This is a genomic window from Streptomyces sp. NPDC005263 (genome assembly GCF_042872365.1).
Taxonomy (GTDB): domain Bacteria; phylum Actinomycetota; class Actinomycetes; order Streptomycetales; family Streptomycetaceae; genus Streptomyces.
In genome coordinates, this window is record NZ_JBIAKJ010000020.1 from 1 (window position 1) to 54,294 (window position 54,294).

A 54,294-nucleotide genomic window follows, 5' to 3' on the forward strand; every position below is an offset into this window, starting at 1 on the left:
ACGGGGTATCAACATATCTGGCGTTGACTTTTGGCACGCTGTTGAGTTCTCAAGGAACGGACGCTTCCTTTGTACTCACCCGAGAGACTCTCTCGCGGCTTTCCTCCGGGCGCTTCCCTTCGGTCTTGCGTTTCCGACTCTATCAGATCCTTTCGGACCTGATTCCCTGCCGGAGGGGATTTGCCGGTTGGCCTTGGCTTTCGCTTGTCGGCCTTTCGACATTCACTACGTTAGCCGATTCCCGAGCCAAACTCATAATCGAGTTCCGCGGGTTCCGAATTCGGACGTGCGGACACGTCGAACTCGCCCCCGCTGGAGGGAGTCGTAGGTAGTGGGTTGGCCACTTCCGGCTGCAGGCGATCGCCGTACCCGGGTCAAGCGGCTGGAGCTACGTTACGCATCTCGGGGAGGCGCGTCAACTTCGGCGACGCCTGGGCACGTGGGCCCGATAGGGGCTCACGGTCGGGTCGTTGGCGATCCAGAAGCGCCAGGGGTGCACGCCTCCGTCGCCGGCCACACCGGTGCGGGGGCCGTTCAGTACCTGGTCGGAGGGGACGGGCGTACCGGTCAGGACCCGTAGCGGGGTGTCCTCCGGGGTGCAGACGTCGGTGCCGTTCAGGGTTCGGTCCACGCCCAGGGCGGTGGCGAGGCGGGCCGGGCCTTTGGCCAATTCCTTGTCATTTCGGGCTGACAGGCGACGTTTCCGCGCAAGTTCGGCGCCCTCGACGATCTCGCCGGCACGGAGCAGAACGGCGCTCGCCCTGTCCTCGGGGCCGCACACCAGGTTCATGCAGAACCACATGCCGTAGGTGAAGTAGACGTACACGTGTCCGGGGGGACCGAACATCACGCCGTTGCGGGCCGTGCGGCCGCGATACGCGTGGGAGCCGGGGTCGGTCGGGCCGTCGTAGGCCTCGACCTCCGTGAGGCGGAGCGCGATCGGGCCGTCCGGCGTGGTGCGAACGAGCGTGCGGCCCAGGAGGTCCGGGGCGACTTCCAGGACAGGTCGGTCGAAGAACTCCCTGGAGAGGGGCGTACGGTCGGGGGTCGCGATCATGCAGTCCGAGGGTAGTGCAGACGGGTGGGCGCAACGGGGTGGTACGGGGGCGTTCGCCTTGCCAGGGTGAGGACCCGGAACCGGTCGCGACCGGAGCGCGTTTCTAAGGATCAAGGATCCACACGAGAGGGAGAGACATGGCGTTCAAGAAGCTGCTCGCGAGCCTGGGGGCCGGCGGGGCTTCGGTGGAGACGGTGCTGACTGAGGTCAACGTCGTTCCGGGTGGTGTCGTCCAGGGTGAGGTGCGGATCCAGGGCGGGTCCGTCGACCAGCAGATCGAGGCACTGTCGGTCGGTCTGCAGGCCAAGGTCGAGGTCGAGAGCGGTGACCAGGAGTACAAGCAGGACATCGAGTTCGCGAAGCAGCGGCTCGGCGGCGCCTTCGAGCTGAAGTCGGGCGCCGTGCACGCCGTGCCTTTCGGGCTGGAGATCCCCTGGGAGACGCCGATCACGACGATCGACGGATACTCGCTGCCGGGGATGCACATCGGAGTGAGCACGGAGCTGGAGATCGCGCGAGCGGTGGACTCCGGTGACCTGGACCCCGTCAACGTGCACCCGCTGCCCGCGCAGAAGGCGATCCTGGACGCCTTCATCCAGCTGGGCTTCCGGTTCAAGAGCGCGGACATGGAGCGTGGCCTGATCCGCGGTACGCGCCAGAGGCTGCCCTTCTACCAGGAGATCGAGTTCCTGCCGCCGCAGCAGTACCGCGGCCTGAACCAGGTCGAGTTGAGCTTCGTCGCGGACTCGAACGCGATGGACGTCATCCTGGAGATGGACAAGAAGCCGGGCCTGTTCAGTGAGGGCAGTGACACCTTCCGGTCGTTCCAGGTGGGGCTGCACGACTACCAGAGCACCGACTGGGCCGCGTACCTCAACCAGTGGCTCTCCGAAGTCGGCAGCAGGCGCAACTGGTTCTAGGCTCGGAACCACACACTCCAGAACCGATCAGGAGGTACCGAGGTGCCCGAGCTCAAGAGGCGGCCACTCCCCCACGACTTCCATCCGCCCGTCCCGTCGTTCGCGGTGGCGAGCGAGGACGTCGCGGAAGGCGCGACGCTCAAGGATGCTCAGGTCCAGGCGGTCGGCAACACCTCGCCGCATCTGCGGTGGGAGGGCTTCCCGCCCGAGACCAAGAGCTTCGCCGTGACCTGCTACGACCCCGACGCTCCGACCGGCAGCGGGTTCTGGCACTGGGTCGTGTTCGATATCCCGGCCTCAGTGACCGAGTTGCCGGTGGGCGCGGGCAGCGGCAAGTTCGAGGGACTGCCGGACGGTGCCGTACAGGCCCGGAACGACTACGGGACCAAGGACTTCGGTGGTGCCGCACCACCGCCGGGGGACGGACCGCACCGGTACGTGTTCACGGTGTACGCGGTGGACCAGGAGAAGCTCGGTCCGGACTCGGACGCCTCTCCCGCCGTCGTGGGCTTCAACCTGAGGTTCCACACGATCGCGCGCGCTCAGCTCGTCGGTGAGTACGAGGTGCCGGCCGAAGAAGCCTGACGTTCATGGAACGTTTGCCCGCCCCTGGTCATGGAAGTGATCAGGGGCGGGCACTTTTTATTTCGTTGTCCATCTCGGCGTGCCCGGCCAGAGTTGATCCCAGTCCGCCGAGGGGTGGGCGGGTGCACACGGGAGGTGGGCTGGTCATGCGGGACACGCTGGTACTGAACGCGAGCTTCGAGCCGCTGTCGACGGTGACGTTGAACCGAGCCGTCGTTCTGGTGCTCCAGGACAAGGCCGTCGTCGAACAGTCCCACCCCGAACTGCGCATGCGCGGAGCCGCGGTCGACATACCGGCGCCCCGGGTGATCAGGCTGTGCAGGTACGTGAGGGTGCCCTTCCGAAGACAAGCACCGTGGTCGAGGCGCGGTGTCCTGGTGCGGGACCGGCACAGGTGCGCGTACTGCGGCAGGCGGGCGACGACCGTGGACCACGTGGTGCCGCGGTCGCAGGGTGGTCAGGACACCTGGCTGAACACGGTGGCCTCGTGCGCACAGGACAACCACCGCAAGGCGAACCGGACTCCGGAGGAGGCGGACATGCCGCTGCTGCGGCTGCCGTTCGAGCCGACGCCGGCTGACGCGATGCTGTTGTCTCTGGGCAACGAGGACCTGGGGGCTCTGCCGGACTGGCTGGCGCGGGAGGCCGCGTAGCGGCTGCCGGGATCGGTTGTGGTGCGGCTGCGGGTCCGTTGTGGCTGGTCGCGCAGTTCCCCGCGCCCCTTGGGGGGTGCGGGGAACTTTTGTTTTGAGGCGGCGTCAGTCGATCGACGGCTTCTCTCGGCGTTCCGTGGCGCCGTTGCCGGAGTTGCCTCCGCCCGAACCGCCGCCCATGCCACCGAAGTTGCCCATGGCGCCGGACAGGCCCTTGAGGGCGTCGCCGATCTCGCTGGGGACGATCCAGAGCTTGTTGGCGTCGCCCTCGGCGATCTTCGGGAGCATCTGGAGGTACTGGTAGGACAGGAGCTTCTGGTCCGGGTCGCCTGCGTGGATCGCCTCGAAGACGGTACGGACCGCCTGGGCCTCGCCCTCGGCGCGCAGGGCGGCGGCCTTGGCCTCACCTTCGGCGCGCAGGATCTGGGACTGCTTCTCACCTTCGGCGGTGAGGATGGCGGCCTGGCGCGTACCTTCCGCGGTGAGGATGGCGGCGCGCTTGTCACGGTCGGCGCGCATCTGCTTCTCCATCGAGTCCTGGATGGAGGTCGGCGGCTCGATGGCCTTCAGTTCCACGCGGTTGACCCGGATGCCCCACTTGCCGGTGGCCTCGTCGAGGACACCGCGCAGGGCCGCGTTGATCTCCTCGCGGGAGGTCAGGGTCCGCTCCAGGTCCATCCCGCCGATGATGTTGCGCAGTGTGGTGACGGTGAGCTGCTCGATCGCCTGGATGTAGCTGGCGACCTCGTAGGTCGCGGCCCGGGCGTCGGTCACCTGGTAGTAGATGACGGTGTCGATGTTGACGACCAGGTTGTCCTGGGTGATCACCGGCTGGGGCGGGAACGGCACGACCTGTTCACGCAGGTCGATGCGGTTACGGATGGTGTCTATGAACGGGACGACGATGTTGAGTCCCGCGTTGAGTGTCCGCGTGTAGCGCCCGAAGCGCTCGACAATGGCCGCGCTGGCTTGCGGGATGACCTGGATCGTCTTGATCAAGGCGATGAAGACCAACACCACCAGGATGATCAAGACGATGATGACCGGTTCCATCCTGTTCCCCGACCCCTTCTCCGCATCGGCGCTTTCGGAAGATCTTATGGTTGTTGAAGATCTTGCTGGTCGAGTCTGACAGACCGTCGCGTGCCTCGTGACCGTTCCGTTCAGTTACGTACCGGCCCAACGGGCAGAGGTCACATGACGATCGCGGTGGCGCCCTCGATCTCCACCACGTCCACTTCTTCGCCTACTTCGTAGGCATGGCCGGTGTCCAGGGAGCGGGCCGACCAGACTTCGCCGGCGAGTTTGATCCGGCCGCCGGAGCCGTCGACGCGTTCCAGGACGACGGCCTGTCTGCCTTTCAACGCATCCACGCCGGTGGCGAGTTGGGGTCGCTGTGAACGGTGCCGGGTGGCGATGGGCCGTACGACAGCGATGAGGGCGACCGAGACGATCACGAAGGTGAGCACCTGGATGACCACGCCTGCGCCGATCCCGGCCGCGGTGGCGGCGGCCACCGCGCCCACCGCGAACATGCCGAACTCCGGCATCGCGGTCACCACGAGCGGGATTCCGAGCGCTGCCGCGCCGACGAGCCACCACACCCATGCGTCGATGTCGTTCACGGGGTCATGGTAGGGCCGCAGGTCCTGCCGCCGACAGGGCGCACAGTGCCTGGGAACAGCTTCTTACCCGGGTTTTCACACGCTCCGGGCCGGTTTCAGGACAACGGGAGGCCCCGCGCGGTCCAGCGGTCGCCGACCTGCTCGACGACGAGCGGGAGACCGAAGCAGAGGGAGAGGTTGCGGGAGGTGAGTTCGAGCTCCAGCGGGCCGGCCGCGAGCACCTTGCCCTGGCGGATCATCAGGACGTGGGTGAAGCCGGGGGCGATCTCCTCGACGTGGTGGGTGACCATGAGCATCGAGGGAGCGATCGGGTCGCGGGCGAGACGGCCGAGGCGGCGTACCAGGTCCTCGCGACCGCCGAGGTCGAGGCCGGCGGCGGGCTCGTCGAGGAGGAGCAGCTCGGGGTCGGTCATCAGCGCGCGGGCGATGAGGGTGCGCTTGCGCTCGCCCTCGGAGAGCGTCCCGAACCTGCGGTCGACGTACTCGCTCATGCCGAGACGGTCGAGGAAGGCGCGGGCGCGCCGCTCGTCCACGTCCTCGTACTCCTCCTGCCAGCCCGCGGTCATGCCGTAGGCGGCGGTGAGCACGGTCTGCAGGACCGTCTGGCGCCTGGGGAGCTTGTCCGCCATGGCGATGCCGGCCATGCCGATGCGGGGGCGCAGTTCGAACACGTCGGTGCCGGGGGTGCCGAGGGTCTCGCCGAGGATGGTGGCGGTGCCCTTGCTGGGGTAGAGGTAGCTGGACGCGACGTTCAGGAGGGTGGTCTTGCCGGCGCCGTTCGGGCCCAGGATGACCCAGCGCTCGCCCTCCTTCACCGACCACGAGACCTGGTCCACCAGAGCCCGGCCCTCGCGGACCACGGATACGTCCTGAAGCTCCAGAACATCGCTCATGAGCGCGTTGTCTCCCCTGCAGTGTGGCCGGTCTCGGCTGTCGCGTTCGCCTGTGGCTCGGTCCGCCGCGCCGATGGGCGCAGCCCTCGAAGAAATCTACGCCACCGGTCCCCCGCTCCATTCCATCGGTCCGGTCCTTAGGGTGGAGGCATGCTTTCGGAACCACGTTCAGGACGCCTTGCCGCCTGGGGAAATGCCCTGTTGGCCGGACTTGTCTCGCCGGACGACGCCGTACTGGCCATCGTGGGCGAGGACGCGGTGCACCGCGTGGAGGGGCTGCCTGGGGAGTCGGCGCCCGTCGGTCTCACGCTCGGTTTGGGGCGGTTGCGGTCGCTCGGGGTGGTGGGGCTGCGGATCGCGCTGCCGGCGCCCGGGCATCCGCTGGGGCTGAGCGGACCGCCGGAGTTCAACGCGCGTGCCTTGGACGCGGAGGAGGCCGTGGTCTGTCACGGGGCCGCGCTGGGGCTGGTGCCGGAGGTGTACGAGGCGGGCCCCGAGGGTGATGTGCATGTCGAGGTGGTGTGGCATGTGCTTCCCGTGCGGGAGGCGCCGCCCGCGGACGTGCCGTCGCTCGGGGAGGCCGAGCGGGAGCTGGCGGAGGCGCTGCGGGATGCGACCGAGGTGCTCACGCGGCTGGATGTGGCCGGATCGGGGCCGGTGGCGGAGGCCGCGGTCGAGGCGTACCGGGCGCGGGCCGAGCAGGGCCGGGAGGTGTTGGCGCCGGGGTATCCACCGCGGGCGGTGCGGGTTCTGGAGTTGGCGCAGCGGGTGGGACTGCTGGTTTCCCTGGCGCACGGGAACGGGCATGGGGGTGCGGTCAGCTCCGCTGAGATGAGGGCGCGTTCCGAGGCTCTGCGGCCGGTGGAGCAGACGGCTCGGCGGGCGGCTGTGGCCGCGTACAACGCGTATGTGGAGGAGCGGGAGCGGGGGGTGCGGTGAGCTTCGGTCGCGCCATGAGGAGCGTTCTTGCCGTGTGTGCGTGTGCGACCCGGCCGCGGGTGGTGCGCTGATCGACGCCGGGGGGTCGGGGGCGGTACGGGGGATTCGCCCGCGCTCCGGTTGGGATCCGACGTGAGACGAACGTGAGACGAAAGAGGACCGGCCTCCCGGGTGGGCCCGGGAGGCCGGAGGTCACTGCCCGTTCGGTGACGGGTGTCAGCGGTTGATGCCGAGGTTGCCGAAGGCGGGGTTCAGTGCGCCGATGACGTTCACGCTGTTGCCGACCGCGTTCACCGGGATGTGCACCGGGGCCTGGATGAGGTTGCCCGAGGCGACGCCCGGGGAGCCCACGGCCTTGCCGTCGGCGTGCGCGTCGGTGGCGGAAGCCATTCCGGCACCGGCGGCGATCAGCCCGCCGGCCACCATCGTCACGGCCGCTGCCTTCTTCAGGTTCTTCACTTCTGAGCCCTCCCTAGCGATTGCCGCGGCAGTCGCCGCAGCACGCACTGGAGAACGGCGGGGATCGGTGAAGGTTGCGCCATCCGGGGGACATTCCCACGACGGTATGAATCTCTGACCGGAGTGGAACGCTCCGTATTGCCGTGCGGAGCGCGCGCCGGGGTGCGTCTCAGCCGGTCACACCATGGCGTACGGCCCACAGGGCCGCCTGGGTGCGGTCGGCCAGGTCGAGCTTCATCAGGATGTTCGAGACGTGCGTCTTGACGGTCTTCTCGGACAGGACCAAGGCGCGGGCGATCTCTCGGTTGGAGCGGCCGTCCGCTATCAGTCCGAGCACCTCCCGCTCCCGCTCGGTCAGCGAACCGCCTCTGCCGTGGCCCGAGTTGGTGTCCTCCTGCGACAACAGGGCGCCCGCGACCTCCGGTTGGAGGAGGATGTGGCCCGCGTGGACGGAACGGATGGCGCCGGCCAGGGCGTCGGGGTCGATGTCCTTGTAGACGTACCCCGCGGCGCCGGCGCGCAGGGCCGGGACGACCGTGCGCTGCTCGGTGAAGCTGGTGACGATGAGGACGCGGGCGGGGTTGTTCAGTTCGCGGAGCTTGCGCAGCGCGTCGACGCCGTCCATGCCCGGCATCTTGACGTCCATGAGGACCACGTCGGGTTTCAGTTCCTCGGCGCGGGCGACGCCCTCGGCGCCGTCGGCCGCCTCGCCCACGACCTCGATGTCGTCCTGGACCTCGAGGAACGTGCGCAGTCCCCGGCGGACCACTTGGTGATCGTCGACGAGCAGCACCTTGATGGGGTCAGCCACCGGGGACCTCCAGCTCGATCGTGGTGCCCTTGCCGGGCGCCGATTCCACAGTCAGCCTGCCGCCGACCCCGCTCGCCCGGTCCCGCATGGAGACCAGGCCCAGGTGGCGGCCCGCGCGGCGTACCTTCTGCGGATCGAAGCCGCTGCCGTCGTCCGTCACCCGGAGCACGGCGCCGCCGCCGCGTCGTTCCACCGCCACGTCGATGTGTCCGGCGTCCGAGTGCCGCAGGGCGTTGTGCAGGGCCTCCTGGGCGACGCGGAGCACGGCTTCCTCCTGGGACGCGGGCAGAGCGCGGACGCCGTTGCTGAGGAAGGTCACGCGCGCGGTGTGCGCCCGGTCGAGGACCTGGATGTGGGTGCGCAGGGTCGCCACCAGTCCGTCTTCGTCGAGGGCCGCCGGGCGCAACTCGACCACCGCGGCGCGCAGTTCGTCGGCGGCCTCGGCGGCGAGGGCGGCGACCTGCTGGAGTTCGCCCTTGGCGCGGGAGGGGTCACGGTCGACCAGGGCCGTGGCGGCCTGGGCGGTCAGACGCAGGGAGAACAGCTTCTGGCTGACCGCGTCGTGCAGTTCGTGGGCCAGCCGGGAGCGTTCCTCCGCGATGGTCAGCTCGCGGCTGCGTTCGTACAGGCGGGCGTTGGTGAGGGCGATCGCCGCGTGCTGGGCGAGGATCCCCAGGAGTTCCGCGTCCTCCTCGGTGAAGCCGCACCGGTCTTCCGGCTCGGGGCTCGAGGAGTCCCCCTCCCGACGCCGCTGCTTGTTCGCGAGGAACAGGGCGCCGATGACCTCCTCGCCGTCGCGGATCGGCAGGCCCAGGAAGTCGGACATCTCCGGGTGGGCGGAGGGCCAGCCCTCGAAGCGGGGGTCCTCGCGCACGTCGGCGAGGCGCTGCGGGCGGGCCTCCTGCAGCATCGCCGCGAGGATGCCGTGCTGGCGCGGGAGCGGGCCGATGGCCTTCCACTGGGCGTCGCTGACGCCGTCCACCACGAACTGGGCGAAGCCGCCGTGATCGTCGGGGACGCCGAGCGCGGCGTACTGCGCGTCGAGCAGGTCACGCGCGGAGGCGACGATCGTCTTGAGGACGTCGCGCACCTCCAGGTGCCTGCTCATGGCCAGCAGCGCGGAGCTCACCGCGGCGAGGCCGGACCGGGGGCCTTGACTCATGTCCTCACGGTACCGGCGGGGGGTGACCGTGCGGATCGGACCTGGGGCGGCTGTCGCCTAGGGCGGGGGACCTAGGCCCTGAGTGTCGGACAGGACCTAGGGCGAAGGACCCCGCCCGTCTGCGGCCCGCGTCCGAGGCGGCGGGGGTGTGCCGGTTCCTACGGTGGGGGCACGCCGATCAGGAGGCGTCGAGGACGAGGGGTGTGTCATGCCGGTAGCGATCATCACGGGTGCCTCGAAGGGGCTGGGGCGGGCGCTGGCCGACGCCCTGGCCGGCCGTGGCTGGGACCTGGTGCTCGACGCCAGGGGCGCCGGGGCACTCGCGGCGGCGGCCGACGCGGTCTCCGGGCACGGGACGCGGGTGACGGCGCTGCCGGGGGACATGACGGACGCCGCCCACCGCGCCGAGCTGGTGGCGGCGGCCCGGGAGCTGGGCGGGGTCGACCTGCTGGTCAACAACGCGAGCGCGCTGGGTGCCGAACCGCTGGTCCGGCTGGCGGGGCTGCCGCCGGCGGGACTGCGGCGGGCGCTGGAGGTGAACGTGGTGGCCGCGCTCGGCCTGGTCCAGGAGGCGCTGCCGATGCTGCGCGCCGCCGAGGCGGGCGCGGTGATCGCGGTCAGCTCGGACGCGGCCGTGGAGCCGTACGAGACGTGGGGCGGCTACGGGGCGTCGAAGGCGGCCCTGGACCATCTCACGGCGGTGCTGGGCGAGGAGGAGCCCGGGTTGCGGGTCTGGGCGGTCGACCCCGGGGACATGGCGACGGGCCTGTACGCGGCGGCCGTGCCTCAGGACGAGGACCCGCGGCCCGAGCCGGTGACCGTGGTGCCGGCGTTCCTGCGGTTGCTGGACGAGCGCCCCGCGAGCGGGCGGTACGGAGCGGTCGCACTGCTGGAGTCGCCGTGACGCCGGTGGCGAAGGTGCCGGCGGAGCTGTCGGCGCGGGTGCCTGCCGAGCAGCGTGCGCAGGGGCGGGACCGGGACGCCGTACGGCTGCTCGTGTCGCGGGGCCTGGAGGTGTCGCACCACGGGTTCGTGGAGCTGCCCCGGCTGCTGCGGGCGGGGGATCTGCTGATCGTCAACACGTCCTCCACGCTGGCGGCGGCCGTGGACGGGCGGATCGGGCACGCGCGGGTGGTGGTGCACTTCTCCACCTGCGGGGACGACGGGCGGTGGGCGGTCGAGCTGCGGGATCCCGACGGGACGGGCACCACACGCGCGCGCACCGGAGGGCCCGCGGGGACGGAGGTGCGGCTGCCGGCCGGGGTACGGCTGGAGCTGGAGGAGCCGGTGGGCGCGGGGGGCGAGCGGCTGTGGTGGGCTCGGGTGTCCGCCGGGAGGGGTTCGGGCGTCCTCGGGCTGATGCGGGAGTACGGGCGGCCCATTCGCTACGCCTACACGGAGCGGGACCAGCCGTTGTCCGTGTACCGGACGGTGTTCGCGCTGCCGTCCGCGGACGGGTCGGGAAGTGCGGAGATGCCGAGCGCGGCGCGGCCGTTCACCGCGCGCATGGTGACGGAGCTGGTGAGCCGGGGTGTCCGGTTCGCGCCGGTCACGCTGCACGCCGGGGTGGCCTCGGCGGAGGCGCACGAGCCGCCGTATCCGGAGCGGTTCGCGGTGTCGGAGGCCTCGGCGGAGTCGATCAACGCGGTGCGGGCGGGGACGGGGCGGGTGGTGGCGGTCGGTACGACGGCCGTGCGGGCGGTGGAGTCGGCGGCCGGGCCCGATGGGGTCGTGCGCGCGTGTGCGGGGTGGACCGATCTCGTGGTCACCCCGCAGCGCGGGGTGCGGGTGGTGGACGGGCTGCTGACCGGGCTGCACGAGCCTCAGGCCTCGCATCTGCTGATGCTGGAGGCGATCGCCGGACGGGCCGCGGTCGCCCGTGGTTACGAGGAGGCGCTGCGCGGGCTCTACCTGTGGCACGAGTTCGGCGACGTGCACCTCGTCCTTCCGCCTGAACCCCTCACTCACAGCATTGCGCCAGCAACTGTTGGTGAGAGCGTTGCTCCTCCCATGTGAGCCCGGACATAGGGCGCACATCACGTACGAGGGCAAATAGGAGACAAAGGGTCCCTACCTGAACGGGGCAGACGTTCTAGTCTGTCCCGATTTGCCCTTCCCCGGTCCACTACCCGGGGTCGTACGTCACACCTTTGCATGGGCATTTTGCGGCCGCTAAGAATGGCTGCCGTCGCTCAGCGCCGCGGGTTCGGTCCGCGGCGTTTGTGCAGGAAGCACCCGTCCCCACCGGACGACGAGCGACCTCCGCGCTATTTCGAAGAGGTCCATCCGCATGCTCCAGAACATCAAGTTCCGCACGCTCCAGAACGTCCAGAACGTCAAGGCCCGCACGCTCCGGAACGCCCAGGACATCAAGGCCCGCACGCTCCAGAACATCGAGGGCATCAAGTCCCGAGCGCCCGAGAACATCCAGAACGTCAAGGCCCGAAGTCGCGCCCTGCCCAAGAAGCACAAGATCGGGATAGCCGGTGTCTCCGCGCTCGGCGCCGCCGCGATCGCGTTCAGCGCGGTGCCGGGCGGGCAGACGACCACGGCCGAGGCGGCCGCCCCCACCCACGTGACCTACAGCGCCGAGCAGCTCAAGGGCGTGCAGTCGGGCGTCACCGAGCAGCTCACCGGTGCCGGCACGCAGGGCAAGGCCGTCGACGCGCAGGCCAAGGCGCAGGCCAAGGCGCAGGCGGCTGCCAAGGCCAAGGCGCAGGAAAAGGCCGAGGCGGCCGCCAAGGCCAAGGCTGCGGCCCGGGCTCAGGCCGCCGCGAAGAAGCGGGCGGCCGAGGCGGCCGCCCAGAAGAAGGCCGAGCATGCCCGCCAGGCGAAGAAGGCCGCGAGCCGGTCCGCCAAGCGTCCGCACATGAAGGCCGTCGCCGCGAAGAAGACCTACGCCAACAACCTCAACGGCTGGATCAGGGAGTCCCTGGACATCATGAAGGCCAAGGGCATCCCGGGTTCGTACAACGGTCTGTACCGCAACATCATCCGGGAGTCGTCGGGCAACCCGAACGCGATCAACAACTGGGACATCAACGCCATCAACGGCATCCCGTCGAAGGGGCTGCTCCAGGTCATCCCGCCGACGTTCAAGGCGTACCACGTCGCGGGCACGTCCTGGAACATCTACAACCCGGTCGCCAACATCACCGCCGCCGCCAACTACGCGGCCGACAGGTACGGCTCGATGGACAACGTCAACAGCGCGTACTGAGGCCGCGCGGACCTCTTCACGCCGAAGGGCGGCGCCCCCACCGGGGCGCCGCCCTTCACTGTCGTACGGAGACGAGGCCGTACGAAGAAGATCACTTGCGCATGACCTCGGGCTCGTGGCGGCGCAGGAAGCGGGCCACGAAGAAGCCGCAGATCACACCGAGGACGATCAGGGCGGCCATGTCCATGCCCCAGGCGCCGACCGTGTGCTCCCACAGCGGGTCGTTGTCGCCGCCGTCCTTGGGCGGGCTGATCTTGTTGAAGTCCAGCGTGGCGCCCGCGGCGGCCACCGCCCAGCGGGACGGCATCAGATACGAGAACTCGTTGACGCCGACCGCGCCGTTCAGGGTGAACAGGCAGCCGGTGAACACGACCTGGATGATCGCGAACATGACCAGCAGCGGCATGGTCTTCTCGGCCGTCTTCACCAGCGAGGAGATGATCAGGCCGAACATCATCGAGGTGAAGCCGAGCGCCATGATCGGGATGGACAGCTCGATCATGGTGGCGCTGCCGAGGACCACGCCCTCCTTGGGGATCTCCCGGCTGGCGAACCCGATGACGCCGACCAGCAGGCCCTGGAACACGGTGATCAGACCGAGCACGAACACCTTGGACATCAGGTACGCGGAGCGGGACAGGCCGGTGGCGCGTTCCCGCTCGTAGATGACCCGTTCCTTGATCAGCTCACGGACGGAGTTCGCGGCGCCCGCGAAGCAGGCGCCGACCGCGAGGATCAACAGGACGGTGGTGGCCGTGCCGTTCGGGATGATCCGGCCGGTCTTCGGGTTGGCCGGGTTGGGCAGCAGGCTGTTGCCGGAGTCGATGAGCAGACTCACCGCGCCCAGGACCGCCGGCAGGATCACCATCAGGGCCAGGAAGCCCTTGTCGGAGGCGATCACCGAGGTGTAGCGACGCACCAGGGTGACGAACTGGGACATCCAGCCCTGCGGCTTCGGCGGCTTCATCGCCTGCATCGGCGGCATCTGTACGGACTGCGGTGCGACGGCGTCGATGTCCGCGGCGTACATCTGGTAGTGCTGTGAGCCCTTCCAGCGGCCCGCCCAGTCGTAGTCGCGGTAGTTCTCGAAGGCGGAGAAGACGTCGGCCCAGCTGTCGTAGCCGAAGAAGTTCAGTGCCTCCTCCGGCGGACCGAAGTAGGCGACCGAGCCGCCGGGCGCCATCACGAGGAGCTTGTCGCAGATCGCCAGCTCGGCGACGGAGTGGGTGACGACGAGGACCGTACGGCCGTCGTCGGCGAGGCCGCGCAGCAACTGCATGACATCGCGGTCCATGCCCGGGTCGAGTCCGGAGGTCGGCTCGTCCAGGAAGATCAGCGACGGCTTGGTGAGCAGCTCCAGAGCCACCGAGACGCGCTTGCGCTGGCCACCGGAGAGGGAGGTGACCTTCTTCTCCTTGTGGATGTCCAGCTTCAGTTCGCGCAGCACCTCGTCGATACGGGCCTCGCGCTCGGCGCCCGTGGTGTCGGCGGGGAACCGCAGCTTGGCCGCGTACTTGAGGGCCTTCTTGACGGTCAGTTCCTTGTGCAGGATGTCGTCCTGCGGGACCAGACCGATGCGCTGGCGCAGCTCGGCGAACTGCTTGTAGAGGTTGCGGTTGTCGTAGAGGACGTCGCCCTGGTTGGCGGGCCGGTAACCGGTGAGCGCCTTCAGGAGCGTCGACTTGCCGGAACCGGACGGACCGATGACCGCGATGAGCGACTTCTCCGGGACGCCGAAGGAGACGTCCTTGAGGATCTGCTTGCCGCCGTCGACCGTGACGGTCAGATGGCGGGCCGAGAAGGACACCTCACCGGTGTCGACGAACTCCTCGAGACGGTCGCCGACCAGGCGGAACGTGGAGTGGCCGACGCCGACGATGTCGTTCGGGCCGAGCAGTTGCGAACCGCCCTTGGCGATCGGCTGGCCGTTGACGTACGTGCCGTTGTGCGAGCCCAGGTCCCGGATCTCGAAACGGCCGTCGGGCGTGGCGTGGAACTCCGCGTGGTGCCGGGAGACCTGGAGGTCGGAGACGACCAGCTCGTTGTCCAGCGCGCGACCGATCCGCATCACGCGGCCCAGCGAGAACTGGTGGAACGTGGTGGGGCTCCGGTCACCGTAGACCGGCGGCGCCCCCGCGCCACCACCGGGAACCTGCTGGGCGTACGGCTCACCCGGGCCCTGCTGCTGCGGAACCTGCGGCGCGGCAGCCTGCTGCGGCTGCTGCCAGCCGGGGTGCGGGGCCTGCTGGGGCGTTGCCTGTGCGGGCGATGCCTGCTGTTGGGGGGCCTGTTGGGGCGGGGCCGCTGCCCAGGCGGGGCCCGCGCCCTGGGCCGCGTACGGCTGCTGTTGGGGCTGTGCCTGCGGCGAGGCGACAGCGGCCGCGGCCGCGGCCCCGGAGATGTCCAGGCGCGGTCCGTCGGTCGGGTTGCCGAGGTGCACGGCCGAGCCGGGGCCGATCTCCATGTGGTGGACCCGCTGCCCGCGCACGAACGTGCCGTTGGTGCTGCCGTGGTCCTCGACGACCCAACTGCGGCCGCTCCAGCTGATCGTGGCGTGCCGCCACGAGACCCTGGCGTCGTCGAGAACCACATCCCCCTGCGGATCACGTCCCAGGGTGTATGGCCTGGACGCATCGAGCGTCCAGGTCCGTCCGTTCAATTCCAGTACGAGTTCCGGCACTCCATGCCCCACTGAGTAGTCCCCCGAGTTACCCCCATCACAGGGAGTCTAGGGATGTCGAACATCGTCGGGAACTATTTCAGGCTCGGCCCTCTGACCGAAACTCGGGCCTTGTGAAGAAGGAGTACGTCCGGTTCGACTGTTTCCGTTGACGGGGTTGAAAACGGCCCGGAGAGTGGTAAATGACGCGAGGGGGACATGCGCGGCGACTCGGTCGCGCAGCGGATCGGGGGGTCTGCCATGAGTGCGTTCCTGACCGGCGGGACCGCGAAGCCGGGCACGAGGCTGCCGTGGCGCGACATCCTGCTCGCCGCGATCGCCTCCGTGAGCTGGGCGTTGATCGGGATGGCGGGTACGGCGGCGCTCGGCCTGCATCTGCTCCAGGCCGATACCGCGAGTTCGCTCGGCCCGATGACCGCGGCGGTTGTGGCTCTCGGTGCGGGTGGTTCCGTCACCCCGTCCGGCGATGTCTCCGCGTTCGGGCTGACGGGCGCTGAGGCGACGACGGCCATCGAGATCACGCCACTCGGGGTCAGCCTGGTGGGCGGGCTGCTGCTGTCGTGGTTCTTCTTGAGGTCCTTGCGGACGGCCGGAGTTGTGATCGCCCCCTCCGAACTCCTCGCGCGGGCGGGGGCGGTGGTCGCGGTGTTCGTGGCGACACTGGGCGGGCTGGCCTGGGCGGGCCACGACGTCATCACCATCGACGGGAGCTCACTGGGTCTGGACGACCTGCCCGGCGGTGGCGGGGGCAGCGGCGGCATCGAGATTCCCGGGGTGGGTGACCTCGGCGATCTCGGGGACATCGGGGGGCTGCTGCCGGACCGGATCGGCGGGCTCATCGACGCGAAGGCGGCGGTCGGTTTCACGGTGGAGACCGCGGCGACCCTGCTCGGCGGGCTCGGCTGGTCGGCCGGGGTCCTGCTGATCGCGCTGCTGGCCTCGCGCCGCACTCCGCTGCCGCGCGGCTGGGAGGCCGTGCACCGGGTGGTCAGGCCGGCCGCGTCCGCCCTGGTCACGGTGGGGCTGGTGGCGGTGGCCGCGGGGTTCGCGGCGGCGGCGTACGCGGCGATCGGGGACGACCATCCCAAGCGGATCGTGGGAGCGGCGCTGCTGGGCGCGCCGAACGGGGTGTGGCTGGGTGTTCCGATCGGCCTGTTCGTGCCGTGGGACGGCAGTGCCACGGGCGAACTGACGCGACTTCTGCCGGCCCCCATGGACGACCTGCTGGGCAACGGCTCGGACCAGTCCATCACGCTGGGTCGCCTGGCCGAACTGGACGGGCGGGTGTGGCTTCTGGGGGTCGCGGCGGCGCTGATGATGCTGTCGGCGGGGGTCCTGACGGCTGTGCGGACGCCGGTGGGGGCGGGGGGTCCCCCGGGTTCTGGGGCAGGGAGCTTCGCGGGCGCGGGGTCCGGGGGTGTACGGCGTCCGGGGGCCCTGGGTTTCGCGGGGCGGTGTGCCCTGCGGCTGGGGATCGCGACCGCGTTGACCTTGCCCCTGCTCGCCTGGCTGACGGAGGTGTCGGTGGACGCCTCGCTGTCGGTGCTGGGCTTCGACGCGTTCGGGGCCGGGATCGACCTCCACGGGAATCTCGGTGCGGCGTTGCTTCTCGGCGCGCTGTGGGGTGCGGTCGCGGGAGCCCTCGGTGCGCTGCTCGCCCACGCGACGGGGGCGGCGGGGCGACGGGCGGCACCGCCGGCACGGGGGGACGTGGGCGTGAAGACGCCGAGGGCGGACGGGGGGCGTGTTCCGTACGGGGGCGAGGGCAGCGGGCCGTACATGGGCGAGCCCGGGCGGCCGGGGAGTGGGTACGCGGCCGGGGTCGGAGGGTCGTACGCCGGTGAGGCCGGGCCCTACTCCCCCGGCTCGCCGCACCGGCCACCGAACCCGGCCACCAACCCGTATCTGCGGGTGCCGGAGGAGCCGCGGGACGCGCGGCCACCGGAGACCAGGCCGGCGCCCGGTGCTGGGGCGGCGGCCGGGCCGGGGCATCCGTCCGGCGTCGACATGTACGGCGCGCCCACGGTGGCCCGGCCGCTCGGACCGCCTCCCCGAAAACCCCGCAAGCCTCCCGAGCCGCGGCCCGAAGGCCGCCCGCGGTCCCCGCAGGACGACGGACCGCCACCACCGCCACCGCCCCCGACTCCTCCCCCGCCGCCGGGGAGGCCGAAGCGGGGACGAGACTGACCCGCCCACCCCGCATCCGCGCACCCGCGCACCCGCGCATCCCGCACCCGCGCACCCGCGCACCCGAAGAGTCGCCCGGCGGCCGATGCCGTGGTCGCGCGGCCTTCGACGGCGGAGTCGCTCAGCTGCCCTCGCCGCGGTGGTCCGCGCCGCGCATCGGTGGTCGATTCGTAAGGTCAGGGCCACCGCCACGTCACCCACTGTTCCGTGTCCGTCAGACGGACCTGGCGAGCGGGCGGCACTGCGTGCCGGATACGGTGGAACCACCATGAGCGCTTCGCAGACCTCGTCCTATGAGTCCTCTGACGTCCCCACCCTTCTCGTCAAGATCTTCGGGAAGGACAGGCCGGGCATCACCGCCGGACTCTTCGACACCCTCGCCGCCTACTCCGTCGACGTGGTCGACATCGAGCAGGTCGTCACACGTGGCCGGATGGTGCTGTGCGCGCTCGTGACCGCGCCGTCCCGCGGCCTCGACGGCGACCTGCGCGCCACCGTCCACAGCTGGGCGGAATCGATGAAGATGCAGGCGGAGATCATCTCCGGCCTCGGCGACAACCGGCCGCGTGGCCTGGGGCGTTCCCTGGTCACCGTGCTCGGCCATCCGCTGACCGCGGAGGCGACGGCAGCGATCGCCGCGCGTATCACCCGGGCCGGCGGCAACATCGACCGTATCTTCCGCCTGGCCAAGTACCCCGTGACGGCCGTGGAGTTCGCGGTGTCCGGTGTGGAGACGGAGACCCTGCGCACCGCCCTGGCGACCGAGGCGGCGGCGCTCGGGGTCGATGTCGCGGTGGTCGCGGCCGGCCTGCACCGGCGGGCGCAGCGCCTGGTCGTCATGGACGTGGACTCGACACTCATCCAGGACGAGGTGATCGAGCTCTTCGCCGCGCACGCCGGGTGCGAGGACAAGGTCGCCGAGGTGACCGCGGCCGCGATGCGCGGCGAACTGGACTTCGAGCAGTCGCTGCACGCGCGGGTGGCGCTGCTGGAGGGGCTGGACGCCTCGGTGGTGGACAAGGTCCGCGCCGAGGTGCGGCTGACGCCGGGGGCGCGCACGCTGATCCGCACGCTGAAGCGGCTCGGCTTCCAAGTCGGTGTGGTGTCGGGTGGGTTCACCCAGGTCACCGACGATCTGAAGGAGCGGCTGGCACTCGACTTCGCCCAGGCCAACACGCTGGAGATCGTCGACGGGAAGCTGACCGGCAAGGTCACCGGCGAGATCGTGGACCGGGCGGGCAAGGCGCGGCTGCTGCGCCGGTTCGCCGCGGAGGCGGGCGTACCGCTGTCCCAGACGGTGGCGATCGGTGACGGTGCCAACGATCTGGACATGCTGAACGCGGCCGGACTCGGGGTCGCCTTCAACGCCAAGCCGGTGGTGCGGGAGGCCGCGCACACCGCGGTGAACGTCCCGTTCCTGGACACGGTCCTGTATCTGCTGGGCATCACCCGTGAAGAGGTCGAGGCGGCGGACGCACACGTGGAGGACTGACCGGGACCTCGTACGAGAACCGAGCAGGACGTCATACGAGAGGGGCCCGGCGCTGCCGGGCCCCTCTCGCGTGCGTCTCGCGGGTCGTGGGGTCGGGTCAGTCGGACGGTGCCCAGTAGTCGAGGAGGGTGGCCACGCCAGGCTCCAGCGCCTTCCAGGAGCCGTCGAACGACAGGACGGCGAAGGCGGCGGCCGGGAACCCGCGCAGGCTCATCCGGTCACGGGCGTCACCCTCGGCCGAACCGGCGAGGATGTCCGCGAGACCCTGCACACCGGGGTTGTGGCCGACCAGGAGGACGTGCCGCGCGTCGTCGGGAGTTTCGTTGAGCAGGGCGATCAGCTCACCGGGCGAGGCCTCGTAGATCCGCTCCTCGTAGACCGTCTTCGGTCGCTGCGCGAACTCGTGGACGGCGAGTTTCCAGGTCTCGCGGGTCCGGGTCGCGGTGGAGCACAGGGCCATATCGAAGGAGAGACCTGTGTCGGTCAGCCTCCGTCCGGCTTCGGCCGCGTCCATTCGGCCCCGATCGGCGAGCGGCCGCTCATGATCGGTGACCTGTGGCCAGTCGGCCTTCGCATGCCGGAAGAGGACGATCCTGCGGGGTTCTGCGACGCTCATGGGATCCAGCTTCGCATGAAACAGGCCATCGGGCTCGGAGAGTTGACGGGCGTCTTGGGCCGTGCTCAGCGCGATATCAGCTGCTGGAGGTGCTCGAAGAGCCGGGTGACGGCGGGGTCCCCGGTTGCCGCCTGGGCGTCCGTCGGGTTCAGGATCAGTGCCAGCAGGACGATGAACGCAAGCGTCGGCAGGGCGAGCGCCCACCAGGGCAGCCGGATGTCCACGCCGCCCCGGGGTGCCGGGTGGGGCCGGGTGTGCGTAGGAGCCGACATGGGTGCCTCCGCTCTTCGAGTGGTCCGTGGCCGCCGTTCGCGGCCACATCTCGAAGCTACGGAATCCGCACCCGTCAACCCATCCGGTGATCCACCCAGTTGACCCTGACCCTCACCCCCTAGGGGATGGTGGTGCTAGCCCCACCCCCGGGCGGAACGATCAGGTCACGGCGAGGCGATCGTCGCGATGATGGCGATGATCACGAAGATGGCGAAGAACGAGCCGAAGACCAGCAGCATCTTCTTCTGGCCGTTCTGGGGATTCGGATCGAGCACTGGCATACGGCAAGTCTCGCACCAGCCCCCTGGGACACCTCGCCCGGGGTGAGGTCAGAGGCTCCCCCGCCGGATCAGCGGGTCGTCTCGTCCTCCACCGTGCGGTTGCGTCCGGCGAGGACGCCCACCACCATCTGCGGCACCATCAGGGCCGCCATCAGGGCGATCGGCAGGCCCCAGCCGCCGCTGCTCTGGTAGAGCACACCCACCAGGAGCGGGCCCGGGATGGAGATCAGATAGCCGGTGCTCTGCGCGAAGGCCGACAGCTGGGCGACGCCGGGGCCGGTCCGGGCCCGCATCCCGACCATCGTGAGGGCGAGCGGGAAGGCGCAGTTGGCGACGCCGAGCAGCACGGCCCAGGCCCAGGAGCCGCCGGCCGGCGCGAAGTACAGGCCCGCGTACCCCGCCAGACCGCAGACCCCGAGCACGAGGACGATCGGCCCCTGGTGCGGCAGCCGGGTGGCGACGCGCGGGATGACGAAGGCCAGCGGCACGCCCATGACCATGGTGACGGCGAGCAGCAGTCCGGCCGTGCCCGCGGGGACGCCCGCGTCCCGGAAGATCTGCGCCATCCAGCCCATGGTGATGTAGGCGGCGGTGGCCTGGAGGCCGAAGAAGACGGCGAGGGCCCAGGCGGTACGGCTCCGGGTGATCCGTATCGCGGCCGGTGCCTCCTCGCGCGCGGGTACGGCCGCCGCGGCGGCGCCCCGGGCCGCGGAAGATCCGGTGCTCCGGTCCCGTGCGAGCGGAATCCACGGCAGCACGGCCGTCGCCGCCAGGACGGCCCACACGGCGAGCCCGGAACGCCAGCTGCCGCCCAGCGCCTCGGTCATCGGCACGGTCACGGCCGCCGCCGACGCCGTGCCGAATGCGAGGGCCATCGAGTAGACGCCGGTCATGGAGCCGACCCGGTCCGGGAACCAGCGCTTGACGATGACGGGCATCAGGACGTTGCTGACCGCGATGCCCATGAGCGCGAGGGCGCTGGCGGCCAGGAATCCGGCCGTGCCGCCCGCGTACGGCCGTATGAGCAGGCCCGCGGCGATGGCCGCCATGCCCGCGCACACCACCGCGCCCGGCCCGAAGCGGCGGGCCAGCCGCGGGGCCATGCCGCCGAAGACGGCGAAACACAGCGGGGGTACGGAGGTGAGGAGTCCGGCCACGCCGCCGCTCATGCCGAGTCCGTCGCGGACCTCTTCGAGGAGCGCGCCGAGACTGGTGATGGCGGGGCGCAGGTTCAGGGCGGAGAGCACGATGCCGACGACGACCAGGCGGGTCGCCCACGCGCGCGGGGCGTCGCCGACGGGTACGGCGGCTTTCTGGAAGTCGCTCGGGGCCGCACCGCGTGAACCGGGTACGCGGTGCGGATCGCTGACGTTCGGGGACTTCGTCGTCCGGGTGTCCTCGCTTGGCATGCGGCCCATCATAGAATCATAGGATGATTGGTTGTCCACTCCCGGGTCGCTTCCGTCGGTCCCGCCCGTGCGAAGGTGTTGTGCCATGCCCCTGAGCCATCCCCGCCGGTCGGCACTGTCCGAGCAGGTCATCGCCGCGCTGCGGCACCAGATCACGTCGGGCGAGTGGCCGGTCGGCTCGCGGATCCCGACGGAACCGGAGCTGGTCGATCAGCTCGGGGTCGCCCGCAACACGGTCCGCGAGGCCGTCCGCGCGCTCGCGCACAACGGCCTGCTGGACATCCGTCAGGGGTCGGGCACCTATGTCGTGGCGGCCAGTGAACTGGCGGGTGTGATGCACCGCCGCTTCGCGGACGCCGACCCCCGGCACATCGCCGAGCTGCGCTCCACGCTGGAGTCGTCGGCCGCGCGGCTCGCCGCCGAGCGGCGCACCGAGAAGGACCTCAAGCAGCTCGACGCGCTCCTGGTGCGACGCGAGGAGGCGTGGGACTCCGGCGACGCGGAGGCGTTCGTGACGGCGGACGCGACCTTCCACCTGGCGGTGGTGGCCGCCTCCCACAACGACGTGATGTCCGCGATGTACGCCGATCTGGGCGAGGTGCTGCGGGACTGGCTGCGGGAGGACGTCGGCGCGGAGCTGACGCCTCAGACGCACATGGACCACGCCCGGCTCGTCGACGCGATCCGCGCGGGTGACGCCCCTGCGGCGGCGGCGGAGGCCGCGAGCTATCCGTTCCTGTGCCGCCCGGGCCGGTTCAGCGCTCCGGCCGGTCCTGCGGCTGCCGGCGGTGGCTGACCCACACCGACCGGACCTCCTTCCAGCAGCGGCCGGTCAGCCGCACGGTCTGCGCGGGCCCGGCCGCGACCTCGGCGCCGTCACCGTCGATGTCCCACCAGCGGTCGCACTCGATGTGCAGGCCGACCAGGTCGACCGGCACATAGGGGTTGTGGCAGTAGGCGGTCACCCGGGAGCCGGTGATCCGGCTGCGGCAGGTGGCGCCGAACGGCTCCGGGACGCCGCCCTTGCGTGCCTGCGCACGCGCGGGTCGCACGGCGTCGTGCGGCGTGGCGTCGAACGGCATCGCGTCGTACGGCAGGGACAGCACGAGGCAGACCGCGACGGTCACTGGGGCCAGGCTTCGGGACAGGCACACAAGGGGACCTCCTCGGCCGGGCTGGGGAGGGGGCGCGTGGTGAACGCCTATTAACGCCTATTCCAGAGTGCGCGGTCGCGGCCGCTGTTCGCCCGGTCGAGTGGGCCGAACGGCTGATGGGTGCGGGCCCGCGTCCGAGAGGACAGCGGGCCCGCACCCATCAAGCGTGGCGCGGTGGCGACGTCACGCGCCGACCGCGTGCAGTCCGCCGTCCACGTGGACGATCTCGCCCGTGGTCTTCGGGAACCAGTCGCTCAGCAGCGCGACGACGCCCTTGCCGGCCGGCTCCGGGTCCTTGAGGTCCCACTCCAGCGGGGCGCGGTTGTCCCACACGGAGGCCAGCTCGGCGAAGCCCGGGATGGACTTGGCGGCCATCGAGCCGATCGGGCCCGCGGAGACGAGGTTGCAGCGGATGTTCTGCTTGCCCAGGTCGCGCGCCATGTAGCGGCTGGTGGCCTCCAGGGCGGCCTTGGCGGGGCCCATCCAGTCGTACTGCGGCCAGGCGTACTGCGCGTCGAAGGTGAGGCCGACGACCGAGCCGCCGTTCTGCATCAGCGGCAGGCACGCCATGGTCAGCGACTTCAGGGAGTACGCCGACACGTGCATGGCGGTGGCGACCGACTCGAACGGCGTGTTGAGGAAGTTGCCGCCGAGCGCGTCCTGCGGCGCGAAGCCGATGGAGTGGACGACGCCGTCGAGCCCGCCGAGTTCCTCACCGACGATGTCCGCGAGCCGGCCGAGGTGCTCGTCGTTGGTGACGTCGAGCTCGATGACCTTGGTGGGCTTCGGCAGCTTCTTCGCGATGCGCTCGGTCAGGGTGGGCCGCGGGAACGCGGTCAGGATGATCTCGGCGCCCTGCTCCTGAGCGAGCTTCGCGGTGTGGAAGGCGATGGAGGACTCCATCAGCACACCGGTGATCAGGACGCGCTTGCCCTCGAGGATTCCGCTCATGGTGATCAGTGACCCATTCCCAGTCCGCCGTCAACGGGAATGACGGCTCCAGTGATGTACGAGGCTTCGTCCGAGGCGAGGAACCGCACCGCCGCGGCGATCTCCTCCGGCCGCGCGTACCGGCCGAGCGGCACCTGCGACACGATGCCGGCGCGCTGCTCCTCGGTGAGCGTCTTCGTCATGTCGGTGTCGACGAAGCCGGGTGCGACGACGTTGAAGGTGAGGTTGCGGGAGCCCAGCTCGCGGGCGAGGGAGCGGGCGAAGCCGACCAGGGCGGCCTTGGAGGCGGCGTAGTTCGCCTGCCCCGGGGAGCCGTACAGCCCGACCACCGAGGAGATCAGTACGACCCGCCCCTTCTTGGCGCGCAGCATGCCGCGGTTGGCGCGCTTGACGACCCGGAAGGTGCCGGTGAGGTTGGTGTCGACGACCGAGGTGAAGTCCTCCTCGGACATCCGCATCAGGAGCTGGTCCTTGGTGATGCCGGCGTTGGCGATCAGCACCTCGACCGGGCCGTGCTCGGCCTCGATCTCCTTGTAGGCCTGCTCCACCTGCTCCGAGTCGGTGATGTCGCACTTGACGGCGAGGCAGCCCAGATCCGTCAGGGCGGCCGGCGGCTCGCCCGAGCGGTACGTGATGGCGACCTTGTCGCCGGCGTCGGCGAACGCGTGGGCGATGGCGAGGCCGATGCCCCGGTTGCCTCCGGTGACGAGAACCGAGCGGCTCAACGGATCACCCTTTCGATAGCGGTCGGACACACCCGCCCGGACACCTGGATGACAGGCGGCTTCTCCCGGAAAACCTATCGGTCGCGACCCACGGGCGGACAATCGGGCACCCACAGTGGCTCACGGGCCGCGCTGTCGGGTTTCTACAGTCGCCGCCCGGTCAGTCCGCCATTCCTGGCGCGTGAGCGGGCAGCCCCTCGGCCCGCGCCGTTTCCAGCATCCTGCGGTCGTACGTCACCACGGCGGTCAGATCGTCCCGCAGCGACAGCGCGCTGGCCACATGGATGGCATCCAACGTTCTCAGGCGCCCGACCAGCAGAGCCGCCCCGTCCCGCACCTCTCGGGTGAGGAGGATCTCGGTGATCCGGGTATCCAGGTCCTCCATCGCCTTGGGAAAGTGCCCCATGAGGTCCAGGGTTCGTACGGTCTCCACGAAGCCGAGGGTGCTGGTGGCGAGCGGCTGCGTGACTCGCTGCTGGAGAAAGACGTCCAGCTCGGCCCAATGGCTGCGGCGGGTCATCCACGTGACCAGCGCCGAAGTGTCCAGGTAGATCAACGGTCGTCCGCCTCGCGCTCAGCCAGGAGCAGCGCCACAGGGTCGACATCCTCCGGTACCTCGTAGTGCGGCATGCTGTGCCGGTCGGCGGCGGTGACCGCCTTCAGCTTGATCTTCCCCTGTGCCACCAGGTGCGCGTACCGTTCCATGGGCCCGCCGGCCGGTGACAGTATCGCGATCACGTTGCCATGCCGGGTGACCTCGATCGCCTCCCCCTTCTCGACGCGGGCGAAGACCGCGCTGGGGTTGTACGAGAACTCGCGCACGGAGATGGTGCTCATGGGTTCCCCTTCGATGGCCCGAGGCATGTACCTACACCACAGAAAGTGTACCCACAACGCTACAGACGCATCGCCCGCTCAGGCCGGCGCAGGGTTGCCGCAGCACCTCTTGTACTTGCGCTCGTAATCGCACCAGCAGGGGGCCATTTCGGGGCGGGGGCCGTCGGTCGTCCGCCCCGGTGCGGGCCGCGCCCGGATTCAGTCCAGGCCGACCGGAGTGATCGGCGTGACCGGGATGTCGTCGGGGCCGTTCGTCTGGACGAGCAGGAGGTCACCGACTGTGGCGTTGCGGCCGAGACCGAGGCTGGAGACCGGGACCGCACCCGGAGCTTTCGCCGTGCCGACGGGCTGAAGATGCAGCTCGCTCTCCGCGCCCTGATAGGCGAGGACCGCCCATACCTCGTCGTGGCCGATGCGGGACACCACGCTGCTCAGCCGGTCGGTGAGGACCGCGCACACGACGGTGAGCCGTTGCCGCTCCGTCCTGGGGACGGGGAACGCGGCGATCCGCTCCAGTACGCCGGGCAGCGCCAGCGTGCCCTCCAGCAGCCGCTGGACGGTCTCCCGCTCCTCGTCCCGCCCGTCCCCGGTCTCGGCCGCGGTGAAGTGCACCAGGGGAAGTCCGTCGTCCAGGGTGCGCTGCCACTTGGGCAGCAGGAAGTCGATGGTCAGGGCCTCTTCGCGGGTGGGTGGGTGTACCTCGTCGCCCTCGCCGAACTGGGTCAGCCAGGCGTTGACGTCTCCCCAGCGCCACACCGGCGAGCGCCCGGCGATCCCCTCGGGGTCCGGGAAGGGCAGCTTGTCCTGCCGCCGCTCGCCGTTCACCCACTGCTGGACGTTCTGGCGCGAACGCTCGACCCGCTCCGCGATGTCCGAGACGCCGACGAGGTCGGGGTCGGTGCGTACCAGCCTCAGGGCGGGCAATGACTTGCGCAGGCGTACGACGATGCGGTGGGCCGCGTCGATCGCGTTGACTCCGCTCTCGGAGACGTCCAGGAAGTGCCGGCCGCGGTGGCGGGTCAGCACCCCGTCGAAGGTGTCGTGGACGATGGCGACGGCCTTGTCGTCGTCCACCTCGATCCCGTCCACGACGAAGTGAAACTCGTACTCCATGGCGCCCCAGCCCCCCATGCGTATACCTGTTCGCTCTTCCTGGTATCTGTGCCCGCGCCTCTCACTCCAGGGAACGCCCCCTGGCGCAAGCTTCGCCGACCCTGGCGTTGTTGTCAATTGCCAACGCCGCCGCGGAGGGCCGCACGCGGGTCGTCCGGAGGCAGCGGGCACCACTTCGCCTTGCGGGCTATTCGACGGGCCTCCTGGCCGGGATTCTTCGGGGTGCCACCGACCCGGATCACCGTGCAGTGGTCCGGGCACGGGCAGTACAGCGTGCCCCAGTGAGCCTCCGACGCGAGCGTCCACCCGTCGGCGACCAGCCGCTTGAGGACCGCCCTGACCTCCTTGCTCGGATGGTCCGCCGCAGCGACCTCACGTCCGACCACGTACGCCTCCACAAGCCTTCGCCCGTCGCAGAGCTGACCGTCAACTCGAACAGGTCGATAAGCGTACCCGCCCGCACTGACACTGGCCGAAATCACAACTCAGCCGACACAGTGGGTCGTTGCGGAAGATGATCGTCAACTACGGCCGAACGGGACATGGTTCGTCCGGGACGCGGACCGCACACTCGGCCCACACGGTCTTGCCCGGTCCCCTCCGCCCCACCACGCCCCAGCGGTCGGCGACGGCCGCCACGAGGATCAGGCCTCTCCCGCCGTCGGCGTCCGCAGGGAGCTGCACCGCAGAGTTGGGGAGCCTGGGGTGCTCCGGGTGCGTGTCGGACACCTCGACGCGAACGAGTCCCGCGGGCCGGTCGTACGTGAGCCGCAGCTCGAAGTCGCGCCCCGGGACGCGGCCGTGCAGGACCGCGTTGGCGGCGAGTTCGGCCACGACGAGGGTGACGGTGTCGGAGGCCCGGCTGCCGTACGGCAGGTGCCACAGGTCGAGCCGGTGGGTGGCGAGTCTGCGGGCGAGTCGCGCACCGCGGCGCGTGGCGGAGAACCGCTGGGCGAACACACTTACGGTAACGGCCTCTTGGGCCCGTGGTGCTGGCATGCGCCCAACGTTCAGGGCCGCTCCAGGCCCCCAACAGGGACGACACCCATACAGGTGTGGCTGTATGGGTTCACACTCTGGACTGGGTGAGTAACTCCCCGTGACTCTGGGTGGGTCGGGTGGGGTTGAGTGAGGCGTGGAAACGTGGACACGGGAGGCACGCGGCGATGAGGGCGGATCACGGCGGAGGCGGAAACGGCGGCGCGAACGGCACGGAAACGGAGCTCTCCGACAGTCTCAAGACCTTCGGCGCGGTCCTCAAGGCACTGCGCGAGGAATCCGGGCTGACCCAGGAGGAGTTCGCGCTGCGGGTACGGTACTCGGCCGCGTACGTCGCCAAGATCGAGCAGGGGAAGCGGTTCCCGCCGGCGGATCTGCCCACGCGGGCGGAGGAAGTGCTGGGGCCGGTCGGGCACAAGGTCCTCACGGCGGCGGCGAAGAGCCTGACGCGGAGGGCGGTGTTGGCTTCCTGGTTTCGGCAGTGGGCGGAGATTGAGGAGGATGCGATCTCTCTCTACGCGTACGAGTGCCGAGCGATTCCGGGGTTGCTGCAACCTGAGGCATACATTCGGGCGATCTTCGACCGGCGGCTGCCGCCTGCGTCCGAGGAGCAGATCGAACACGAGGTGGCGTCTCGGCTGGACCGACAACAGCTCATCTCCGCCAACCAGAACACCGCGTTCAGCTTCGTCATCGAACAGAGCGTCGTAGCTCGGCGCATGGGAGGACGCGATGTCACCAGGCAAGTCATCGATCGTCTCCTTGAGATGAGTGCGCGGCGCAACGTCGAGATCCAGATCATGGCCACCGTCCAGGAAGACCACTGCGGCATCGACGGTCAGATGTACCTCGCGGAGACAGCTGCTCATCAGTGGCTCGGCTACACCGAAGGTCAGCGGTCGAGCAGCCTGATCTCCGCGCCCAAGGACGTAAGTGTCCTGCTCCAGCGCTATGGCAAGCTGCGTTCCCAAGCCCTGGACTGTCGGGCTACCGTGACGCTGCTGGAACAGACGCGAGGAGCGCTATGACTACCGCCTACGAGCTGAGCTGGTTCAAGAGCAGCTACAGCGGCAGTGAGAATGACAACTGCGTCGAGGTCGCCGTGCGTCCCGAGACCGTCCACATCCGCGACTCCAAGGACAAGCGCATCCGTCCTCTCGTCGTCACGCCGACCGCATGGGCGGCGTTCGCGACACTCGCGGCCGATGCGTCTGTGGACAGCTGAGTTCGCGTCGTACGTGACGTCAGTGGGCGGGTACGGGAACTGCTCCCGTACTCGCCCACTGGTCTGTTGCCCCCGCGTCCTACTCCGGCTCGTCCCCACCGAAGAGGTTGAGCACGTCGAGCTGGATGTCGCCGCCCGCGGCCCCGTCCGCGCACAGCGAGGTGACTGTTCCGCCACTGTTCGACCGGTCACCGCCGGCACGGCTTTCCCAGGCACCCGCCCGGGTCGAAGAGACGGGATTTTCCCAGGGATCAGCCCCCCAAGACATGATTCACTGCCCGTGACGGCCACGTAGGCGAATGCCCCCGAAGGGATCCCACCCGTGCCCCATGAAGTCGATGAGTCATTCCTGGCACTGCCGCTACGCGCCCTCGCCGACGCCGCCCTCGCCCGCGCCCGCGCTCTCGGCGCGCAGCACGCGGACTTCCGGTTCGAGCGGGTGCGCAGCGCGTCCTGGCGGCTGCGGGACGCCAAGCCCTCCGGATCGTCGGACACCACCGACCTCGGGTACGCGGTGCGGGTGGTGCACGGCGGCAGCTGGGGGTTCGCGTCCGGGGTGGATCTGAGCCTCGACGCCGCCGCCAAGGTCGCGTCGCAGGCCGTGCAGATGGCCAAGCTGGCCGCGCAGGTGATCAAGGCGGCCGGGTCGGACGAGCGGGTGGAGCTGGCCGACGAGCCCGTGCACGCCGAGAAGACGTGGGTCTCGTCGTACGAGATCGACCCGTTCGGTGTGCCCGACGAGGAGAAGTCGGGGCTGCTGGCCGAGTGGAGCGCGCGGCTGCTGGCGGCGAACGGGGTCGACCATGTCGACGCCTCGCTGCTCACCGTGCACGAGAACAAGTTCTACGCCGACACCGCGGGGACCGTCACCACCCAGCAGCGCGTCCGGCTGCACCCGCAGCTGACCGCCGTGTCGGTGGACGAGTCGAGCGGCGAGTTCGACTCCATGCGGACCATCGCGCCGCCCGTGGGACGTGGCTGGGAGTACCTCACGGGCACCGGCTGGGACTGGGAGAGCGAACTCGACCAGATCCCCGAGCTGCTCGCCGAGAAGATGCGCGCGCCGAGCGTCCAGGCGGGGCTGTACGACCTGGTCGTCGACCCGTCCAACCTGTGGCTGACCATCCACGAGTCCATCGGACACGCGACGGAACTCGACCGTGCGCTGGGCTACGAGGCCGCCTACGCCGGCACCTCCTTCGCGACCTTCGACCAGCTGGGCAAGCTGCGCTACGGCTCCGAGCTGATGAACGTGACCGGCGACCGCACCGCCGAGCACGGCCTGGCGACCGTCGGGTACGACGACGAGGGCGTCGAGGCGCAGAGCTGGTCCCTGGTGAAGGACGGCACGCTCGTCGGCTACCAGCTGGACCGGCGGATCGCGAGGCTGACCGGCTTCGACCGGTCCAACGGATGCGCGTTCGCGGACTCCCCCGGGCATGTGCCCGTGCAGCGGATGGCCAATGTGTCGCTCCAGCCGGACCCGGCCGGGATGGCCACGGAGGATCTCATCGGGGGCGTGGACCGCGGGATCTACGTCGTCGGTGACCGGTCCTGGTCGATCGACATGCAGCGCTACAACTTCCAGTTCACCGGGCAGCGGTTCTTCAAGATCGAGAACGGGCGGATCACCGGACAGCTGCGGGACGTCGCCTACCAGGCGACGACCACCGACTTCTGGGGTTCGATGGCCGCGGTGGGTGGCCCGCAGACGTATGTGCTGGGCGGCGCCTTCAACTGCGGCAAGGCCCAGCCGGGGCAGGTCGCGGCGGTCTCGCACGGCTGCCCGTCGGCTCTCTTCAAGGGCGTCAACATCCTCAACACGACTCAGGAGGCCGGTCGATGAGCCCTCGTGTGCCTGGCGGCATCACTTCGTTGACGGACAAGCCGCACGAGATCGTCGAGCGGGCCCTGGACCTGTCCCGGGCCGACGGCTGTGTGGTGATCGCGGACGAGCGGTCGACCGCGAACCTGCGCTGGGCGGGCAACGCGCTCACCACCAACGGTGTCACCCGCGGACGCACCCTCACCGTCATCGCGACCGTCGACGGCCAGGAGGGCACCGCCTCCGGGGTCGTGTCGCGGTCCGCCGTGACCGCGGCGGAACTCGAGCCCCTGGTGCGGGCCGCCGAGGCCGCCGCGCGCGGTGCCGGGCCCGCCGAGGACGCCCGGCCGCTGGTCACCGGCGTACCGGACTCCCCCGACTTCCAGGACGCGCCCGGCGAGACCTCGTCGGCCGTGTTCGCCGACTTCGCGCCGGCGCTCGGTGAGGCGTTCGCTCGGGCCCGTGCGGGCGGCCGCGAGTTGTACGGCTTCGCCAACCACGAACTGGTCTCCAGCTACCTCGGCACGTCCACCGGACTGCGGCTGCGGCACGACCAGCCCAACGGCACGCTGGAGCTGAACGCCAAGTCGCCGGACCGGACGCGGTCGGCGTGGGCGGGGCGCTCCACCCGGGACTTCAAGGACGTCGACCCGGCGGCGCTGGACGCCGAACTCGCCGTCCGTCTCGGCTGGGCCGAGCGGCGGATCGAGCTGCCCGCCGGACGGTACGAGACGCTGCTGCCGCCGACCGCCGTGGCGGACCTGCTGATCTACCAGATGTGGTCGGGGTCCGGCCGGGACGCGGTCGAGGGGCGCACGGTGTTCTCCCAGCCCGGCGGCGGCACCCGCGTGGGCGAGAGGTTGACCGAGCTGCCGCTGACGCTGCGCAGCGATCCGAACGAGCCGGGCCTGGAGTCCGCGCCCTTCGTGCTGGCGCACACCTCCGGCGGCGACCAGTCGGTGTTCGACAACGGTCTGCCCCTCACGGCCACCGAGTGGGTGCGGCGGGGAGAGCTGAGCAACCTGCTGACCAGCCGGCACAGCGCAGCGCTGACCGGGCTGCCGGTCGCGCCGGGGATCGACAACCTGATCCTCGACGGGGGTGCGGACCGCTCCCTGGAGGAGATGGTCGCGAACACCGAGCGCGGGCTGCTGCTGACCTGCCTCTGGTACATCCGCGAGGTCGACCCGGCGACGCTGCTGCTCACCGGCCTGACCCGGGACGGCGTGTATCTCGTGGAGAACGGCGAGGTCAGCGGCGAGGTCAACAACTTCCGGTTCAACGAGTCCCCGGTCGATCTGCTGGGCAGGGCCGCCGAGGCCGGGCGCACCGAGAAGACCCTGCCGAGGGAGTGGAGCGACTGGTTCACCAGGGCCGCGATGCCCGCGCTGCGGATCCCCGATTTCAATATGAGCTCTGTCAGTCAGGGCGTATAACCTCGTAGGCGGCTGTCACCCGACTGCCTCGAGATCGTTTCGACTGCAAAAGACCCTCCAAGGAGATACGAGAACCGTGACGGACATCGTCGACGAGCTGAAGTGGCGTGGGCTGTGGGCCCTGTCCACTGACGAGGACGCTTTGCGCAAGGCGCTCGCGGACGGTCCCGTCACGTTCTATTGCGGTTTCGACCCGACCGCGGCCAGTCTCCACGTCGGCCACCTGGTGCAGGTGCTCACCATGCGCCGGCTCCAGCAGGCGGGTCTGCGTCCGCTGGCGCTGGTGGGCGGGGCGACCGGCCAGATCGGCGACCCCCGCCCCACGGCCGAGCGCACGCTGAACGACCCGGAGACGGTCGCGAACTGGGTGAGCAGGCTGCGCGGGCAGATCGAGCCGTTCCTGTCCTTCGAGGGCGAGAACGCCGCGGTGATGGTGAACAACCTGGACTGGACGGCCGGCCTGTCCGCGATCGAGTTCCTCCGTGACATCGGCAAGCACTTCCGCGTCAACAAGATGCTCACCAAGGACTCGGTCGCCCGGCGCTTGGAGTCCCAGGAGGGCATCAGCTACACGGAGTTCAGCTACCAGCTGCTCCAGGGCATGGACTTCCTGGAGCTGTACCGCCGCTACGGCTGCACACTCCAGCAGGGCGGCAGCGACCAGTGGGGCAACCTCACGGCGGGGCTCGACCTGATCCACAAGCTGGAGCCCGAGGCCCAGGCGCACTGCCTGGCGACGCCCCTGATGGTCAAGGCGGACGGCACCAAGTTCGGCAAGACCGAGGGCGGCGCCGTCTGGCTCGACCCGGAGATGACGACGCCGTACGCGTTCTACCAGTTCTGGCTGAACGTGGACGACCGGGACATCTCGACGTACATGCGGATCCTGTCCTTCCAGTCCCGCGAGGAGCTGGAGGCACTGGAGAAGCAGACCGAGGAGCGTCCGCAGGCCCGTGCCGCTCAGCGCGCGCTGGCCGAGGAGCTGACCACGCTGGTGCACGGCGCCGACCAGACGGCCGCCGTGATCGCCGCGTCCAAGGCCCTTTTCGGTCAGGGCGAGCTGGCGGAGCTCGACGAGAGGACGCTGACCGCGGCCCTCTCCGAGGTGCCGCATATCCAGGTCACCGAGCTCGCCCCGGTGGTCGACCTGTTCGCCGAGGTCGGCCTGGTCGCCAGCAAGTCGGCCGCCCGCCGGACGGTCAAGGAGGGCGGCGCCTACGTGAACAACGCGAAGGTGGCCGCCGAGGACGCCGTCCCCGCCAAGGAGGACCTGCTGCACGGGCGCTGGCTGGTGCTGCGCCGGGGCAAGAAGAACCTGGCGGCGGTCGAGGTCACGGGAGCCTAGGCACGACGACGGCGGGGGCGGCCTTCTCGAGAGAAGGCCGCCCCCGCCGTCGTCGCGGCTCCCCGTCGCCGTTCCGTCGGCGATCAGATCCGCTGTTTGTCGCGGCCGAGTGTCGCCATGTACGCCATGTCGCCCAGGGCGACGATGACGACCGCGGCGACGATCTGGAAGAGGTGCCGCCACCAGTCGATGCCGGACGTGGCCTCGACGCCGGCCGCGCGGGCGATCGCGTTGCCGACGATCGCTCCGAGGATGCCGCAGATGGTGGTCAGCCAGAGGGGGCTGTGCTGCTTTCCGGGGATGATGGCCTTGGCGATCAGACCCAGCACGAATCCCACGATGATCGCCCACAACCAGCCCATGGCTGCCTCCTCGTACGGCTCGACGTGAGCATTACGCCCAGTGTCGGCCCGACTGCGGTACGCCGCATGTCGGGTGGTGCCGTACGCGATCCGACCGAAGCCGTTCATCCTGCTGGGAGGCGACCCGACCTCGTGGGCTGCGCAGCCGCGGCGTACCGTGGATGGTGTTCGGGCACCGCTCCTCGACCGGGGGCGGGCCGGGCGTCGGGGCGGGGAGGGCCGATGCGGGCGGATGGTGGAATGTGATGCGGAAGCAGCATGGCGGTGGCAACGCCCAGGTGTTCCGGATCACCGGCGCCCGGACGGGGCTTGAGGAGGACGTGCGGGGACGGCAGCGCCGGTACGTCATCTCGATGACGATCCGTACGGTGTCGGTGATCCTCGCGGCGACTCTCTGGAACGTGGAACGGCACGTCGCCATCGTCGCGCTGGTGCTGGGCGCGATCCTGCCGTACATCGCCGTGGTCGTCGCCAACGCGGGGCGGGAGAACGCGCCGTCGCTGCCGTCCACCTTCGTGACCGTGCCGACGCGGCCGATGATCACACCGCCGAGCACCGACGAGGGGTCCGCGGAACCCGGAACTGAACCCCGCGCGGAAGACGTCAAGGCAGACTCCGGGCAGGGTGTGCGGAACGAGCCACACGAGCGGGCGTGATCATGGCGCATCCTCGTCGGACGCCTCGCAACCGGAAGTCAGTCCCCCACCAAGCTCAAGAAAAGCTCAGATCAATCACGTTGTTCCGGTGCCGGGCGACGGGTTACCCGTGACATACTTCGTAGGCGCTCCGCATCCCCCGTCGGAGCGACAGACCGACGCCGGGCAGCTCCCCCCGTGGCTGCTCGGCGTCGCCTTTTCTGTGTGCCGATCGGGTTAGGGTCGGGCTGTGATGTTCCCTGATCCTGATGTCCCTGATGCGCCGATCTGTTCCGCCAAGGGCTGCCGTGCCGCCGCCCTGTGGGTGCTCGCCTGGAACAACCCGAAGATCCATACGCCGGAGCGCCGCAAGACGTGGCTGGCGTGCGAGGAGCACCGGGAGCATCTGTCGCAGTTCCTCGGGGTGCGGGGCTTCCTGAAGGACGTGGTGTCCTTCGAGGACTGGGCGGCCCGGGAGGGCTCCTGAGGGCCCTGGCCCGGGGTTCCAAGGTCCCAGCGGCCCGGCCCCAGGTCCTCCTAGCCGCCGATCGCGGACATCGGCCGGTCCGGCTGGACGAACGTCGGGTCGTCCAGGCCGGCGCCCGCCTTCTTGCCCCACATCGCCAGGCGCCAGATGCGGGCGATCTCCTCGTCGGGGGCGTCCGAGCGCAGAGCCGCGCGCAGGTCGGTCTCCTCACGGGCGAACAGACAGGTGCGTATCTGGCCGTCGGCCGTCAGGCGGGTGCGGTCGCAGTCCGCGCAGAACGGGCGGGTGACGGACGCGATGACACCGACGCGGTGCGGACCGCCGTCCACGATCCAGCGCTCGGCGGGGGCCGAGCCGCGCTCGTCGGAGCCCTCCGCGGTCAGGTCGAAGCGGGTGCGCAGAGAGGCGAGGATGTCTCCGGCGGTGATCATTCCGTCGCGCTTCCAGCCGTGCTGGGCGTCCAGGGGCATCTGCTCGATGAAGCGCAGCTCGTAGTCGTGTTCCACCGCCCAGGCCAGCAGGTCGGGGGCCTCGTCCTCGTTGAGGCCGGGCATCAGGACCGTGTTGACCTTGACCGGGGTCAGGCCCGCGTCGCGGGCGGCTTCCAGGCCCGCGAGGACGTCCTGGTGGCGGTTCCTGCGGGTGAGGGTCTTGAAGACGTCCGGCCGCAGGGTGTCCAGGGAGACGTTGACCCGGTCCAGGCCGGCCGCCTTCAGGGCCGGCGCCGTGCGCTGGAGGCCGATGCCGTTGGTGGTGAGGGACATCTGGGGGCGCGGCTCCAGGGCGGCGACCCGCTCGACGATGCCGACCAGGCCCGGGCGAAGCAGTGGTTCGCCGCCGGTGAAGCGGACCTCCTCGATACCGAGGGTGGTGACGGCGATGTCGATCAGGCGGACGATCTCGTCGTCGGTGAGCAGGTCCGGCTTGGCCAGCCACTGCAGGCCCTCCTCGGGCATGCAGTAGGTGCAGCGCAGATTGCACCGGTCGGTCAGCGAGACCCTCAGATCGGTGGCCGCCCGGCCGTAGGTGTCGATGAGCACGTGGGCCCCCTCCCTCGCGGATCAACAATGTCCCGACACCTGCGAGCCTACGCGACGCTGCTGACATCGAAAGAGCCCGATCCCACGAGGCACGAAGCGGCCGCGTCGCGGGGGGGTGCGACGCGGCCGCTCAGGGGGCGGACCGGGGCCGGATCAGTGGGCGCCGGTGCCGGTCAGGGACCGGACCTCCAGCTCGGCGTACTTGGCGGCGTCCGGCTCCTCCTTGGACAGGATCGTGCCGAGCCAGCCCATCAGGAAACCGAACGGGATCGAGATGATGCCCGGGTTCTTCAGCGGGAACCAGGCGAAGTCGACGTCGGGGAACATCGCCTTGGGGTCACCGGAGACGACCGGTGAGAACAGCACCAGGCCGACGGCCACGACCAGGCCGCCGTAGATCGACCACAGGGCGCCCTGAGTGGTGAACCGCTTCCAGAACAGGCTGTAGAGGATCGTCGGCAGGTTGGCGGAGGCCGCGACCGCGAAGGCCAGGGCGACCAGACCGGCGACGTTCAGGTCGCGCGCGAGGGCGCCCAGCAGGATGGAGACGGCACCGATGCCGATGGTCGCCAGCCGGGCCGCCCTCATCTCCTCCTTCTCGGTGGCCTTGCCCTTCTTGATGACGTTCGCGTAGATGTCGTGGGCGAACGACGAGGACGAGGCCAGCGTCAGACCGGCGACCACGGCGAGGATCGTCGCGAAGGCCACCGCCGAGATGGTGGCGAGCAGGATCGCGCCCCACGTCGAGTCGACGCCGCCGAGGTGCAGGGCGAGCAGGGGCGCCGCCGTGTTGCCGGACGGGTTGGACGCGATGATCTCGTCCTGGGAGATCAGCGCCGCGGCACCGAAGCCGAGGGCGATGGTCATCAGGTAGAAGCCGCCGATGATGCCGATGGCCCAGTTCACGGACTTCCGGGCGGCCTTGGCGTTGGGCACCGTGTAGAAGCGGATCAGGATGTGCGGCAGGCCGGCGGTGCCGAGCACCAGGGCGATGCCGAGGGACATGAAGTCCAGCTTGGAGGTGCCGGTCGCGCCGTACTGGAGTCCCGGCTCCAGGAAGGCCGAGCCCTTGCCGCTGTTCTCGGCCGCCTTGCCCAGCAGGTCGGAGATGTTGAAGTTGAACTTCAGCAGCACCAGGAAGGTGATCAGGATGGTGCCGCCGATGAGCAGCACGGCCTTGACCATCTGGACCCAGGTGGTGCCCTTCATGCCGCCGATGGAGACGTACACGATCATCAGGACGCCGACGAGGGCGACGATGCCGATCTTGCCCGCGTCGGAGGTGATGCCGAGCAGCAGCGAGACGAGGACGCCCGCACCCGCCATCTGGGCCAGCAGGTAGAAGATCGAGACGACGATCGTGGAGGTGCCGGCGGCGGTACGGACCGGGCGCTGGCGCATGCGGTACGCGAGCACGTCGCCCATGGTGTACCGGCCGGAGTTGCGCAGCGGTTCCGCGACCAGGAGCAGGGCCACCAGCCAGGCGACCAGGAAGCCGATGGAGTAGAGGAAGCCGTCGTATCCGAACAGGGCGATGGCGCCCGCGATGCCGAGGAAGGACGCGGCCGACATGTAGTCGCCGGAGACCGCGAGACCGTTCTGGAAGGCGCTGAACTGGCGGCCGCCGGCGTAGAAGTCGGCGGCGTCCTTGGTCTGACGGCCCGCCCACACGGTGATGACGAGCGTCGCGACGACGAACACGGCGAACAGGGAGATGATCAGTGGCCGGTGCTCGCTGGCCTCGCCGGCCGCCAGGGTGATCGCGGGGCTCATGCGCCGCCCTCCATTCGGGTCTTGATGGCCTCGGCCTTGGGGTCGAGCTGCGCGGCGGCGTGCCGTGAGTACCACCAGGCGATGAGGAACGTGGTGAGGAACTGGGCCATGCCGAAGACGAGGGCCACGTTGATGTTGCCGAAGACCTTGGTGCCCATGAAGTCGCCCGCGTAGTTCGACAACAGGACGTACAGCAGGTACCAGGCGATGAAGCCGATGGTCAGCGGGAAGGCGAACGAGCGGTGGGAGCGGCGCAGTTCACCGAACTCCGCACTGTTCTGCACCTCGGTGAACTCCTGTGGTGAGGGGAGTTTGTGTGTCTCTTTCGAGGGTGGCGGTGCGTCGGTGGCCACGGAGTCTCCTCGCGTTGCGGATGCGGTTGTGACGGGGATCGGGGGCGCGTGTCCTCGCGCTCCTGTCCAAGGTCACGGCGGCGCGCAAGGACCGGTTCAACAACGAGGGCGTCTTTCCGAAGTCACCTCAGGTAAGTCATTGCTGGCCAGCGACTTCGGAAGATAGCTTCGGGGCCAGCACCACCCGTCATGTACCTGCCCGAGCACCACCTGTGCCTCGGGCCGGTCCCGTTTCCGGTCCTGTTTCCGGATGCGTTCCCGGATGAAGTGGAGACCCCATGCCTCATCTGCGTTCCAGACGCCGTCTCGCCCTCGCCGTCCCCGTCGTGCTCTCGCTGACGGCCTCGCTCGGCTTCCTGCCCGCGGCGGCGTCGGCCGCGCCCAGCGTGGAGAGTTCGGCCCGCGCGACGGACGCGCCCGCCTTGGCGTATGTCGTCAACACCAGGCTGGACCACCGCACGATCGCGTCGGTGAAGAAGGCCGTCACGGCGGCCGGCGGCACCGTCGTGACCACGTACGAGAAGATCGGCGTGATCGTCGCCCACTCGTCGAACCCCGCCTTCGGCAAGGAGATACGGGCCGTTCGCGGGGTGCAGTCGGCGGGCGCCACCCGTACCACGCCGCTGACCGCGGCCGGGACGACGGACGAGGGCGCGGCCCGGTTCCTGACGAAGGAGCAGGCGGCGAAGGTGGCGAGTGCCTCCGCCCGCACGCCGGACAGTGAGCCGCTCGAGGCCGACCAGTGGGACCTGCGCGCGATCGGCGCCGACCGGGCCGCGCAGATCAACCCGGGCAGCCGCAAGGTGACCGTCGCCGTGATCGACACCGGCGTCGACGACACCCACCCCGACCTCGCCCCGAACTTCTCCGCCGGCCAGTCGGCCAACTGCGTCGGCGGCGTCGCGGACACCAGCGCCGGTGCCTGGCGCCCCTACACCGCGGACGACTACCACGGCACGCATGTGGCCGGTGAGATCGCCGCGGCCCGCAACGGCATCGGTGTCGCCGGAGTGGCGCCGGGGGTCAAGGTCGCCGGCATCAAGGTGAGCGACCCGGACAACGGCCTCTTCTACCCCGAGAGCGTGGTGTGCGCCTTCGTGTTCGCCGCCGACCACGGCGTGGAGATCACGAACAACAGCTACTACGTGGATCCATGGCTGTACAACTGCATGGACGATCCGGACCAGCGGGCGATCGTCGACGCGGTCAACAGGGCGCAGTCGTACGCCCAGAAGAAGGGCACCCTCAACCTGGCGTCGGCGGGCAACTCGAACGACGACCTGGACTCCGACGCGATCGTCGACGACAGCAGCCCCGACGACTCCACGCCGGCCGAGCGGACCATCGACCCGCACGAGTGCTTCGACGTGCCGACGCAGCTGCCGGGTGTCGTCACGGTCAGCGCGACGGGCGTACAGAACCTCAAGTCGTACTACTCCTCGTACGGAAAGGGTGTCGTGGACGTCGCGGCGCCGGGCGGCGACCGGCTCTACCAGCTTCCGGACACGCCCTCCAAGGACGGCCGCATCCTGTCGACGATGCCGAACGGCGGGTACGCCTTCTTGCAGGGCACGTCGATGGCGTCGCCGCACGCCGCCGGTGTCGCCGCGCTGCTGAAGTCGAAGTATCCGCACGCCACCCCGGCCGCGCTGCGGGCGCTGCTCAAGGCGCAGGCGGACAACCCCGGTTGCCCGGCGTCGTACGACCAGAACGGCGACGGAACGCAGGACGCGGTGTGCGAGGGCGGCAAGCGCGTCAACGGCTTCTACGGGTACGGCATCGTCAACGCGCTGCGCGCGGTGAAGTAGCCCCCTGCCCCATGGCATCACCTCTTTCCCGAACGGCTCGCTCGTACCGCCAACGAACTGGAGACCCTGACACCATGACCGCGCCTCACCCGCGTCACCGCCGAGCACTCACCGTCCCGCTCGGCATGGCCATGGCCACAGCGGTGGCGTTCCTGCCCCACACCGCGGCCGCGGCCGACGCGCCCGTCGCCAGTGTCACCGGCGCCGTGAACGACATCCTCGCCTCGGCCACCGGGGCGGACGCGTCCGCGCTCAGCTACGTCGTCAACGTCCGCCCGGGGCACGGGCCTTCGGCGCAGGTGAAGAAGGCCATCGCCGGGGCCGACGGCACGATCGTGACGTCGTACGACCAGATAGGCGTGGTCGTCGTCCACTCGTCGAACCCGGACTTCGCCAGGACGGTCCGCGCGGTGCGGGGGGTCGACTCGGTCGGCAACACCCGCAACGCGCCGCTGCCCGCGCAGTCGACGACCGACCTGGGGACGCCGAAGGCGCTCAGTGCGACGGAGGTCGCCGCCGCCGGGGCCGAGTCCGCCGCCGGTCAGGACCCGCTGGAGTCCCAGCAGTGGGACCTGGCGGCGATCAAGGCGGACAAGGCGCACGAGAAGTCGCTGGGCAGCCGCAAGGTGACGGTCGGCGTGATCGACACCGGCGTCGACGACACCCACCCCGACATCGCGCCGAACTTCGACCGGGCCGCGTCGGTCAACTGCGTGACGGGCAAGCCGGACACGACCGACGGGGCGTGGCGGCCGAGCGCGGCGGAGAGCCCGCACGGCACGCACGTGGCCGGTGAGATCGCGGCCGCGAAGAACGGCGTCGGCATGACCGGTGTGGCGCCCGGGGTGAAGGTCTCCGGCATCAAGGTGTCGACCACCGACGGCTACTTCTACACGGAGGCCGTGGTCTGCGGCTTCATGTGGGCGGCGACGCACGGTGTGGACGTCACCAACAACAGCTATTACACCGACCCCTGGTACTTCAACTGCACCGACGACCCGGACCAGAAGGCGCTCGTGGAGGCCGTCTCGCGGGCCTCGCGGTACGCGGAGAAGAAGGGCACGGTCAATGTCGCCGCGGCCGGCAACGAGAACTACGACCTCGCGGCCGACGAGATCACCGACCCGTCCTCGCCGAACGACGGCACGCCCTCGGACCGGGTGGTCGACCCGTCGAAGTGCCTTGACATCCCGACCCAGTTGCCGGGTGTGGTGACGGTCGCGGCGACCGGCGCGAAGGGCATCAAGTCGTCCTTCTCCAACCATGGTTTGGGGATCATCGACGTGGCCGCTCCCGGCGGCGACTCGACGGCCTACCAGAAGCCGCAGGCGCCCGCGACGGACGGCAGGATCCTGGGCACGCTGCCCGGCGGCAAGTGGGGCTACATGGCGGGTACGTCGATGGCGAGCCCGCATGTGGCGGCCGTCGCCGCGTTGATCAAGTCGACGCACCCGCACGCCTCTCCGGCCCTGGTGAAGGCCCTGCTGTACGCCGAGGCGGACGCGACGCCGTGCACGAAGCCGTACGACATCAACGGGGACGGCAAGGTCGACGCGGTGTGCGAGGGCTCGAAGAACCGCAACAGCTTCTACGGCTGGGGCGTGGTGGACGCGCTGGACGCGGTGACCAGGTAAGTTCACCTATTGATTGAGTCAATACTGCATAGTGCAGTCATGACTGCGATCAAGTCCGCATGGACCGCGGTGGGCGGCGATCCCGCCCACCTCTCCCGCGTGTCGACCGTCGAACGGGCGGGCGCTCTGCAAGGGCGCCTGCCCGTACGGGAGTTGGCGCGGGCCTGTGTGGGGGCGTGCGCCCTGGCCGCCGCCGAACTCGGGGCGCGACGGGCAGGGCTGTCGGCACTGCCCCGGGTGCGGGTGGACGACGGGGCCGTCGCGACCGCGTTCGTCAGTGAGCGGCATCTGTTGGTGGACGGGCGGGCGCCGGTCGCCTTCGCCCCGCTGTCCCGGTTCTGGCGGACGGCGGACGGGTGGGTGCGCACCCACGCGAACTACCCACATCACCGGCAGCGACTGCTGGCCGCCCTGGGGCTGTCCGAGGAGCGGCCCTCGGTAGAGACCGCGCTGGCCGAGCGGTCCGCCCTGGAGGTCGAGGAGACCGTGTACGCGGCCGGTGGCCTCGCCGTCGCGCTGCGCACGCCCGACGAATGGGCCGCGCACGCACAGCGGGCCGCGGTGGCCGCCCGGCCCCTCGTGGAACGCGGACGGACGGACGTCACGCCCCCGCGCGTGCTCGCTCCCCTGGACACGGGCACTCCCTTGCTGCCCGCCGCCGGCCTGCGCGTCCTGGACCTGACCCGGGTCATCGCCGGCCCGGTCGCCACCCGCACGCTGGCGCTGCTGGGCGCGGAGGTGCTGCGCGTGGACCCTCCGGGACTGCCCGAACTCCCCGACCAGCACGCCGACACAGGGTTCGGGAAGCGGTCGGCCACCCTTGACCTGGCGGCCGACCGGCGGACCTTCGAGGAACTGCTCGCGGCGGCCGACGTGGTCGTCACCGGGTACCGGCCGGGCGCCCTGGACCGGTTCGGGCTGTCGGCGCGGGCTCTCGCCGAGCGACGGCCCGGGGTGGTCGTGGCGGAGCTGTCGGCGTGGGGCGGGTACGGACCGTGGGCCGGGCGACGCGGCTTCGACAGTCTGGTGCAGGTGGCCACCGGGATCGCCGCGATCGAGGGGTCGGAAGAGCAGCCGGGTGCGCTGCCCGCCCAGGCACTGGACCACGGAACGGGGTACCTGCTGGCGGCGGCCGTGCTGCGGGCGGTGACCGAGCAGTCGTACGACGGGGGCGGCCGCGTGGTACGCGTGGCGCTGGCGCGTACGGCTCAGTGGTTGCTGCACGACCTCGGGCAGGGCGACGCGGCAGGCACCGCGGGCGCTGCGGCGTACGACGGACCGGGGCCGTGGCTGGCCGAGTCGGACAGCACGCTCGGGCGGCTGCGGTACGCGCGCTCGCCCCTCTCCTTCGCGGGCGGACCCGGCGACTGGACGCGCCCGCCAGGGCCGTGCGGAGCGGACGCGGCAAGCTGGAGCTGAGGGTCACAGCCCCGTCGCCCCCAGCAAGGCGCCCGCCGCGTAGGTCACCCCCATCGCGAGCGCGCCGCCCGTGACGTTGCGCAGCATCGCCCGGCCCGGTCTGGCCGCCCCCAGCCGGGCGCTGCTCCAGCCGGTCAGGGTGAGCGCGGCGAGGACCGACACCACCGTGACCGGCACTCTCCAGTCCGCGGGCGGCAGGACGATCGCCAGCAGCGGCAGCAACGCCCCGACGGTGAACGCGAGGAAGCTCGCCCACGCCGCGTGCCACGGGTTGGCGAGCTCGTCCGGGTCGATACCGAGCTCCACACGCGCGTGCGCCCGCAGCGCGTCACGTTCCGTCAACTGGACGGCGGCTTCCCTGGCCACCTCATGGGTGAGCCCGCGGTCCGCCAGCAGCTGGGTCAGCTCCTCCAGCTCGGCCTCGGGCTGCTCGCGCAACTCCCGCCTCTCCAGCGCCAGGGCCGCCCTCTCCGAGTCGCGCTGGGTGGAGACGGACACGTACTCCCCCGCCGCCATCGACAGGGAACCGGCCAGCAGACCCGCGAGGCCGGCCGTGAACAGCGTGGAGCGGTTCGCCGTGGCGCCGGCCACGCCGACCACGAGACCGGCGGTGGAGACGATGCCGTCGTTCGCGCCCAGGACCGCCGCACGCAGCCAGTTGAGGCGCGCGCCGAGCGCTCCACCGTGGGCCTCGTCATGAGTGGGTTCGGTCACACCCGGAGGATCGCACTCCCGCGGTCGGCCGCCCCGCACCGACGCGGACCGGCGTCAGGAGACCGAAACGCGAGCCGCGCGCGGGACCGGAGCCGGGTCGGCGGCAGTCGCGGCCGGGGCCGAACCTCCCACCCGGCAAAGGGACTTCGGCGCGCGACGGTCCGGACCTTAGGCCGGGACCCGAACAGGCGGGCGGGGCCCGGTACCTGACGGACGGGTACGGGACCGGGCTGTCAGTCGTGGCCCGTATCCTCAGGGACCATGCTCGAAGACCTCACGACCGCAGCGTCCTCCGCCACGGTATGGCCGGCCGCGTATCCGAAGGGATACGCGGTCGTTGACGTGGAGACCACCGGCCTCGCCCGCCACGACCGGATCATCTCCGCGGCCGTCTACCGCCTGGACGAGCGCGGCGAGGTCGAGGACCACTGGTACACGCTGGTCAACCCGGAGCGCGACCCGGGGCCCGTGTGGATCCACGGTCTGACGAACGACGTGCTGGAGAGCGCGCCCCTCTTCAAGGACGTCGCCGAGGAGTTCTCGGCCCGCCTCGACGGCCGGGTGCTCGTCGCGCACAACGCCGTCTTCGACTGGCAGATGATCGCCCGGGAGTACGCCCGCGCGGAGCGCGAGGCCCCGGTGCGGCAGCGGCTGTGCACCATCGCGCTGTCCAAGGAGCTGGGTCTGCCGCTGCCCAACCACAAGCTGGAGACCCTCGCGGCGCACTTCGGCGTCGTACAGCAGCGGGCGCACCACGCGCTGGACGACGCGCGGGTGCTGGCGGAGGCGTTCCGGCCGAGCCTCAGGGCCGCGGCCACCGATGGCGTCCGGCTGCCCCTGCACGAGTGCCGGCCGCTGACCGAGTGGTCGGATGCGGCCACGCCCCGGATCGGGCAGCAGGCGGGCGCGGGCGGCTACCGCCCGACCAGTTGGCGCCCCGCCCGTAAGAGGCCCGCATGCCCCTACCCCAACCCGGGCCGCTACGAAGAGGGCAGGCCGCTCAAGCAGGGCATGCGGATCGCCTTCTCCGGAGACACGTCCGTCGAGCGCGACCTCCTGGAGGACCGCGCGACCGAGGCCGGGCTGCATGTCGCCACCAGCGTCTCCCGGCTGACCAGCCTGCTCGTCACCAATGACCCGGACTCCGGCACCTCGAAGGTGGTCAAGGCCCGGCAGTACGGCACCCCGGTCGTCGACGAGGCGGCGTTCGGGCAGCTGCTCGGGGATGTCGAGCCGGCCACCTCGGGGTGACCGTACGGACGGGTGATTGCCGGGCGACTCGCCCGGCGTCGCCTCGCTCCCACGGCACGGACGGCTCACCCTGTGGCGCATGGCGACATGTGAAGTCTGCGGCAACAACTACGGAATGACCTTCGAGGTGCACGCCCAGGGCGCGGTGCACGTCTTCGACTGCTTCTCCTGCGCGATCCACCGCATGGCTCCCCTCTGCGAGCACTGCCGGGTGCAGATCATCGGCCAGGGCGTCGAGGTCGAGGGCCACTGGTACTGCGGCGCCCACTGCGCCCGCGCGGAGGGAAAGGCGGGCATCGTCGACAAGGTCTGACGCCGAACGGTACGAAGCGGCCCCCACCGCGATGCACCCCACGACCGAGTTGTACGGTCGTGGGGTGTACCGCTTCCTTCTGTCCCGGCAGTGGGTGATCCTCACGCTGGTCGCCCTGCTTCTCATCCCCACGATGATCAGGCTGGGCATCTGGCAGATGCACCGCTACGAGGAGCGCACGGCCCGCAACCAGCTGGTCTCCAACGCGCTGTCCGCCGAGCCGGTGCCGGTGGAGAAGATGACCTCCCCCGGGCATGTCATCACCACCGACGAGCGCTACCACAACGTGACCGCGAAGGGCCGTTTCGACACCGATCACGAGGTCGTGGTGCGCCGCCGCACCAACTCCGACGACGAGGTCGGCTACCACGTCCTGACCCCGTTCGTCCTCGACGACGGCAAGGTCCTGCTGGTCAACCGGGGCTGGATCCCCTCCGACGGTCCGAGCCAGACCGCGTTCCCCAAGATCCCCGCACCGGCCCGCGGGGAGACCACCGTCACCGGTCGGCTGATGCCCGACGAGACCACCGCGGCCAGCGGCATCAAGAACGTCAAGGGGCTGCCCGACCGGCAGGTCATGCTGATCAACAGCGAGCAGGAGGCACGCCGCCTCGGCGCTGAGGTGCTCGGCGGCTACATCGCGCAGACTGCGCCGGAGCCCAAGGGCGACACCCCGGAGCTGGTCGGCAGGCCCGGCAACGAGGACGCGGCGCTGAACTACGCGTACGCCATCCAGTGGTGGCTGTTCGCCGCGGGCGTCCCGGTCGGCTGGGTGGTCCTGGTCCGGCGCGAGCAGCGTGACCGGCGCGAGGCCGAGGCCGGACAGCGGGACGCCGAGGAGCCGGAACCGGCGGCGGTGTAGGCGCCGCCCACCCGCCGCCCGCCCGCCGCACGCCACCTCACCCGCCCGGCCCCGCCCCGGATTGCCTCGCCCGGGGTGCGGGAACCCGCACTGCGTGCACCCCCGTATCGAGGACTACGCCCTCATCGGCGACGAGCAGACCGCCGCCCTGGTCGGCCTGGACGGTTCCGTCGACTGGCTCTGCCTGCCCCGCTTCGACTCGGCCGCCTGTTTCGCCAAGCTCCTCGGCGACGCGGACAACGGCCACTGGCGGATCGCTCCCAAGGGCGCCCCGGGCCGCTGCGCCCGGCGCGCCTACCGCCCCGACACCCTCGTCCTCGACACCGAGTGGGAGACCGACGAGGGCTGCGTGCGGGTCACCGACCTGATGCCGCAGCGGGAGCGCGCACCCGACCTGGTACGCGTCGTGGAAGGCCTCAGCGGCCGGGTCACCGTGCACAGCACGCTGCGGCTGCGCTTCGACTACGGCTCGGTCGTGCCGTGGGTGCGCCGGTCGGACGGCCACCGGGTGGCCGTCGCGGGGCCCGACTCGGCGTGGCTGCGCAGCGAACCCGCGGTGCGCACCTGGGGCGAGGACTTCGGCACGCACTCGGAGTTCACGGTCGCCGAGGGCGAGAAGGTGGCGTTCGTGCTCACCTGGCATCCCTCGCACGAGCCCCGCCCGCCGCTCGTCGATCCGTACGAAGCCCTGGAGACCAGCGTCGCCGACTGGAGGGCGTGGGTGTCCCGCTGCCGCTACGACGGCCCGTACCGGGACGCCGTGGTGCGCTCGCTGATCACTCTCAAGGCCCTCAGTTACGCTCCGACCGGCGGCATCGTGGCCGCCGCGACCACCTCGCTGCCCGAGGAGGTCGGCGGGATGCGCAACTGGGACTACCGCTACTGCTGGCTGCGGGACTCCACCCTCACCCTGGGCGTCCTGCTGGCCTGCGGCTACCACGAGGAGGCCGAGACCTGGCGGAACTGGCTGCTGCGCGCGGTCGCCGGCGATCCGGCCGACCTGCAGATCATGTACGGGCTGGCGGGTGAGCGGCGGCTGCCGGAGTTCGAGTTGTCGCACCTGTCCGGATTCGCCGGCTCCTCGCCCGTCCGGATCGGGAACGGAGCCGTCGACCAGCTCCAGCTGGACGTGTACGGCGAGGTCATGGACTCGCTGTCGCTGGCGCGGACGGCCGGATTGTCCGCGACGGGGAACATGTGGGCACTGCAGCGTGCCCTGATGACGTTCCTCGCGTCGGCGTGGCGGCAACCGGACGAGGGGCTGTGGGAGGTGCGCGGGGGCCGCCGCCAGTTCGTCCACTCGAAGGTGATGGTGTGGGTGGCCGCCGACCGTGCCGTGCGCGCCCTGGAGGCGAACCCGAAACTGCGCGGCGACCTCGACGGCTGGCGCGCGATGCGCGACGAGGTGCACCGGGAGGTGTGCGAGAAGGGCTACGACCCGCAGCGGAACACCTTCACCCAGTCCTACGGCTCCCGCGGACTCGACGCGGCGCTGCTGCTGATCCCGCGCGTCGGCTTCCTGCCACCCGACGACCCGCGGGTGATCGGCACCATCGACGCGATCCGCGAGGACCTGGGCCACGGCGGGTTCCTGCGCCGCTACAGCGTCGAGGAGGGCGGTGTCGACGGGCTGCCGGGAGGCGAGGGCACGTTCCTGGCGTGCTCGTTCTGGCTGGCCGACGCCCTGCACCTGACGGGCCGCACGAAGGAGGCCCTGGAACTGTTCGAGCGACTGGTCGGGCTCGGTAACGACGTGGGCCTGCTGTCCGAGGAGTACGACCCGGTGGCGGGCGTCCAGCTCGGCAACGTTCCCCAGGCGTTCAGCCACATCGGCCTGGTCAACACCGCCCTCGCCCTGTTCGGGGGCGACGGGGCAGGATAGGGGGCATGGATCTTGGACTGAAGGACCGGGTGTACGTCGTCACCGGAGCCACCCGCGGTCTCGGCAACGCCGCCGCGCGCGAGCTCGTCGCGGACGGGGCGAAGGTGGTCGTCACGGGGCGGGAGGAGAAGGGCGTCGCCGAGGCGGCCGCCGCGCTGGGGCCGAACGCGGTGGGGGTCGTCGCGGACAACTCCGAGCCGGCCGCGGCGCAGCGGCTGATCGCGGCGGCGCGGGAGCACTTCGGCGGGTTCGACGGTGTGCTCGTCAGCGTCGGAGGGCCGGCGCCCGGGTTCGTCGCGGACAACACGGACGAGCAGTGGCAGACGGCGTTCGAGTCGGTGTTCCTGGGTGCGGTGCGGCTCGCGCGGGCGGCGGCGGCCGAGCTGGAGGCCGGTGGTGTCATCGGGTTCGTGTTGTCCGGGTCGGTGCACGAGCCGATTCCCGGGCTGACGATCTCCAACGGGCTGCGGCCGGGGCTGGCCGGGTTCGCGAAGTCGCTGGCGGACGAGCTGGGACCGCGGGACATCCGGGTGGTGGGGCTGCTGCCGGCCCGTATCGACACCGACCGGGTGCGTGAGCTGGACGGGTTGTCCGCCGATCCGGAGGCCACCCGGGCGGCCAACGAGTCGCGGATTCCGCTGCGCCGGTACGGCAGGCCCGAGGAGTTCGGGCGGACGGCCGCGTTCCTGCTGTCGCCGGCGGCCTCCTATCTGACGGGAGTCATGGTGCCGGTGGACGGCGGGATGCGGCACGGCTTCTGACGCCGAGTACCGCATGCCCGAGCCGGGGCCGCGGGGCGACGGGAGAGGCGGGTCAACCGACCCTCTCGGGGCGGTGTTTGACCCCGCTCAGCCGGACCTCGGCCGGCAGTGACGCCAGGCCCGCCGAATTCCGGGCGCGGCTGAGCGCGCCCTCGGTGAAGTCGTGCAGGGCCGTTCCCGGGTCCACGTGCGGTTCCAGTTGGAGCCGCACCCGGGCCTCGGGGGCGGTCGGGCGGCCGGTGAGGTGCGCCTGGGCGCGCGACACGCCCTCCAGCTCGCCCGCCTGGCCCGCCAGTACGCCCTCCAGGGCGCGGCCCCGCAGCAGCGCGCCCTCACCGTCGCCGGTGTCCACGAGCACCTCGGTGAGCCGGCGTCGGCGCAGGACCGCGGCCAGCCACCACAGGGTGAGCAGCACGAGGACGGCCAGCACCGCGATGACGGTCGGCCACCACCAGTCGGAGTCCCGCCAGCGGGTCCGCTCGGCGTCGGAGAGCAGCACGTCGTGCTTGCCGTCGTGGATCCACCAGGAGGGGGGCGAGGCGCCAAGGCCCACGGCGAGCACGGAGCCGCCAACGACCAGCAGAACGAGGCCGACGACTCCGATCAGTACGCGGTTGACGGTCCTGAGCACCGTCCTCACCCCTTCCGTCCGGGTCGTGCCACATGCACCGACAGCGCGTGCGGGCGGGCCACTCCCAGGCCGCGGATCGCCTCGGTGAGCGCGGCGTCCAGGTCGGCGCGTACGTCGTCCAGCTCGCGGAAGTGGGAGACCGCGCGGACGTCGGCCCGGGCGCGGCGCACCCGTACCCGTGCCGCCTGCACGCCGGAGACCTCCATGGCCCGGTCGCGCAGCACCATCGCCGCCGCGGCCCGGTGCAGTCCCGCTCGGACATCGGTGTGGGGGCGCCGCATCGGGAGCACGGCGCGCAGGCCCGGGGTGAGGGCCAGCACGATCAGCCACAGGCCGAGGGCGGCGGCGACGCCCGCGCCGACGAGCACCCAGATGTCGTCCAGGGGACGCTCGGCGAGCTGCCTGGCGAGGTCCTTGCGCCAGGCCATGGCGTCCCGGTCGGCCCGTACGGCGACGATGTCGTACAGGAAGGCGCCCGCGACGACGAAGAGCAGCAGCGCCACGATCCCCGCGGGAACGCGGCGCGCCGACCAGAAGCGGCCGCTGCCGCGCGCCTCGTCCGTCTTCGCGTCCGGCGCCCGCGAGGCGTCGGACTCCCCGCCGGTGTCGGCCGCCTTCTCGATGACCGGCAGTCGTTGTGTGGTGCCCTCGGAGCCTTGGGGCTCGCTCATCGCGTCCTCCCCTGTGCCGTGCCGTACGCCGCCACCGGGTGCAGCCGCTCCACCTGCACGGCGACCTCCGGCACTTCCAGTCCCACCAACGCGCCTACCCGCTCGACGACGTGCCGACGCACCGAACGGCATCGGGCGCCGATGTCGCAGGGGTAGTCGAGTTCCAGGTGCACGCGCACCCGGGCGGTTCCGTGGTGGACGACGACGGAGGCATGCGGGGGCGCGGCGGCGGCGGGCTGTTCACCGAGCGCCTCACGCGCCGCCCGTCCGGCGATCTTCGCGACGACCCGGTCGGCGATCCGGGTCGCGCCCCGCTCGCCCGCCGGAACGACGGACGGGGGTCTGCGGAGCCCCTCGGCCCCACCGGTCACGGACGTCATCTCCGCCGTTCGCGTCGGTCGTCACGGGTCCGGAAGAAGTCGCCGAGGTCCAGGTCACCCTCCAGCAACCGGCCGGCGACAAATCCGATCGCGCCCAGGGCGGCGACCAGCACGAAGGCACCGAACCCGCCGAAATAACCGGCGAAGCCCAGCGCCATGCCGGCGATCATGCCGACCACGGCCATGGTCATGGCGACTCCGTTCGATTGTCAGTCTCAGTGCGTCACTGGAGCCGGGTTTCCTGCTCCTCTTCCTCTTCCTCAGGCAGCTTCACGTCGCTCACCGCGATGTTGACCTCGACGACCTCGAGGCTGGTCATCCGTTCCACCGCCGCGATGACGTTCTCCCGCACCGCCTTGGCCAGGTCCCCGATCGGTACGCCGTAGTCGACGACGATCTCCAGGTCGAGCGCGGTCTGCACCTCGCCGACCTCGACCTTCACGCCGCGCGTCACGGAGGACCCGCCGGGCACCCGGTCCCGTACGGCACCGAAGGTGCGGCTCAGCCCGCTGCCCATCGCGTGCACGCCGGGGACCTCCCGGGCGGCGAGCCCGGCGATCTTCTCCACAACACCGTCAGCGATGGAGGTCCGGCCCCGGTCCCCCGGGTCTCCGCCGCCTCGCCGTGCGGTCTTGCGGGTCTGTACCTGCGTACCGCCCTCGGAGGTCTGCGTCCGGTTCTGCTCAGTCATGTCACTCATCGCCGTACGTCCCTTCCGATCGTCCTTTCACCACCGTAAGTGCGGTTGCGCAATCTCGCGCCGGGGATGGGGCAGGCTGGGGCAATGACAGTGGACCGGTGGACGCGGACCGTACGGCATCAGCTGGGTTTGGGCAGGCTGCTGCCCTTGGGGGACGCGCGGGACGGCGCATGGATCTCGGAGTCGGCGGCCGACGCGGTGCTGCGGCGCGCGGCCGGGAGCATGCGGGACGTGCGGCTGGGCCCGGTGCGGATCGGGCTCGCGGACCCCGAGGACACCGACGAGCCCGTCGTACCGTCACCGCCGAGCGCTCTGCCGCCGGGTCCGCTGCGGGCGACGGCCGAGTTCGCCGCCACCGCGGACGAGCCGCTGCCGGCCGTGGCGGCGCGACTGCGCTCGGTGCTGATGGCCGCGGCGGCGGGCCTGGGTCTGGCGGTGGCGGAGGTGGACCTGCGGGTGACGGATCTGTTCGATGCGGTGGACGACCAGCCGAAGCCTCTTCCGGTACGACCGCCGGATCCGGCCCCCGCCGGGGCGAACGGGCACGCCGACGTGGCGCACGCGGCCGAGGCGGCCGCGTCCGTTCCGGGCGTGGCCCATCTGACCGGCATCCTGGGGCGCCCGGTGCACATCGAGGAACGGCGGACGGAACCAGCCGCCGCGCTGCCCCGACGCCATGTCCGTGTGGAACTGGCGGTGCGCGCGGACCACCACCGGGCACTGGACGTGGCCCGGGAGGTCCGCGCGAGGGTGGGGCAGGCGTTTCCGGATCACCCGACGGTGGCGGTGCTGGTGACCACGGTCCGGTGAGGACCGGGCCGTCGAGGGCCCAGTCGAGGGTCTATTCGCCCACGCCGGCCAGGTCCCGCAGCCGTCGGGCCTGCGCGGCCCGCTCCGCGGTGCGCTGCGCGTCGTAGTCCCGGCCCGACGCGCCGAGCAGCAGGGCCTTCGTCTCGATCACCGCGTCCCTGGGCGCGGCGAGGATCGCCGACGCGAGGTCCCGTACCGCTCCCGCCAGCTGGTCCGCGGGCACGGCGACATTCGCCAGGCCGGTGCTCACGGCCTCCTCGGCGTGCACGAACCGCCCGGTCGCGCAGATCTCCAGCGCGCGGGCGTAGCCGACCAGTCCCACCAGCGGATGCGTACCGGTCAGGTCCGGTACCAGTCCGAGGCTGGTCTCGCGCATGGCGAACTGCACGTCGTCCGCGACGACGCGCAGGTCACAGGCGAGCGCGAGCTGGAAGCCCGCCCCGATGGCATGCCCCTGCACCGCGGCGATGGACACGATGTCGCTCCGTCGCCACCAGGTGAAACCCTCCTGGTACCCGGCGATGGTCGCGTCCAGCTCGGCGTCCTCGCCCCGCGCGAGGTCGACGAACGACGGCTCGCCGTCGAAGCCCTCGGGCGTGAACGCCTGCCGGTCGAGTCCGGCGGAGAAGGACTTGCCCTCGGCACGCAGCACCACGACACGGACCGACCCCGGCAGGAGCCGCCCGGTTTCGGCCAAGGCCCGCCACAGAGCGGGGCTCTGCGCGTTGCGCTTGGCCGGGTTGGTCAGCGTCACCGTCGCGATCGCGTCGTCGACGGTGAGCCGTACCCCGTCCTTGTCGAATGCGGGAACTTCGGGAACAACGTCCTGCTCGGGCGAAGCCATGCGGCGCCTCCGGTGAGTGCGGTCAACAGAGCGATGCTAAGTGACTGCACAGTAACCACCCGGTCGATCAGACAACCGACCGGGTGGCCACCATCGAAGCCGATGGGCCGCCCGGGTTCAGGACGACGCGGCCTTCTTGCCCCGCGTCGCCCCGCCACGCCCACGCAGCGTGACGCCCGATTCACTGAGCATCCGGTGTACGAAGCCATACGAGCGGCCGGTTTCCTCGGCCAGTGCCCGAATGCTCGCACCGGAGTCGTACTTCTTCTTCAGGTCTGCCGCGAGCTTGTCGCGCGCGGCGCCGGTTACCCGGCTGCCCTTCTTCAGAGTCTCGGCCACCCGGTCCTCCTCATGGGAAGTGCACTCTGGTCTCCTCATGATCACCCCTCCGGGGCTTCATGGCCACCCATTCGGCAAGGTCCGTGAGACATGGTTTTGACGACAGGAGCGCGTCCACACATCCGGAATGCGTGATTCCAGGACCTGGCGTTCGTACCGCCGAACGGGTTCGTTCGCGAAGTTCCAGGTCAGAGACGTGCGACGGCCGAGCCCTCGTCGATAGAGGACTCGGCCAGAAAATCGATGTAGGACACACTTCGGTACGAGGAGATCTCACACAGATGGTGGATCACGGATCGGCCGAATGATCCATACGCGGTGGATCAAGCCTTCGATCAAGCGTGCCGACCGTCAGGCGAGGGCGACGAGATCCGCGTAGTCGGCTCCCCAGAGGTCCTCGACGCCGTCGGGCAGCAGGATGATCCGCTCCGGCTGGAGCGCCTCGACGGCGCCCTCGTCGTGGGTGACGAGCACCACCGCGCCCTTGTAGGTGCGCAGCGCGCCGAGGATCTCCTCACGGCTGGCCGGGTCGAGGTTGTTCGTCGGCTCGTCCAGCAGCAGGACGTTCGCCGACGACACCACGAGGGTCGCCAGCGCCAGACGGGTCTTCTCACCGCCGGAGAGGACCCCGGCCGGCTTGTCGACGTCGTCGCCGGAGAACAGGAACGAGCCGAGTGTCTTGCGGACCGCGACGAGGTCCAGGTCGGGGGCGGCGGAGCGCATGTTCTCCAGGACCGTGCGCTCCGGGTCCAGGGTCTCGTGCTCCTGGGCGTAGTAGCCGAGCTTGAGTCCGTGGCCCTCGATGACCTGGCCGGTGTCGGGCTTCTCGGCGCCGCCGAGAAGCCGGAGCAGGGTGGTCTTGCCCGCGCCGTTCAGGCCGAGGATGACGACCCGGGAGCCCTTGTCGATGGCCAGGTCGACGTCGGTGAAGATCTCCAGCGAGCCGTACGACTTGGACAGTCCCTCGGCCATCAGCGGGGTCTTGCCGCACGGGGACGGCTCCGGGAAGCGCAGCTTGGCGACCTTGTCGGACTTCCGCTCGGCCTCCAGACCGGCCAGCAGCTTGTCGGCGCGGCGGGCCATGTTCTGCGCGGCGACCGTCTTGGTGGCCTTGGCCCGCATCTTGTCGGCCTGCGAGTGGAGGGCGGTGGCCTTCTTCTCGGCGTTCTGCCGCTCGCGCTTGCGGCGCTTCTCGTCGGCCTCGCGCTGCTGCTGGTAGAGCTTCCAGCCCATGTTGTAGACGTCGATCTGGGCGCGGTTGGCGTCCAGGTAGAAGACCTTGTTGACGACCGTCTCGACCAGGTCCACATCGTGGGAGATCACGATGAAACCGCCGCGGTACGTCTTGAGGTAGTCGCGCAGCCAGACGATCGAGTCGGCGTCGAGGTGGTTCGTGGGCTCGTCGAGCAGCAGCGTGTCCGCGTCGGAGAAGAGGATCCGGGCCAGTTCGATACGGCGGCGCTGACCGCCGGAGAGCGTGTGCAGCGGCTGGCCGAGCACCCGGTCGGGCAGGTTGAGCGCGGCGGCGATGGTGGCGGCCTCGGCCTCGGCGGCGTACCCGCCCTTGGTGAGGAACTCCGTCTCCTGGCGTTCGTACTGCCGCAGCGCCTTCTCGCGGGTGGCGCCCTGGCCGACCGCGATGCGCTGCTCGTTCTCGCGCATCTTGCGGATCAGTACGTCGAGGCCGCGCGCGGACAGGACGCGGTCACGGGCGAGGACGTCGAGGTCGCCGGTGCGGGGGTCCTGGGGGAGG

Annotated in this window: 58 protein-coding genes and 1 pseudogene (1 of these 59 only partly in view); 26 read left to right on the plus strand and 33 right to left on the minus strand. The window is 70.6% G+C overall.

Annotated elements, in window-relative coordinates:
* Nucleotides 1-415 precede the first annotated feature (415 nt).
* Entirely contained in the window at nt 416-1,057 is a 642-nt protein-coding gene (locus ACFYRY_RS41410) for a DNA-3-methyladenine glycosylase (protein ID WP_389158232.1), read from the minus strand.
* A 137-nt stretch (nt 1,058-1,194) separates the two neighbouring features.
* Here ACFYRY_RS41410 and ACFYRY_RS41415 point away from each other — a divergent pair, with 137 nt between their 5' ends.
* The 3 genes from ACFYRY_RS41415 (at nt 1,195) to ACFYRY_RS41425 (ending at nt 3,215) form a co-directional block, all read left to right on the plus strand.
* Nucleotides 1,195-1,977 (plus strand): sporulation protein, encoded by a 783-nt coding sequence (locus ACFYRY_RS41415; protein ID WP_389158235.1) that lies wholly within the window; start codon nt 1,195-1,197, stop codon nt 1,975-1,977.
* A 42-nt stretch (nt 1,978-2,019) separates the two neighbouring features.
* Nucleotides 2,020-2,562, plus strand: a complete 543-nt coding sequence (locus tag ACFYRY_RS41420; RefSeq protein ID WP_389158237.1) for a YbhB/YbcL family Raf kinase inhibitor-like protein — start codon at nt 2,020-2,022, stop codon at nt 2,560-2,562.
* Nucleotides 2,563-2,708: 146 nt separating this feature from the next.
* Complete coding sequence (locus ACFYRY_RS41425; protein ID WP_389158239.1) at nt 2,709-3,215, plus strand: HNH endonuclease; 507 nt, start codon at nt 2,709-2,711, stop codon at nt 3,213-3,215.
* A gap of 105 nt (nt 3,216-3,320) precedes the next feature.
* Here the strand turns inward: ACFYRY_RS41425 and ACFYRY_RS41430 are convergent, their stop codons facing one another.
* From ACFYRY_RS41430 to ACFYRY_RS41440, 3 genes are all read right to left on the minus strand, one after another.
* Nucleotides 3,321-4,268: an SPFH domain-containing protein gene (locus ACFYRY_RS41430; RefSeq protein WP_389158242.1), complete on the minus strand. Its 948-nt coding sequence runs from the start codon at nt 4,266-4,268 to the stop codon at nt 3,321-3,323.
* 140 nt (nt 4,269-4,408) lie between these two features.
* Nucleotides 4,409-4,840 (minus strand): NfeD family protein, encoded by a 432-nt coding sequence (locus tag ACFYRY_RS41435; protein WP_389158245.1) that lies wholly within the window; start codon nt 4,838-4,840, stop codon nt 4,409-4,411.
* Nucleotides 4,841-4,935: 95 nt separating this feature from the next.
* On the minus strand, nt 4,936-5,733 hold the full coding sequence (locus ACFYRY_RS41440; protein WP_356775343.1) for an ABC transporter ATP-binding protein: 798 nt from the start codon (nt 5,731-5,733) through the stop codon (nt 4,936-4,938).
* Nucleotides 5,734-5,883: 150 nt separating this feature from the next.
* On the opposite strand from ACFYRY_RS41440, the gene ACFYRY_RS41445 reads away from it, so the two are divergent.
* Complete coding sequence (locus ACFYRY_RS41445; RefSeq protein ID WP_389158249.1) at nt 5,884-6,672, plus strand: hypothetical protein; 789 nt, start codon at nt 5,884-5,886, stop codon at nt 6,670-6,672.
* 216 nt (nt 6,673-6,888) lie between these two features.
* Here the strand turns inward: ACFYRY_RS41445 and chpE are convergent, their stop codons facing one another.
* The 3 genes from chpE to ACFYRY_RS41460 all read right to left on the minus strand — a co-directional run bounded on the left by chpE (nt 6,889) and on the right by ACFYRY_RS41460 (nt 9,104).
* Nucleotides 6,889-7,131 (minus strand): chaplin ChpE, encoded by a 243-nt coding sequence (gene chpE / locus ACFYRY_RS41450; protein WP_389158252.1) that lies wholly within the window; start codon nt 7,129-7,131, stop codon nt 6,889-6,891.
* 169 nt (nt 7,132-7,300) lie between these two features.
* On the minus strand, nt 7,301-7,942 hold the full coding sequence (locus ACFYRY_RS41455; RefSeq protein ID WP_389158254.1) for a response regulator: 642 nt from the start codon (nt 7,940-7,942) through the stop codon (nt 7,301-7,303).
* Nucleotides 7,935-9,104: a GAF domain-containing protein gene (locus tag ACFYRY_RS41460; protein ID WP_389158257.1), complete on the minus strand. Its 1,170-nt coding sequence runs from the start codon at nt 9,102-9,104 to the stop codon at nt 7,935-7,937. Before ACFYRY_RS41460 ends, ACFYRY_RS41455 begins: the two co-directional genes overlap by 8 nt.
* Nucleotides 9,105-9,312: 208 nt before the next feature.
* Between ACFYRY_RS41460 and ACFYRY_RS41465 the strand changes: the two genes are divergently transcribed.
* From ACFYRY_RS41465 to ACFYRY_RS41475, 3 genes and pseudogenes are all read left to right on the plus strand, one after another.
* A complete protein-coding gene (locus ACFYRY_RS41465) occupies nt 9,313-10,008 on the plus strand; it encodes an SDR family NAD(P)-dependent oxidoreductase (protein WP_389158260.1) in 696 nt (231 codons plus the stop codon).
* Nucleotides 10,005-11,098, plus strand: a pseudogene (locus tag ACFYRY_RS41470) (S-adenosylmethionine:tRNA ribosyltransferase-isomerase). Before ACFYRY_RS41465 ends, ACFYRY_RS41470 begins: the two are co-directional and overlap by 4 nt.
* Nucleotides 11,099-11,394: 296 nt before the next feature.
* A complete protein-coding gene (locus ACFYRY_RS41475) occupies nt 11,395-12,324 on the plus strand; it encodes a transglycosylase SLT domain-containing protein (RefSeq protein ID WP_389158263.1) in 930 nt (309 codons plus the stop codon).
* A gap of 91 nt (nt 12,325-12,415) precedes the next feature.
* Here ACFYRY_RS41475 and ACFYRY_RS41480 read toward each other — a convergent pair whose 3' ends face one another.
* Nucleotides 12,416-15,004, minus strand: a complete 2,589-nt coding sequence (locus ACFYRY_RS41480; RefSeq protein WP_389158266.1) for an FHA domain-containing protein — start codon at nt 15,002-15,004, stop codon at nt 12,416-12,418.
* A gap of 240 nt (nt 15,005-15,244) precedes the next feature.
* Here ACFYRY_RS41480 and ACFYRY_RS41485 point away from each other — a divergent pair, with 240 nt between their 5' ends.
* Both ACFYRY_RS41485 and serB read left to right on the plus strand, forming a co-directional pair.
* Complete coding sequence (locus ACFYRY_RS41485; protein ID WP_389158268.1) at nt 15,245-17,191, plus strand: streptophobe family protein; 1,947 nt, start codon at nt 15,245-15,247, stop codon at nt 17,189-17,191.
* 268 nt (nt 17,192-17,459) lie between these two features.
* Entirely contained in the window at nt 17,460-18,683 is a 1,224-nt protein-coding gene (serB, locus tag ACFYRY_RS41490) for a phosphoserine phosphatase SerB (protein WP_389158271.1), read from the plus strand.
* A 97-nt stretch (nt 18,684-18,780) separates the two neighbouring features.
* On the opposite strand, the gene ACFYRY_RS41495 is transcribed toward serB, so the two are convergent.
* From ACFYRY_RS41495 to ACFYRY_RS41510, 4 genes are all read right to left on the minus strand, one after another.
* On the minus strand, nt 18,781-19,299 hold the full coding sequence (locus ACFYRY_RS41495; protein ID WP_389158274.1) for a SixA phosphatase family protein: 519 nt from the start codon (nt 19,297-19,299) through the stop codon (nt 18,781-18,783).
* A gap of 65 nt (nt 19,300-19,364) precedes the next feature.
* Nucleotides 19,365-19,571: a hypothetical protein gene (locus ACFYRY_RS41500; RefSeq protein WP_389158277.1), complete on the minus strand. Its 207-nt coding sequence runs from the start codon at nt 19,569-19,571 to the stop codon at nt 19,365-19,367.
* 165 nt (nt 19,572-19,736) lie between these two features.
* Nucleotides 19,737-19,853 carry an SGM_5486 family transporter-associated protein gene (locus ACFYRY_RS41505; protein WP_086023195.1) on the minus strand — a complete coding sequence of 39 codons (117 nt, stop codon included), beginning with the start codon at nt 19,851-19,853 and terminating at the stop codon, nt 19,737-19,739.
* Between the two features lie 68 nt (nt 19,854-19,921).
* Nucleotides 19,922-21,274, minus strand: coding sequence for a CynX/NimT family MFS transporter (locus ACFYRY_RS41510; protein WP_389158279.1), 1,353 nt, complete (start codon nt 21,272-21,274; stop codon nt 19,922-19,924).
* 73 nt (nt 21,275-21,347) lie between these two features.
* On the opposite strand from ACFYRY_RS41510, the gene ACFYRY_RS41515 reads away from it, so the two are divergent.
* The gene (locus ACFYRY_RS41515; RefSeq protein ID WP_389158282.1) at nt 21,348-22,058 is read left to right on the plus strand and encodes a FadR/GntR family transcriptional regulator; all 711 of its coding nucleotides are present in this window, start codon (nt 21,348-21,350) and stop codon (nt 22,056-22,058) included.
* Here the strand turns inward: ACFYRY_RS41515 and ACFYRY_RS41520 are convergent.
* The 8 genes from ACFYRY_RS41520 to ACFYRY_RS41555 form a co-directional block, all read right to left on the minus strand.
* A complete protein-coding gene (locus tag ACFYRY_RS41520; RefSeq protein ID WP_389158285.1) occupies nt 22,018-22,416 on the minus strand; it encodes a hypothetical protein in 399 nt (132 codons plus the stop codon). The two genes, ACFYRY_RS41515 and ACFYRY_RS41520, sit on opposite strands and share 41 nt — an antisense overlap.
* A 183-nt stretch (nt 22,417-22,599) precedes the next feature.
* Nucleotides 22,600-23,367 (minus strand): enoyl-ACP reductase FabI, encoded by a 768-nt coding sequence (fabI, locus tag ACFYRY_RS41525; protein ID WP_389158288.1) that lies wholly within the window; start codon nt 23,365-23,367, stop codon nt 22,600-22,602.
* A gap of 5 nt (nt 23,368-23,372) precedes the next feature.
* Complete coding sequence (fabG, locus tag ACFYRY_RS41530) at nt 23,373-24,092, minus strand: 3-oxoacyl-[acyl-carrier-protein] reductase (RefSeq protein WP_389158291.1); 720 nt, start codon at nt 24,090-24,092, stop codon at nt 23,373-23,375.
* A gap of 160 nt (nt 24,093-24,252) precedes the next feature.
* Entirely contained in the window at nt 24,253-24,648 is a 396-nt protein-coding gene (locus tag ACFYRY_RS41535) for a type II toxin-antitoxin system VapC family toxin (protein WP_389158293.1), read from the minus strand.
* Nucleotides 24,645-24,929 (minus strand): type II toxin-antitoxin system Phd/YefM family antitoxin, encoded by a 285-nt coding sequence (locus ACFYRY_RS41540; RefSeq protein ID WP_389158295.1) that lies wholly within the window; start codon nt 24,927-24,929, stop codon nt 24,645-24,647. The genes ACFYRY_RS41535 and ACFYRY_RS41540 overlap by 4 nt, the downstream gene beginning before the upstream one ends.
* A 198-nt stretch (nt 24,930-25,127) precedes the next feature.
* Nucleotides 25,128-26,042, minus strand: coding sequence for a helix-turn-helix transcriptional regulator (locus ACFYRY_RS41545; RefSeq protein ID WP_389158298.1), 915 nt, complete (start codon nt 26,040-26,042; stop codon nt 25,128-25,130).
* Nucleotides 26,043-26,155: 113 nt separating this feature from the next.
* Nucleotides 26,156-26,428, minus strand: a complete 273-nt coding sequence (locus ACFYRY_RS41550) for a hypothetical protein (RefSeq protein WP_389158301.1) — start codon at nt 26,426-26,428, stop codon at nt 26,156-26,158.
* 139 nt (nt 26,429-26,567) lie between these two features.
* Nucleotides 26,568-27,041, minus strand: a complete 474-nt coding sequence (locus tag ACFYRY_RS41555) for an ATP-binding protein (RefSeq protein WP_389158303.1) — start codon at nt 27,039-27,041, stop codon at nt 26,568-26,570.
* A gap of 167 nt (nt 27,042-27,208) precedes the next feature.
* On the opposite strand from ACFYRY_RS41555, the gene ACFYRY_RS41560 reads away from it, so the two are divergent.
* From ACFYRY_RS41560 to tyrS, 5 genes are all read left to right on the plus strand, one after another.
* Nucleotides 27,209-28,069 (plus strand): helix-turn-helix domain-containing protein, encoded by an 861-nt coding sequence (locus tag ACFYRY_RS41560; protein WP_389158306.1) that lies wholly within the window; start codon nt 27,209-27,211, stop codon nt 28,067-28,069.
* Nucleotides 28,066-28,266: a DUF397 domain-containing protein gene (locus tag ACFYRY_RS41565; protein WP_389158308.1), complete on the plus strand. Its 201-nt coding sequence runs from the start codon at nt 28,066-28,068 to the stop codon at nt 28,264-28,266. Before ACFYRY_RS41560 ends, ACFYRY_RS41565 begins: the two co-directional genes overlap by 4 nt.
* Nucleotides 28,267-28,588: 322 nt before the next feature.
* Entirely contained in the window at nt 28,589-30,112 is a 1,524-nt protein-coding gene (locus ACFYRY_RS41570) for a TldD/PmbA family protein (RefSeq protein ID WP_389158311.1), read from the plus strand.
* Nucleotides 30,109-31,527 carry a metallopeptidase TldD-related protein gene (locus ACFYRY_RS41575; protein WP_389158314.1) on the plus strand — a complete coding sequence of 473 codons (1,419 nt, stop codon included), beginning with the start codon at nt 30,109-30,111 and terminating at the stop codon, nt 31,525-31,527. Before ACFYRY_RS41570 ends, ACFYRY_RS41575 begins: the two co-directional genes overlap by 4 nt.
* Nucleotides 31,528-31,603: 76 nt before the next feature.
* Nucleotides 31,604-32,872 carry a tyrosine--tRNA ligase gene (tyrS, locus tag ACFYRY_RS41580; protein WP_389158317.1) on the plus strand — a complete coding sequence of 423 codons (1,269 nt, stop codon included), beginning with the start codon at nt 31,604-31,606 and terminating at the stop codon, nt 32,870-32,872.
* Nucleotides 32,873-32,955: 83 nt separating this feature from the next.
* On the opposite strand, the gene ACFYRY_RS41585 is transcribed toward tyrS, so the two are convergent.
* A complete protein-coding gene (locus tag ACFYRY_RS41585) occupies nt 32,956-33,234 on the minus strand; it encodes a GlsB/YeaQ/YmgE family stress response membrane protein (protein ID WP_389158319.1) in 279 nt (92 codons plus the stop codon).
* Nucleotides 33,235-33,479: 245 nt separating this feature from the next.
* Between ACFYRY_RS41585 and ACFYRY_RS41590 the strand changes: the two genes are divergently transcribed.
* Complete coding sequence (locus ACFYRY_RS41590) at nt 33,480-33,890, plus strand: DUF3099 domain-containing protein (protein WP_389158322.1); 411 nt, start codon at nt 33,480-33,482, stop codon at nt 33,888-33,890.
* Nucleotides 33,891-34,122: 232 nt separating this feature from the next.
* The gene (locus ACFYRY_RS41595; protein WP_389158323.1) at nt 34,123-34,356 is read left to right on the plus strand and encodes a hypothetical protein; all 234 of its coding nucleotides are present in this window, start codon (nt 34,123-34,125) and stop codon (nt 34,354-34,356) included.
* Between the two features lie 50 nt (nt 34,357-34,406).
* On the opposite strand, the gene moaA is transcribed toward ACFYRY_RS41595, so the two are convergent.
* From moaA to ACFYRY_RS41610, 3 genes are all read right to left on the minus strand, one after another.
* Nucleotides 34,407-35,396 (minus strand): GTP 3',8-cyclase MoaA, encoded by a 990-nt coding sequence (gene moaA / locus ACFYRY_RS41600; RefSeq protein ID WP_389158326.1) that lies wholly within the window; start codon nt 35,394-35,396, stop codon nt 34,407-34,409.
* Nucleotides 35,397-35,549: 153 nt separating this feature from the next.
* Nucleotides 35,550-37,169, minus strand: a complete 1,620-nt coding sequence (locus tag ACFYRY_RS41605; RefSeq protein WP_389158329.1) for a cation acetate symporter — start codon at nt 37,167-37,169, stop codon at nt 35,550-35,552.
* Nucleotides 37,166-37,522 carry a DUF485 domain-containing protein gene (locus ACFYRY_RS41610; RefSeq protein WP_389158331.1) on the minus strand — a complete coding sequence of 119 codons (357 nt, stop codon included), beginning with the start codon at nt 37,520-37,522 and terminating at the stop codon, nt 37,166-37,168. Before ACFYRY_RS41610 ends, ACFYRY_RS41605 begins: the two co-directional genes overlap by 4 nt.
* 278 nt (nt 37,523-37,800) lie before the next feature.
* On the opposite strand from ACFYRY_RS41610, the gene ACFYRY_RS41615 reads away from it, so the two are divergent.
* The 3 genes from ACFYRY_RS41615 (at nt 37,801) to ACFYRY_RS41625 (ending at nt 42,383) form a co-directional block, all read left to right on the plus strand.
* Nucleotides 37,801-39,330, plus strand: coding sequence for a S8 family serine peptidase (locus ACFYRY_RS41615; RefSeq protein WP_389158334.1), 1,530 nt, complete (start codon nt 37,801-37,803; stop codon nt 39,328-39,330).
* 74 nt (nt 39,331-39,404) lie between these two features.
* The gene (locus ACFYRY_RS41620) at nt 39,405-40,964 is read left to right on the plus strand and encodes a S8 family serine peptidase (protein ID WP_389158337.1); all 1,560 of its coding nucleotides are present in this window, start codon (nt 39,405-39,407) and stop codon (nt 40,962-40,964) included.
* A gap of 39 nt (nt 40,965-41,003) precedes the next feature.
* Nucleotides 41,004-42,383 (plus strand): CoA transferase, encoded by a 1,380-nt coding sequence (locus ACFYRY_RS41625; RefSeq protein ID WP_389158340.1) that lies wholly within the window; start codon nt 41,004-41,006, stop codon nt 42,381-42,383.
* Between the two features lie 3 nt (nt 42,384-42,386).
* Here ACFYRY_RS41625 and ACFYRY_RS41630 read toward each other — a convergent pair whose 3' ends face one another.
* Nucleotides 42,387-43,097, minus strand: coding sequence for a VIT family protein (locus ACFYRY_RS41630; protein WP_389158343.1), 711 nt, complete (start codon nt 43,095-43,097; stop codon nt 42,387-42,389).
* A gap of 261 nt (nt 43,098-43,358) precedes the next feature.
* Between ACFYRY_RS41630 and ACFYRY_RS41635 the strand changes: the two genes are divergently transcribed.
* The 5 genes from ACFYRY_RS41635 (at nt 43,359) to ACFYRY_RS41655 (ending at nt 48,166) form a co-directional block, all read left to right on the plus strand.
* Nucleotides 43,359-44,348, plus strand: a complete 990-nt coding sequence (locus ACFYRY_RS41635) for a DEDDh family exonuclease (RefSeq protein ID WP_389158346.1) — start codon at nt 43,359-43,361, stop codon at nt 44,346-44,348.
* A 79-nt stretch (nt 44,349-44,427) separates the two neighbouring features.
* Nucleotides 44,428-44,661, plus strand: coding sequence for a hypothetical protein (locus ACFYRY_RS41640; protein ID WP_389158348.1), 234 nt, complete (start codon nt 44,428-44,430; stop codon nt 44,659-44,661).
* A gap of 64 nt (nt 44,662-44,725) precedes the next feature.
* Nucleotides 44,726-45,523 carry an SURF1 family protein gene (locus tag ACFYRY_RS41645; protein ID WP_389158351.1) on the plus strand — a complete coding sequence of 266 codons (798 nt, stop codon included), beginning with the start codon at nt 44,726-44,728 and terminating at the stop codon, nt 45,521-45,523.
* A 94-nt stretch (nt 45,524-45,617) separates the two neighbouring features.
* Nucleotides 45,618-47,405: a glycoside hydrolase family 15 protein gene (locus tag ACFYRY_RS41650; RefSeq protein WP_389158354.1), complete on the plus strand. Its 1,788-nt coding sequence runs from the start codon at nt 45,618-45,620 to the stop codon at nt 47,403-47,405.
* A gap of 5 nt (nt 47,406-47,410) precedes the next feature.
* Nucleotides 47,411-48,166, plus strand: coding sequence for an SDR family oxidoreductase (locus tag ACFYRY_RS41655; protein ID WP_389158356.1), 756 nt, complete (start codon nt 47,411-47,413; stop codon nt 48,164-48,166).
* A gap of 52 nt (nt 48,167-48,218) precedes the next feature.
* Here ACFYRY_RS41655 and amaP read toward each other — a convergent pair whose 3' ends face one another.
* Genes amaP through ACFYRY_RS41680 form a run of 5 tightly spaced genes read right to left on the minus strand, consistent with a single transcriptional unit; the run spans nt 48,219 to nt 50,548 of the window.
* The gene (gene amaP / locus ACFYRY_RS41660) at nt 48,219-48,806 is read right to left on the minus strand and encodes an alkaline shock response membrane anchor protein AmaP (protein WP_389158359.1); all 588 of its coding nucleotides are present in this window, start codon (nt 48,804-48,806) and stop codon (nt 48,219-48,221) included.
* The gene (locus ACFYRY_RS41665) at nt 48,803-49,468 is read right to left on the minus strand and encodes a DUF6286 domain-containing protein (RefSeq protein WP_389158362.1); all 666 of its coding nucleotides are present in this window, start codon (nt 49,466-49,468) and stop codon (nt 48,803-48,805) included. The genes amaP and ACFYRY_RS41665 overlap by 4 nt, the downstream gene beginning before the upstream one ends.
* Nucleotides 49,465-49,848 carry a hypothetical protein gene (locus ACFYRY_RS41670; RefSeq protein ID WP_389158365.1) on the minus strand — a complete coding sequence of 128 codons (384 nt, stop codon included), beginning with the start codon at nt 49,846-49,848 and terminating at the stop codon, nt 49,465-49,467. Before ACFYRY_RS41670 ends, ACFYRY_RS41665 begins: the two co-directional genes overlap by 4 nt.
* The gene (locus ACFYRY_RS41675; protein WP_389158368.1) at nt 49,845-50,039 is read right to left on the minus strand and encodes a hypothetical protein; all 195 of its coding nucleotides are present in this window, start codon (nt 50,037-50,039) and stop codon (nt 49,845-49,847) included. The genes ACFYRY_RS41670 and ACFYRY_RS41675 overlap by 4 nt, the downstream gene beginning before the upstream one ends.
* 32 nt (nt 50,040-50,071) lie before the next feature.
* Nucleotides 50,072-50,548 carry an Asp23/Gls24 family envelope stress response protein gene (locus tag ACFYRY_RS41680; RefSeq protein ID WP_389158371.1) on the minus strand — a complete coding sequence of 159 codons (477 nt, stop codon included), beginning with the start codon at nt 50,546-50,548 and terminating at the stop codon, nt 50,072-50,074.
* An 84-nt stretch (nt 50,549-50,632) separates the two neighbouring features.
* Here ACFYRY_RS41680 and ACFYRY_RS41685 point away from each other — a divergent pair, with 84 nt between their 5' ends.
* Nucleotides 50,633-51,358, plus strand: coding sequence for a nucleopolyhedrovirus P10 family protein (locus ACFYRY_RS41685; RefSeq protein ID WP_389158373.1), 726 nt, complete (start codon nt 50,633-50,635; stop codon nt 51,356-51,358).
* Between the two features lie 31 nt (nt 51,359-51,389).
* On the opposite strand, the gene ACFYRY_RS41690 is transcribed toward ACFYRY_RS41685, so the two are convergent.
* The 3 genes from ACFYRY_RS41690 to ACFYRY_RS41700 all read right to left on the minus strand — a co-directional run.
* A complete protein-coding gene (locus ACFYRY_RS41690; RefSeq protein ID WP_389158376.1) occupies nt 51,390-52,202 on the minus strand; it encodes an enoyl-CoA hydratase/isomerase family protein in 813 nt (270 codons plus the stop codon).
* Between the two features lie 117 nt (nt 52,203-52,319).
* Nucleotides 52,320-52,541 (minus strand): helix-turn-helix domain-containing protein, encoded by a 222-nt coding sequence (locus ACFYRY_RS41695; protein WP_004002281.1) that lies wholly within the window; start codon nt 52,539-52,541, stop codon nt 52,320-52,322.
* A gap of 351 nt (nt 52,542-52,892) precedes the next feature.
* Nucleotides 52,893-54,294: the 3' portion of an ABC-F family ATP-binding cassette domain-containing protein gene (locus ACFYRY_RS41700; RefSeq protein ID WP_389158379.1), read on the minus strand. 197 nt of this gene lie beyond the right edge of the window; 1,402 of the gene's 1,599 nt are visible here — the last part of the coding sequence; its start codon lies beyond the right edge, outside the window; its stop codon occupies nt 52,893-52,895.

What these genes read in the sequence shown, in the direction of transcription:
- ACFYRY_RS41685 (WP_389158373.1), top strand. Translation starts at nt 50,633, where the DNA reads ATGACAGTGGACCGGTGGACGCGGACCGTACGGCATCAGCTGGGTTTG.
- ACFYRY_RS41510 (WP_389158279.1), bottom strand. Translation starts at nt 21,274, where the DNA reads ATGATGGGCCGCATGCCAAGCGAGGACACCCGGACGACGAAGTCCCCG.
- ACFYRY_RS41595 (WP_389158323.1), top strand. Translation starts at nt 34,123, where the DNA reads ATGTTCCCTGATCCTGATGTCCCTGATGCGCCGATCTGTTCCGCCAAG.
- ACFYRY_RS41635 (WP_389158346.1), top strand. Translation starts at nt 43,359, where the DNA reads ATGCTCGAAGACCTCACGACCGCAGCGTCCTCCGCCACGGTATGGCCG.
- ACFYRY_RS41575 (WP_389158314.1), top strand. Translation starts at nt 30,109, where the DNA reads ATGAGCCCTCGTGTGCCTGGCGGCATCACTTCGTTGACGGACAAGCCG.
- ACFYRY_RS41425 (WP_389158239.1), top strand. Translation starts at nt 2,709, where the DNA reads ATGCGGGACACGCTGGTACTGAACGCGAGCTTCGAGCCGCTGTCGACG.
- ACFYRY_RS41440 (WP_356775343.1), bottom strand. Translation starts at nt 5,733, where the DNA reads ATGAGCGATGTTCTGGAGCTTCAGGACGTATCCGTGGTCCGCGAGGGC.
- ACFYRY_RS41555 (WP_389158303.1), bottom strand. Translation starts at nt 27,041, where the DNA reads ATGCCAGCACCACGGGCCCAAGAGGCCGTTACCGTAAGTGTGTTCGCC.
- ACFYRY_RS41485 (WP_389158268.1), top strand. Translation starts at nt 15,245, where the DNA reads ATGAGTGCGTTCCTGACCGGCGGGACCGCGAAGCCGGGCACGAGGCTG.
- ACFYRY_RS41585 (WP_389158319.1), bottom strand. Translation starts at nt 33,234, where the DNA reads ATGGGCTGGTTGTGGGCGATCATCGTGGGATTCGTGCTGGGTCTGATC.
- fabI (WP_389158288.1), bottom strand. Translation starts at nt 23,367, where the DNA reads ATGAGCGGAATCCTCGAGGGCAAGCGCGTCCTGATCACCGGTGTGCTG.
- ACFYRY_RS41505 (WP_086023195.1), bottom strand. Translation starts at nt 19,853, where the DNA reads ATGCCAGTGCTCGATCCGAATCCCCAGAACGGCCAGAAGAAGATGCTG.
- ACFYRY_RS41670 (WP_389158365.1), bottom strand. Translation starts at nt 49,848, where the DNA reads ATGACGTCCGTGACCGGTGGGGCCGAGGGGCTCCGCAGACCCCCGTCC.
- ACFYRY_RS41495 (WP_389158274.1), bottom strand. Translation starts at nt 19,299, where the DNA reads ATGAGCGTCGCAGAACCCCGCAGGATCGTCCTCTTCCGGCATGCGAAG.
- ACFYRY_RS41545 (WP_389158298.1), bottom strand. Translation starts at nt 26,042, where the DNA reads ATGGAGTACGAGTTTCACTTCGTCGTGGACGGGATCGAGGTGGACGAC.
- ACFYRY_RS41540 (WP_389158295.1), bottom strand. Translation starts at nt 24,929, where the DNA reads ATGAGCACCATCTCCGTGCGCGAGTTCTCGTACAACCCCAGCGCGGTC.
- ACFYRY_RS41625 (WP_389158340.1), top strand. Translation starts at nt 41,004, where the DNA reads ATGACTGCGATCAAGTCCGCATGGACCGCGGTGGGCGGCGATCCCGCC.
- ACFYRY_RS41590 (WP_389158322.1), top strand. Translation starts at nt 33,480, where the DNA reads ATGCGGAAGCAGCATGGCGGTGGCAACGCCCAGGTGTTCCGGATCACC.
- ACFYRY_RS41445 (WP_389158249.1), top strand. Translation starts at nt 5,884, where the DNA reads ATGCTTTCGGAACCACGTTCAGGACGCCTTGCCGCCTGGGGAAATGCC.
- ACFYRY_RS41675 (WP_389158368.1), bottom strand. Translation starts at nt 50,039, where the DNA reads ATGACCATGGCCGTGGTCGGCATGATCGCCGGCATGGCGCTGGGCTTC.
- ACFYRY_RS41515 (WP_389158282.1), top strand. Translation starts at nt 21,348, where the DNA reads ATGCCCCTGAGCCATCCCCGCCGGTCGGCACTGTCCGAGCAGGTCATC.
- ACFYRY_RS41640 (WP_389158348.1), top strand. Translation starts at nt 44,428, where the DNA reads ATGGCGACATGTGAAGTCTGCGGCAACAACTACGGAATGACCTTCGAG.
- ACFYRY_RS41430 (WP_389158242.1), bottom strand. Translation starts at nt 4,268, where the DNA reads ATGGAACCGGTCATCATCGTCTTGATCATCCTGGTGGTGTTGGTCTTC.
- ACFYRY_RS41410 (WP_389158232.1), bottom strand. Translation starts at nt 1,057, where the DNA reads ATGATCGCGACCCCCGACCGTACGCCCCTCTCCAGGGAGTTCTTCGAC.
- ACFYRY_RS41655 (WP_389158356.1), top strand. Translation starts at nt 47,411, where the DNA reads ATGGATCTTGGACTGAAGGACCGGGTGTACGTCGTCACCGGAGCCACC.
- ACFYRY_RS41690 (WP_389158376.1), bottom strand. Translation starts at nt 52,202, where the DNA reads ATGGCTTCGCCCGAGCAGGACGTTGTTCCCGAAGTTCCCGCATTCGAC.
- serB (WP_389158271.1), top strand. Translation starts at nt 17,460, where the DNA reads ATGAGCGCTTCGCAGACCTCGTCCTATGAGTCCTCTGACGTCCCCACC.
- ACFYRY_RS41680 (WP_389158371.1), bottom strand. Translation starts at nt 50,548, where the DNA reads ATGAGTGACATGACTGAGCAGAACCGGACGCAGACCTCCGAGGGCGGT.
- ACFYRY_RS41460 (WP_389158257.1), bottom strand. Translation starts at nt 9,104, where the DNA reads ATGAGTCAAGGCCCCCGGTCCGGCCTCGCCGCGGTGAGCTCCGCGCTG.
- ACFYRY_RS41605 (WP_389158329.1), bottom strand. Translation starts at nt 37,169, where the DNA reads ATGAGCCCCGCGATCACCCTGGCGGCCGGCGAGGCCAGCGAGCACCGG.
- ACFYRY_RS41665 (WP_389158362.1), bottom strand. Translation starts at nt 49,468, where the DNA reads ATGAGCGAGCCCCAAGGCTCCGAGGGCACCACACAACGACTGCCGGTC.
- ACFYRY_RS41565 (WP_389158308.1), top strand. Translation starts at nt 28,066, where the DNA reads ATGACTACCGCCTACGAGCTGAGCTGGTTCAAGAGCAGCTACAGCGGC.
- ACFYRY_RS41500 (WP_389158277.1), bottom strand. Translation starts at nt 19,571, where the DNA reads ATGTCGGCTCCTACGCACACCCGGCCCCACCCGGCACCCCGGGGCGGC.
- ACFYRY_RS41465 (WP_389158260.1), top strand. Translation starts at nt 9,313, where the DNA reads ATGCCGGTAGCGATCATCACGGGTGCCTCGAAGGGGCTGGGGCGGGCG.
- ACFYRY_RS41620 (WP_389158337.1), top strand. Translation starts at nt 39,405, where the DNA reads ATGACCGCGCCTCACCCGCGTCACCGCCGAGCACTCACCGTCCCGCTC.
- ACFYRY_RS41415 (WP_389158235.1), top strand. Translation starts at nt 1,195, where the DNA reads ATGGCGTTCAAGAAGCTGCTCGCGAGCCTGGGGGCCGGCGGGGCTTCG.
- ACFYRY_RS41560 (WP_389158306.1), top strand. Translation starts at nt 27,209, where the DNA reads ATGAGGGCGGATCACGGCGGAGGCGGAAACGGCGGCGCGAACGGCACG.
- ACFYRY_RS41615 (WP_389158334.1), top strand. Translation starts at nt 37,801, where the DNA reads ATGCCTCATCTGCGTTCCAGACGCCGTCTCGCCCTCGCCGTCCCCGTC.
- ACFYRY_RS41475 (WP_389158263.1), top strand. Translation starts at nt 11,395, where the DNA reads ATGCTCCAGAACATCAAGTTCCGCACGCTCCAGAACGTCCAGAACGTC.